Source organism: uncultured Salinicola sp., from assembly GCF_937921195.1.
Lineage (GTDB): Bacteria > Pseudomonadota > Gammaproteobacteria > Pseudomonadales > Halomonadaceae > Salinicola.
In genome coordinates this window covers 1-57671 of sequence record NZ_CALFQK010000052.1, presented here as the reverse complement: position 1 = coordinate 57671, position 57671 = coordinate 1, and the positions used below count along the sequence as shown (strand labels likewise).

The 57671-nt window shown below is 64.2% G+C and carries 50 protein-coding genes (1 of these 50 running past the window's edge); 37 read left to right on the top strand and 13 right to left on the bottom strand.

Features of this window, described 5'->3' with window-relative positions:
* A protein-coding gene (locus Q0602_RS04555; protein ID WP_298839576.1) for an acyltransferase crosses the window boundary here: on the top strand, nucleotides 1–1041 show its 3' portion. The gene continues 216 nt to the left of window position 1, outside the view; only the last 1041 of its 1257 coding nucleotides appear in the window; its start codon lies off the left edge, out of view; it ends in the stop codon at nucleotides 1039–1041.
* 74 nt (nucleotides 1042–1115) lie between these two features.
* Here Q0602_RS04555 and Q0602_RS04550 read toward each other — a convergent pair whose 3' ends face one another.
* Nucleotides 1116–4493 (bottom strand): molybdopterin-dependent oxidoreductase, encoded by a 3378-nt coding sequence (locus tag Q0602_RS04550; protein WP_298839573.1) that lies wholly within the window; start codon nucleotides 4491–4493, stop codon nucleotides 1116–1118.
* A 181-nt stretch (nucleotides 4494–4674) separates the two neighbouring features.
* Here Q0602_RS04550 and Q0602_RS04545 point away from each other — a divergent pair, with 181 nt between their 5' ends.
* Nucleotides 4675–5724: an oxidoreductase gene (locus Q0602_RS04545; RefSeq protein WP_298839569.1), complete on the top strand. Its 1050-nt coding sequence runs from the start codon at nucleotides 4675–4677 to the stop codon at nucleotides 5722–5724.
* A 97-nt stretch (nucleotides 5725–5821) separates the two neighbouring features.
* Here Q0602_RS04545 and Q0602_RS04540 read toward each other — a convergent pair whose 3' ends face one another.
* The 3 genes from Q0602_RS04540 to Q0602_RS04530 form a co-directional block, all read right to left on the bottom strand.
* Nucleotides 5822–6685: a 2-keto-3-deoxygluconate permease gene (locus Q0602_RS04540; protein ID WP_295036848.1), complete on the bottom strand. Its 864-nt coding sequence runs from the start codon at nucleotides 6683–6685 to the stop codon at nucleotides 5822–5824.
* Between the two features lie 258 nt (nucleotides 6686–6943).
* On the bottom strand, nucleotides 6944–7129 hold the full coding sequence (locus Q0602_RS04535) for a 2-keto-3-deoxygluconate permease (protein ID WP_298839565.1): 186 nt from the start codon (nucleotides 7127–7129) through the stop codon (nucleotides 6944–6946).
* Between the two features lie 103 nt (nucleotides 7130–7232).
* Entirely contained in the window at nucleotides 7233–8822 is a 1590-nt protein-coding gene (locus Q0602_RS04530) for a UxaA family hydrolase (protein WP_298839562.1), read from the bottom strand.
* A gap of 263 nt (nucleotides 8823–9085) precedes the next feature.
* Here Q0602_RS04530 and Q0602_RS04525 point away from each other — a divergent pair, with 263 nt between their 5' ends.
* Both Q0602_RS04525 and Q0602_RS04520 read left to right on the top strand, forming a co-directional pair.
* Nucleotides 9086–10024 (top strand): LysR family transcriptional regulator, encoded by a 939-nt coding sequence (locus Q0602_RS04525; protein ID WP_298839559.1) that lies wholly within the window; start codon nucleotides 9086–9088, stop codon nucleotides 10022–10024.
* A 119-nt stretch (nucleotides 10025–10143) separates the two neighbouring features.
* Nucleotides 10144–10509 (top strand): hypothetical protein, encoded by a 366-nt coding sequence (locus tag Q0602_RS04520; RefSeq protein ID WP_298839556.1) that lies wholly within the window; start codon nucleotides 10144–10146, stop codon nucleotides 10507–10509.
* Nucleotides 10510–10662: 153 nt separating this feature from the next.
* Here the strand turns inward: Q0602_RS04520 and nudE are convergent, their stop codons facing one another.
* Nucleotides 10663–11256 (bottom strand): ADP compounds hydrolase NudE, encoded by a 594-nt coding sequence (gene nudE / locus Q0602_RS04515; RefSeq protein WP_298839553.1) that lies wholly within the window; start codon nucleotides 11254–11256, stop codon nucleotides 10663–10665.
* 141 nt (nucleotides 11257–11397) lie between these two features.
* Between nudE and Q0602_RS04510 the strand changes: the two genes are divergently transcribed.
* From Q0602_RS04510 to rsd, 8 genes are all read left to right on the top strand, one after another.
* Nucleotides 11398–12057: an HAD-IA family hydrolase gene (locus Q0602_RS04510; protein WP_298839550.1), complete on the top strand. Its 660-nt coding sequence runs from the start codon at nucleotides 11398–11400 to the stop codon at nucleotides 12055–12057.
* 193 nt (nucleotides 12058–12250) lie between these two features.
* Nucleotides 12251–12643, top strand: a complete 393-nt coding sequence (locus tag Q0602_RS04505) for a S4 domain-containing protein (RefSeq protein ID WP_298839548.1) — start codon at nucleotides 12251–12253, stop codon at nucleotides 12641–12643.
* 83 nt (nucleotides 12644–12726) lie between these two features.
* Nucleotides 12727–13599 (top strand): Hsp33 family molecular chaperone HslO, encoded by an 873-nt coding sequence (gene hslO / locus Q0602_RS04500; RefSeq protein WP_298839543.1) that lies wholly within the window; start codon nucleotides 12727–12729, stop codon nucleotides 13597–13599.
* Nucleotides 13600–13843: 244 nt separating this feature from the next.
* Complete coding sequence (locus Q0602_RS04495) at nucleotides 13844–15415, top strand: phosphoenolpyruvate carboxykinase (protein ID WP_298839540.1); 1572 nt, start codon at nucleotides 13844–13846, stop codon at nucleotides 15413–15415.
* A 178-nt stretch (nucleotides 15416–15593) separates the two neighbouring features.
* Complete coding sequence (locus Q0602_RS04490) at nucleotides 15594–17948, top strand: Tex family protein (protein ID WP_298839537.1); 2355 nt, start codon at nucleotides 15594–15596, stop codon at nucleotides 17946–17948.
* A 243-nt stretch (nucleotides 17949–18191) separates the two neighbouring features.
* Entirely contained in the window at nucleotides 18192–19763 is a 1572-nt protein-coding gene (gene gshA / locus Q0602_RS04485) for a glutamate--cysteine ligase (RefSeq protein WP_298839606.1), read from the top strand.
* 101 nt (nucleotides 19764–19864) lie between these two features.
* Nucleotides 19865–20419, top strand: a complete 555-nt coding sequence (locus tag Q0602_RS04480) for a disulfide bond formation protein B (protein ID WP_295038604.1) — start codon at nucleotides 19865–19867, stop codon at nucleotides 20417–20419.
* A 55-nt stretch (nucleotides 20420–20474) separates the two neighbouring features.
* Nucleotides 20475–20993 carry a sigma D regulator gene (gene rsd / locus Q0602_RS04475; RefSeq protein ID WP_298839535.1) on the top strand — a complete coding sequence of 173 codons (519 nt, stop codon included), beginning with the start codon at nucleotides 20475–20477 and terminating at the stop codon, nucleotides 20991–20993.
* A 98-nt stretch (nucleotides 20994–21091) separates the two neighbouring features.
* On the opposite strand, the gene Q0602_RS04470 is transcribed toward rsd, so the two are convergent.
* A complete protein-coding gene (locus Q0602_RS04470) occupies nucleotides 21092–21760 on the bottom strand; it encodes an HAD family phosphatase (protein WP_298839532.1) in 669 nt (222 codons plus the stop codon).
* A gap of 297 nt (nucleotides 21761–22057) precedes the next feature.
* Between Q0602_RS04470 and Q0602_RS04465 the strand changes: the two genes are divergently transcribed.
* Both Q0602_RS04465 and ptsP read left to right on the top strand, forming a co-directional pair.
* Complete coding sequence (locus Q0602_RS04465) at nucleotides 22058–22558, top strand: RNA pyrophosphohydrolase (protein ID WP_295038609.1); 501 nt, start codon at nucleotides 22058–22060, stop codon at nucleotides 22556–22558.
* A gap of 129 nt (nucleotides 22559–22687) precedes the next feature.
* A complete protein-coding gene (gene ptsP, locus Q0602_RS04460) occupies nucleotides 22688–24949 on the top strand; it encodes a phosphoenolpyruvate--protein phosphotransferase (protein ID WP_298839529.1) in 2262 nt (753 codons plus the stop codon).
* Here the strand turns inward: ptsP and Q0602_RS04455 are convergent.
* Complete coding sequence (locus Q0602_RS04455; RefSeq protein WP_298839526.1) at nucleotides 24940–25713, bottom strand: NRDE family protein; 774 nt, start codon at nucleotides 25711–25713, stop codon at nucleotides 24940–24942. The genes ptsP and Q0602_RS04455 overlap by 10 nt on opposite strands.
* A 233-nt stretch (nucleotides 25714–25946) precedes the next feature.
* Here Q0602_RS04455 and Q0602_RS04450 point away from each other — a divergent pair, with 233 nt between their 5' ends.
* From Q0602_RS04450 to Q0602_RS04405, 10 genes are all read left to right on the top strand, one after another.
* The gene (locus Q0602_RS04450) at nucleotides 25947–26738 is read left to right on the top strand and encodes a sulfite exporter TauE/SafE family protein (protein ID WP_298839523.1); all 792 of its coding nucleotides are present in this window, start codon (nucleotides 25947–25949) and stop codon (nucleotides 26736–26738) included.
* 203 nt (nucleotides 26739–26941) lie between these two features.
* Entirely contained in the window at nucleotides 26942–27748 is an 807-nt protein-coding gene (gene lgt / locus Q0602_RS04445; RefSeq protein WP_298839520.1) for a prolipoprotein diacylglyceryl transferase, read from the top strand.
* Nucleotides 27749–27860: 112 nt separating this feature from the next.
* The gene (locus tag Q0602_RS04440; protein WP_298839517.1) at nucleotides 27861–28655 is read left to right on the top strand and encodes a thymidylate synthase; all 795 of its coding nucleotides are present in this window, start codon (nucleotides 27861–27863) and stop codon (nucleotides 28653–28655) included.
* On the top strand, nucleotides 28652–29197 hold the full coding sequence (locus Q0602_RS04435) for a dihydrofolate reductase (protein ID WP_298839514.1): 546 nt from the start codon (nucleotides 28652–28654) through the stop codon (nucleotides 29195–29197). Before Q0602_RS04440 ends, Q0602_RS04435 begins: the two co-directional genes overlap by 4 nt.
* Nucleotides 29198–29300: 103 nt before the next feature.
* Nucleotides 29301–30227 carry a ProQ/FINO family protein gene (locus tag Q0602_RS04430; RefSeq protein WP_298839511.1) on the top strand — a complete coding sequence of 309 codons (927 nt, stop codon included), beginning with the start codon at nucleotides 29301–29303 and terminating at the stop codon, nucleotides 30225–30227.
* A gap of 415 nt (nucleotides 30228–30642) precedes the next feature.
* The gene (locus Q0602_RS04425; protein WP_298839508.1) at nucleotides 30643–31767 is read left to right on the top strand and encodes a porin; all 1125 of its coding nucleotides are present in this window, start codon (nucleotides 30643–30645) and stop codon (nucleotides 31765–31767) included.
* Between the two features lie 333 nt (nucleotides 31768–32100).
* The gene (locus Q0602_RS04420; RefSeq protein ID WP_295039918.1) at nucleotides 32101–33213 is read left to right on the top strand and encodes an extracellular solute-binding protein; all 1113 of its coding nucleotides are present in this window, start codon (nucleotides 32101–32103) and stop codon (nucleotides 33211–33213) included.
* Between the two features lie 98 nt (nucleotides 33214–33311).
* Nucleotides 33312–34454: an ABC transporter ATP-binding protein gene (locus Q0602_RS04415; protein WP_298839504.1), complete on the top strand. Its 1143-nt coding sequence runs from the start codon at nucleotides 33312–33314 to the stop codon at nucleotides 34452–34454.
* The gene (locus Q0602_RS04410; RefSeq protein WP_298839501.1) at nucleotides 34435–35322 is read left to right on the top strand and encodes an ABC transporter permease; all 888 of its coding nucleotides are present in this window, start codon (nucleotides 34435–34437) and stop codon (nucleotides 35320–35322) included. The genes Q0602_RS04415 and Q0602_RS04410 overlap by 20 nt, the downstream gene beginning before the upstream one ends.
* Before the next feature lie 12 nt (nucleotides 35323–35334).
* Nucleotides 35335–36135 (top strand): ABC transporter permease, encoded by an 801-nt coding sequence (locus Q0602_RS04405; RefSeq protein WP_298839497.1) that lies wholly within the window; start codon nucleotides 35335–35337, stop codon nucleotides 36133–36135.
* Between the two features lie 24 nt (nucleotides 36136–36159).
* Here the strand turns inward: Q0602_RS04405 and plsB are convergent, their stop codons facing one another.
* On the bottom strand, nucleotides 36160–38577 hold the full coding sequence (gene plsB, locus Q0602_RS04400) for a glycerol-3-phosphate 1-O-acyltransferase PlsB (RefSeq protein WP_298839603.1): 2418 nt from the start codon (nucleotides 38575–38577) through the stop codon (nucleotides 36160–36162).
* 140 nt (nucleotides 38578–38717) lie between these two features.
* Here plsB and Q0602_RS04395 point away from each other — a divergent pair, with 140 nt between their 5' ends.
* The gene (locus Q0602_RS04395) at nucleotides 38718–39842 is read left to right on the top strand and encodes a phosphatidylserine/phosphatidylglycerophosphate/cardiolipin synthase family protein (protein WP_298839494.1); all 1125 of its coding nucleotides are present in this window, start codon (nucleotides 38718–38720) and stop codon (nucleotides 39840–39842) included.
* Nucleotides 39843–39854: 12 nt separating this feature from the next.
* Here the strand turns inward: Q0602_RS04395 and Q0602_RS04390 are convergent, their stop codons facing one another.
* Nucleotides 39855–40520 (bottom strand): YecA family protein, encoded by a 666-nt coding sequence (locus tag Q0602_RS04390; RefSeq protein WP_298839492.1) that lies wholly within the window; start codon nucleotides 40518–40520, stop codon nucleotides 39855–39857.
* A gap of 70 nt (nucleotides 40521–40590) precedes the next feature.
* Here Q0602_RS04390 and Q0602_RS04385 point away from each other — a divergent pair, with 70 nt between their 5' ends.
* From Q0602_RS04385 to Q0602_RS04375, 3 genes are all read left to right on the top strand, one after another.
* Nucleotides 40591–41166, top strand: a complete 576-nt coding sequence (locus tag Q0602_RS04385) for a SprT-like domain-containing protein (RefSeq protein ID WP_298839489.1) — start codon at nucleotides 40591–40593, stop codon at nucleotides 41164–41166.
* A 232-nt stretch (nucleotides 41167–41398) separates the two neighbouring features.
* Nucleotides 41399–43351, top strand: coding sequence for an acetate--CoA ligase (gene acs, locus Q0602_RS04380; protein WP_298839486.1), 1953 nt, complete (start codon nucleotides 41399–41401; stop codon nucleotides 43349–43351).
* A 385-nt stretch (nucleotides 43352–43736) separates the two neighbouring features.
* Complete coding sequence (locus Q0602_RS04375) at nucleotides 43737–44402, top strand: response regulator transcription factor (RefSeq protein WP_110603058.1); 666 nt, start codon at nucleotides 43737–43739, stop codon at nucleotides 44400–44402.
* Nucleotides 44403–44489: 87 nt separating this feature from the next.
* Here the strand turns inward: Q0602_RS04375 and Q0602_RS04370 are convergent, their stop codons facing one another.
* Both Q0602_RS04370 and Q0602_RS04365 read right to left on the bottom strand, forming a co-directional pair.
* Nucleotides 44490–45137: a hypothetical protein gene (locus tag Q0602_RS04370; protein WP_298839483.1), complete on the bottom strand. Its 648-nt coding sequence runs from the start codon at nucleotides 45135–45137 to the stop codon at nucleotides 44490–44492.
* Nucleotides 45138–45296: 159 nt separating this feature from the next.
* Entirely contained in the window at nucleotides 45297–45758 is a 462-nt protein-coding gene (locus Q0602_RS04365; protein WP_298839480.1) for a heme-binding protein, read from the bottom strand.
* 102 nt (nucleotides 45759–45860) lie between these two features.
* Between Q0602_RS04365 and Q0602_RS04360 the strand changes: the two genes are divergently transcribed.
* The 6 genes from Q0602_RS04360 (at nucleotide 45861) to Q0602_RS04335 (ending at nucleotide 52166) form a co-directional block, all read left to right on the top strand.
* Nucleotides 45861–46535 (top strand): GntR family transcriptional regulator, encoded by a 675-nt coding sequence (locus Q0602_RS04360; protein ID WP_298839478.1) that lies wholly within the window; start codon nucleotides 45861–45863, stop codon nucleotides 46533–46535.
* Between the two features lie 573 nt (nucleotides 46536–47108).
* Nucleotides 47109–48089, top strand: a complete 981-nt coding sequence (locus tag Q0602_RS04355; RefSeq protein ID WP_298839474.1) for a TRAP transporter substrate-binding protein — start codon at nucleotides 47109–47111, stop codon at nucleotides 48087–48089.
* A gap of 63 nt (nucleotides 48090–48152) precedes the next feature.
* The gene (locus Q0602_RS04350) at nucleotides 48153–48716 is read left to right on the top strand and encodes a TRAP transporter small permease (RefSeq protein WP_295037180.1); all 564 of its coding nucleotides are present in this window, start codon (nucleotides 48153–48155) and stop codon (nucleotides 48714–48716) included.
* A complete protein-coding gene (locus Q0602_RS04345; protein WP_298839472.1) occupies nucleotides 48713–49999 on the top strand; it encodes a TRAP transporter large permease in 1287 nt (428 codons plus the stop codon). Before Q0602_RS04350 ends, Q0602_RS04345 begins: the two co-directional genes overlap by 4 nt.
* A 55-nt stretch (nucleotides 50000–50054) precedes the next feature.
* Nucleotides 50055–50843: an enoyl-CoA hydratase/isomerase family protein gene (locus tag Q0602_RS04340; RefSeq protein ID WP_298839470.1), complete on the top strand. Its 789-nt coding sequence runs from the start codon at nucleotides 50055–50057 to the stop codon at nucleotides 50841–50843.
* A gap of 135 nt (nucleotides 50844–50978) precedes the next feature.
* A complete protein-coding gene (locus Q0602_RS04335; RefSeq protein WP_295037183.1) occupies nucleotides 50979–52166 on the top strand; it encodes a CaiB/BaiF CoA-transferase family protein in 1188 nt (395 codons plus the stop codon).
* Nucleotides 52167–52217: 51 nt separating this feature from the next.
* Here Q0602_RS04335 and Q0602_RS04330 read toward each other — a convergent pair whose 3' ends face one another.
* Nucleotides 52218–53165 (bottom strand): LysR substrate-binding domain-containing protein, encoded by a 948-nt coding sequence (locus Q0602_RS04330; RefSeq protein WP_298839465.1) that lies wholly within the window; start codon nucleotides 53163–53165, stop codon nucleotides 52218–52220.
* A gap of 141 nt (nucleotides 53166–53306) precedes the next feature.
* Between Q0602_RS04330 and Q0602_RS04325 the strand changes: the two genes are divergently transcribed.
* The gene (locus Q0602_RS04325) at nucleotides 53307–54686 is read left to right on the top strand and encodes an L-serine ammonia-lyase (protein WP_298839462.1); all 1380 of its coding nucleotides are present in this window, start codon (nucleotides 53307–53309) and stop codon (nucleotides 54684–54686) included.
* A 160-nt stretch (nucleotides 54687–54846) separates the two neighbouring features.
* Nucleotides 54847–55581 carry a Crp/Fnr family transcriptional regulator gene (locus Q0602_RS04320; protein WP_295037187.1) on the top strand — a complete coding sequence of 245 codons (735 nt, stop codon included), beginning with the start codon at nucleotides 54847–54849 and terminating at the stop codon, nucleotides 55579–55581.
* A 70-nt stretch (nucleotides 55582–55651) separates the two neighbouring features.
* Here the strand turns inward: Q0602_RS04320 and Q0602_RS04315 are convergent, their stop codons facing one another.
* Complete coding sequence (locus tag Q0602_RS04315) at nucleotides 55652–56539, bottom strand: LysR substrate-binding domain-containing protein (protein ID WP_298839458.1); 888 nt, start codon at nucleotides 56537–56539, stop codon at nucleotides 55652–55654.
* Nucleotides 56540–56721: 182 nt separating this feature from the next.
* On the opposite strand from Q0602_RS04315, the gene Q0602_RS04310 reads away from it, so the two are divergent.
* A partial coding sequence (locus tag Q0602_RS04310) for an S-(hydroxymethyl)glutathione dehydrogenase/class III alcohol dehydrogenase (protein ID WP_298839455.1) occupies nucleotides 56722–57671 on the top strand: 950 nt, incomplete at its 3' end.

Here is a 57671-nt window from a genome sequence, read left to right as displayed (position 1 = left end):
AAGATGCACGGCCCCGCGTTCGTCGCCAAACGCTTGTGCAACCTCTATCCGATTCATGTCATGACGATGCTGCTGTCGATCGGATTGCTGTTGATCCAGTATCCCATTCGCCCCGAAGGGGTTCATGTCTACTTCAATACGCACCCCTATTATCCCCTGAGCGACGAGGTGAGGGCCGACTTCGCCGAGCGATTGTCGTGGCCCAGCGCCATTGGCCATATCGCGCTGCAACTGACGCTCCTCCAGGCCTGGGAGCCGCGCTTCCTGTGGCTCAACGGGGCCTCGTGGTCGATCTCCGCACTGCTCTTCTTCTACGCCTGCTTCCCGTGGTTGGCGCCGCGACTGATGCGGGTCCAGCGCTGGGGCCTGGTGCTGCTGGGCATCTGGGGGCTCTACGCGCTGGGGCCGCTCGTCGCCACGCTGGCGGGGTCGTTCGATTACGTGACGGTTGGCGTGCTCCATCGCAACCCGCTGTTTCGGCTGCCAGAGTTCCTGACCGGCATCGTGCTCTATCGCGCCTGGCAGTCCCCGCGCGTCGGCGACCTGGTACGGCGGTTCCGCTACCCGCTGCTGGCGCTGGGCCTGTGCGGCGTCCCCGTCGGGGTCCTGCTGTTGAACATGGACGGGCTGCATCTCTACTACCTGACCCACAATGGCCTGCTGCTGCCATTCCAGTCGCTGGTGCTGCTCAGCGTGTGTGCCTTCCCGGCTCCGCAAGGCGCGGCGGTCAAAGCCTGGGCTCAGCGACTGGGGGAGTCCGCGCTGTGTATCTTCGCCCTGCACACGCCGCTGATCGGACCGACCGCGAGGGCGACCCGCTGGCTCTTGCAGCGATGGCACGAGAGCTGGGTCGTGGACAGCAGCAACGTGGCGCTCAAGTTCGCGATCCCGCTCTGGACCATGGCCTTCCACCTCGCCATGATCGTCGTCCTGGCGCTCCTGATGCAGCGCTTCGTGGTCGCGCCGGTCCGCCGATGGCTGGAAGCTCGATTGCCGTCGGCGTGGCAACGGCATTCGGCAGCGAGAGTGGTCCAGGCGTGAGTCCGTCAGCGAGAGCCCGTGTCGGCGGCCCCGCAGGTCGTCGTCATGTGCCTCGTCATGTGCCGGGATGAAAGTCAGGCATCCAGTGTCAGGTCGGTGAGCGGGACGGCCTGGCAACTGAGGCACTGGCCCGCTTCGAGGGCGTTGCTCGGCGCGTCCACCTCCCCCGCGATCACGCCGACGGCGCAACTCTCGCATTGACCGACCCGGCAGCCGCTCGGCAGGGCGACGCCATGCCGCTCGGCGCTGTCGAGCAGCGATCCCTCTTGCGGATGCCAGACGAATTCGGATCCCGTCCGCGCGAGACGGATCCGTCTCGGCTGCAGTCCCCGAGTCGCCGGCGCGGGCGGGGAGAGGAAGATCTCGCTGAAGATGGCCTGGGGGGCGACGCCTCGCGTTCGCAAGGCCGCGGTGAGATCGTCCACCATCGCGGGGCTGGCGCACAGGTAGTAACGCGCCTCCTGTGGCAGTTGCAGTCGCGCCAGGGTCTCGCCGTCGATTCGGCCGCTCATGGAGTGGCCTCGGTCTCCCTCCTCTGGCGCGCTATAGGCCGTAACGATGCGCAACCTCGGGAGCGCCGTCGCGAGTTCCGCCAGGCGTTCCCGAAAGGCGTGCAGATGGCGGTTACGACTGGCGTGGAGCAGCGTGATGTCCGGCATCTGCGGAGAGGTCTCGCGTGACAGCGTCTCGAGCAGCGACAGGAAGGGCGTGATCCCGATACCTCCTGCCATCAGCACGATGGGCAGACGATGGCGGCGCGGAAGCGTGAACTGTCCTGCCGGCGCCTGAATGTCGACCTCGTCGCCCACCGCCACCCGGTCGTGCCAGTAGGCCGAAACGCTCCCCACCGACTGCATCGCATCTGGCGCGCGCCTGATGGAGATACGATAACGCCGATGCCCCGAGGCGTCGGCAGGGCCGGAGAGCGAATAACTGCGCTGGAGATGTCGTCCGTCCCGGGTGAGGCGCGTTGCGATGTGCTGCCCGGGCAGGTAGTCGGGCAGGCTGAGGCCGTCGGCCGGCTCCAGCCAGAACGAGGTGACCTCCGGCGTCTCCACGATTCGCTCGCTCATCCGCATGCGACGATAGCCCTGCCACCTTCCGGGGGCGGTTTGGGAGCGCCTGATATCGCACGGCGCCGAACGCAGCGGCAACGCGCCGCTGATCGGGTCGCGCCGGCGGGTGTCGATGATGGCGTTGACGTTGCGGGAACTGGGGCCATGAAGCGGGGAACCGGGACGCCCGAGATCGTCGCAGGCCTGCCACCAGCCGTAATCGGTGATCACCAGGTCCGGTGCGAGCGTCTCGTCGATGACGACGTCGAGGACGATCGAGCCTCGAACGCCCAGCAGCTCCGCGCGGTCGCCGGCGTTCAATCCTCTGGCACGCGCCAGCTCGGAACCGATGGTCAGCGTCGGTTCCGGCGAGCGCCGCCGCAGCGAGGCAACCTGGCGCTGCTGGCTGTGGCAGTAGAAGCCGTTCTTGACGCTGACCAGGGTCAGCGGAAGGCGTGGCTCGGGAAGTGAGGATGGTCGATAGGCGGGCACCCCGGGATAACCGGCATCGGCCAGCGTCTGCGAGTAGAGTTCCACCCGTCGTGTCGGGGTCTCGAAGCCCCTGGGCCGGCCGGAGGCGTCCTGGATGGCGTAGCCGCGTGGAGTCTGGGTCAGCGCCACCCGGTAGCCCTCGGGTCGTTGGCGCAGGCGTTCGACGTCGAGGCCCGAGGGCGCCAGGATATGGTTCCAGCCGCGTTCGATATCGCCGTCGAAGAACGCTTCGCCCATTCCCAGCCGGCAGCCCAGCGCCATGGCGATGGCATGGTCCGGGCGCGCCTCGCCGCGCGGCGACACCATTGCCGGGCGCAGCTGAACGTGGGCGACGGCGTCGGGATCGATCTCGAAGCCGACCCGCAGCCCCTCGCGTTCCCACGGCGTCCCGACCGGCAGCAGGAGGTCGGCGTAGGCGTTGGTGGGGGAGGGGTAGAGATCGCAATGAACGTGGAATTCGAGCGCGGCAAGGGCGCGCTCGCCGCGGGCGGGATCGGGTTGCGAGACCAGGAAGTTGCCGCCGAAACCGAACAGCATCCTGGGCCGGTAGGGCAGGCCGGTCTCGACGGCCTCGTAGAGGGCTTCGGCACTGATCCAGCCGCTCGACGCGGGCCCTAGCGGCCGTGCGTCGAGACCCAGCGCCTTGCGTCTCTGCGTCTCGGCAAGCAGCTCCAGGTCATTGATGCTGTTGGTCGGCGGCCGGGTCCACTGGCGGTTGCCCCCGGGCCGATCGAAACTGCCGGTCAGTGCGTAGAGCGTCGCCAGTGCGCGCTCGGTCTGGGTAGCGTTCGCGTGCTGGCCGATTCCCGTCCAGGCGTGATAGCTCACGGCCGCTCCGGCCTCGGCGATCATCTCGGCGGCACGAACGATGGTCTCGGTGGAGAGTCCGGTCACGGCGGCGGCGCGTTCCAGTGGCCACTCGTCGCACGCCCGGCGGTAATGGTCGAAGGCGGGGCGGGCATGACACGCCCCGGTGCCTTCCCGCACCAGGCGATAGCGGCCCTCCAGAGCCAGCGCCCGGGTCTGGTCGTTGGTCGGTGGCAGCCGGGTGTCGAGCTCCACGGGTTGCCCGCTCTCGAGATGCCAGGCGAGAAAATTGCCGTTCGAGACTTTCAGGAACTTTCCCGACGCCTCGTCCACCAGCAGAGGCGCATTGCTCCAGTTTCTGATGAACGACTGATCGTAACGCTCGTGGCGAATCAGTTCCCGGGCGATGGCCATCGCCAGCACGCCATCGGTACCCGGGCGTATGGGGAGCCACAGGTCGGCTCTTTTGGCCAGCGGTGTTTCACGCGGGTCGACGACCATGAGCCTGGCGCCGTTGTCACCGCCTGCGGCGATCTCCCCGGCCTGGGCGAGCCAGACGTGTGAAGGGTTGTGCCCCCACAGCACGTTGAGTTTCGAGTTGGCGTAGTCGGCGGTCGGCATGCCGCAGCCGAAGGTGAAACGGTGGGCGACATCCTTGTGCCAGTTGCAGATCTCGGTGCCGTAGAGGGTGTTGGGGCTGCCGTAGAGGCGAATGAAGCGCTCGACCCAGTCGATGCTATCGCTCATCGGCGTGCCGCTGGGGGTCGTGACGCTGAAGACGACGCTTTCCGGCCCGTGCGTGTCCCGGTAATACGCCAGTCTTTCGGCCACGAGGGCCAGCGCCTCTTCCCAGCCGATACGTTCCCAACCCGGGTCTTCCGCGCCCTTGGGGTGCGTTCGCCGCAGCGGATGGAGAATTCGCGCCGGATCGTCGATGAGCTCCGGCGCCGCTCGCCCCTTGGCGCAAGTGGCGCGCCCGGTCGGGTGGCCGGGCAACGCCTCGACCTTGATCAGCCGGTCACCATCGAGATGATTGAGCGTGCCGCATCTCGAGCGGCATAGCGTACAGAAGCCGGGAATCTTGTTCAGCGTTGTCATGGGACCGTACCGGAACGCGCGTCACGGTTAACCGTATCGCTCAGCGTCGTCGAGGGCCAATAGTATCGACTCTGGCTCGCCATGGATTCTTGGCGTTCGAGATGCGATACCCTAGCAAGCGAGTGCGCCTCGCCGGGTCGCCCCGCGAAGCGATTGCGAATTCATCTCTAAGGGAAGCAGCATGAAGGGATCCATCCGTGTGGGGCTGGTCGGCTACGGCATGGCCAGCAAACGGTTCCACGCGCCGCTGATCACCGCGCAGGAAGGCCTGTCTCTGGTGGCGGTGGCAAGCCGGGATGCCGGCAAGGTGAACGCCGACTGGCCGAGCGTGCCGGTGGAGCCAACGCCGGCGGCGCTGTTCGAGCGCGACGATATCGATCTGGTCGTGATCCCCACGCCCAACGCGACGCATTATTCGCTGGTCAGCGAGGCGCTGGCGGCAGGCAAGCATGTCGTGGTCGACAAACCCTTCACGGTGACGGCGGACGAAGCCCGCAAGCTGTGCGATCAGGCCAGCAAGGCCGGACGCCTGCTGTCGGTGTTCCACAACCGGCGCTGGGATTCGGATTTCCTGACGGTGCGCAATCTCATCGACAGTCAGTCGCTGGGCAGGATCGTCCATTTCGAATCCCATTTCGATCGCTTTCGGCCGGAGGTCGCCCAGCGCTGGCGTGAGGATCCCGCCCCCGGCGCCGGTGCCTGGTTCGACCTCGGGTCGCATCTGCTCGATCAGAGTCTGGTACTGTTCGGCACGCCGGATGCCATCTCGCTCGATCTGGCCTGCCAACGGGAGGGGGCCAGGGTCGACGACTATTTCCACGCCGTGCTGCGCTATCGGGAGTGCCGCGTGATCCTCCACGGCGGCACCCTGGTTTCCGCCCCCGGCGCGCGCTTCACCGTTCACGGCACCCGAGCCAGCTATGTCAAGCATGGCCTCGACCCGCAGGAGGAGATGCTCAAGCGCGGTGACCGGCTGCCGTCGCCGCATTGGGGAGAGGATTGGCGCCACGGCATGCTGACGGTCGGCCAGGTACGCGAAGGCATTCAGCCGGAGCTGCACGAAGTACCGACCCTGCCCGGCGACTACCTCGCCTACTACGCCGGCGTCCGAGACGCCATTCAGGGCGGCGCGCCGCTGCCGGTGACGGCCGAAGCCGCGCTGGAGGTCATGCGCGTGCTGGAAGCGGGAATTCGAAGCGCCGAGTCGGGGCAGGTGGTCACGCTGTCGTGACCTCTCCCTGACGTCTCGACCTCCCGCGATGACATCGAGCCAGCGAATTCGCTGGCTCGAGGCGGCGTGATACCGGGGATCGAACCCTCCCCACGACTCATTTCGGGAGGGGAGCGGCCCCCAGGCGGGCCGAAGCGTCGTCATGGGCGCCGTCCTCGGCCGGTATCTCCTCCGGCGATCGCAATTCGCCATTGCGTTTGAGCAGCCACGAGGCGATGGCCGGCGCCATCAGCGCCGAGACCAGCACGCAGGCCGCGACCTGGGTCGTGGCGACACCGACATAGGATTGCAGCGACGGGTCGGCCGCAGCGGCGATTGCCGGTGTGGCGATGGAGTTGCCGGCGGTGGTGCCGGCGGCGAAGCCGATACCGCTGCGTCTGCCGCGTTTCAACAGATATCGATAGCCGAGGTAGACCAGTCCACCGGTGAGCGGGGCGACGAGCAGGCCCAGCGCCAGCCCGGTCAGTCCGCCGTGCAGCACGTCGGTCAGATTGATGCCGGTGCCGAGGCCGAACGAGAAAAAGGGGATCACCATCTCCGGCACCGGACGCATGACCTCGGTCCACTTGGGATCGAGATTGCCGACCAGAATCCCCAGCAGCAGCGGGATGATCGCCGCCATGAACACCTCCAGCGGTATGTCGGCCAGGCCCGATGCGCCGATCAGGATCAGGGTGAAGAAGGGGCCGTCGTTGATGGCGCTGGCAATATAGGCGCCGCGGTCGCGCTGGTCGCCGTAGCGGCCGGTGAAGGCGAGCCAGATACCGCCGTTGCTGTTGTCCATCGCGGCCAGCATGGCCAGGATCGAGATCCCGAACAGGCCCTGCATGCCGGTGGTCAGGCCCAGGATCGCGATCAGCACACCGGGAATCAGGCTCTTGGCCAGGAGTATGACGCTGGCGGTGCCGACGATGGGGCCGGCGTTGCGCGGCGTGATCTGCATGCCGGTGGCGAAGATCAAGGAGGCTGACTCCGCTGATCCCATCAGTCGCGTTGCCAGGCAAAATCCGCTCTCACAAGGCGCGAGGCGAGAAGTTTGGTGGGCCAAAAGAGCGCCGAGCAACGCAGTTGAGAGCGGATTTTGACGGCAACCCGGAGGGACGCGTCTATTTCACTCCCTGGCGTCGTTGCAAAGCCCTCGTGTAAATCTCTACACCACGCGCTTCGCGCCTAGCCATGAAGCGAAATAGACATCGTCGCGGCGATGTAATCAACGGAGTCAGCCTCTGGCCATGAACGCCATGGCGCCGTCCTTGAACAGCGCGGTGGTGAAACTGCCGATCTCCAGCGCGGCGGGCGCGAGCGTGCCGACGATCGACCCGAGAATCAGCGGAATGATCATCAGGCCGCCGGGGATGCGGTTGAGCGTGTCGTAGATGGGGACGCGTGATACGGGAATCGACATGTGATCTTCTCCATGCCAGAGCGAGAGGGGCGCCGTCGGCGACGGCGCCGTGGAAGGTGGCTTGCGGGGTGAAGCGACATGCGTGTTCGGAGAACCCGTGAGTTCAGGTGATGACGCCGATCTGCCAGGGCACGAACTCCTGCTGGCCGTAGCCGTGACGCTCGCTGCGGCTGCGCTCGCCGGAGGCCAGGGTCAGCAAGCGCTGGAATATCTGCTCGCCCAGCTGCTCCATGTCGATGTCGCCGTCGATCAGTGCGCCACAGTTGATGTCCATGTCGTCCGACTGGTGGCGCCAGAGCGCGCTGTTGGTGGATAGCTTCAGGGACGGCACCGGCGCGCAGCCGAAGGCGCTGCCGCGACCGGTGGTGAAGGCGATCAGATTGCAGCCGCTGGCGACCTGGCCGGTGACCGAGACCGGGTCGAAGCCGGGAGAGTCCATGAATGCCAGACCGCGCTCGCGCATCGGTTCGGCGTACTCGAGCACTTCGACCAGCGGCGTGGTGCCGGCTTTGGCAACAGCGCCCAGCGATTTCTCGAGGATCGTGGTCAGGCCGCCCGCCTTGTTGCCGGCGGAGGGGTTGTTGTCGAGGGACGCGCCGCGAACCCGGCAGAACGCTTCCCACCAGTGGATGCGCTCGATCAGCTTGTTGGCGACCGCCGGGCTCACCGCCCGGCGTGTCAGCAGGTGCTCGGCGCCGTAGACTTCCGGGGTCTCAGCGAGCACGGCACTGCCGCCGTGGGCAACGAGCCGGTCGACGGCGGCGCCCAGCGCCGGATTGGCGGTGATCCCGGAATAGCCGTCGGAGCCGCCACACTGCAGCGCGACCCGAAGGTGCTCGACGGAACACGGTGTCCGTTCGACCTGATTGGCTTCCGCCAGCAGCTGCTCGATATGGCGTATCCCCTCGGCGATGGCCTTGGTGGTGCCGCCGATCTGCTGAATCGTGAACGGATGAAGCTTGGGGCCGGGTTTCAGGCCCTGGGATTCGATCAGGGTGTCGATCTGATTGGTCTCGCAGCCCAGGCCGATGACCAGCACGGCGGCGAAATTGACGTGTCGCGCATAGCCGGCGAGCGTGCGCTGGAGCATCTCCAGGGCCTCGCCGTCCGCGGCCACCGCGCATCCCACGCCGTGGGTCAGTGCCACGACGCCATCCACGTTGGGGTAGGCTGCCATCGCTTCGGGATGGACGTCCCGGCGGAAGTGATCGGCGATGGCGTGAGCGACCGTGGCGGAGCAGTTGACCGAGGTGAGAATGCCGATGTAGTTGCGCGTCGCGACCCGGCCATCCGCACGCTGGATGCCCATGAAAGTGGCGGCGGGGGAAATCCGCTCGACGGGCGTGACCTCGCTGCCGATGGCATAGTCCTTGACGTAGCCCTTGGCATCGCCCTGTTCGTGGCCGTCACCCTCGAGATCGCCGATGCCAAGGTTGTGGACGTGGACATGATCGCCGGGTTCGATGGCGCGGGTGGCGCGGCCGATGATCTGTCCGTAGCGTCGAACCATGTCGCCCTGCCGGAGCGCGCGGATCGCGATCTTGTGCGCGGCCGGCACGGCGCTGGTCAGAACGATGCCCGGCAGGATCTCGCTCCCCTTCGGCAGCGGGACACGGGCGATGACCACGTCATCGCGTTCGTGCAGTCGAATGATCGAGGCGGGAGCCTCTGTGGTGTGTTCGATTAGTGCCATCAATCGGCTCCTCGGGCGAGTCGTGCCACTTTGGTCTATGCGACTTTATCTTTAATTCTTTTTGAATCAGTCGGTTATTATGATTTCCGTGCTGGCTCCACCCTATCCGGTCGCCATGTGTCGCACTACTGAGAGTTGCTGATCGAATGATAACGACCGCGCATTCGTCCAAAGTCTTAGGGGTTGCACGAAAAGTCGGCGAGCGTAGGCAGTTTCCGTGCAAAGTCTGATTCTGGTCACGTCATAAGCGAGAGGAGTCGTCGATGCCCCCGACGTTGGAGACACTGATGTCGCGTCTGCGCCTGCGTCAGCTGCGTTTGTTGATGGCGCTGGAGGAGTGCGGCTCGATTCACAAGGCTGCCGAGCAGGTGGCAATCTCCCAACCGGGCGCGACACGGGCGCTCAACGAGATCGAGTCGACCCTGGGGGCGCCACTGTTCTTGCGTAGCGCGAGAGGGCTCGAGGCCAATGACCTGGGACGCTGCGTGGTGCGCTACGCGAGGCTGATCCAGACCGACGTGGCGCATCTGCGCGAGGAGATGATCGGCATTCAGCAGGGTTACGGAGGGCACCTGGCCGTCGGTGGCACGATGGGCGCCATCGCCGCGATCGTCGAAGCGATCGTCAAGGTGCGTGCCGAGCAGCCCTCGCTGTCGCTGCAGGTGATCGAGGACACCAGCGAGGGGCTGTTGCGCTTGCTCGATCAGGGGCGAATCGACGTCGCACTATGCCGCTCCAATTTCGGCCGGCGCCCCGGGGACTACCATTGCCACGGGCATTTCCCCGAGCCGCTCTGGGTGGTCGCCAATCCCGGACACCCGCTGGTCGAGGCCGGGGAGCCCGATTTCACCACGTTGGCCAGGCAGGCCTGGATCGTCTACCCCGTCAGCATGCCGCGGATGCTGGAACAGGAGTTCGTTGCCGCGGGACTTTCGCAGCCGGTGCAGTCGATCGAGATTTCATCGACCTACGCGATCCTGGCCATGCTGGAGCGGGACGAGGGCGTGCTGGCACTGCTGCCCGAGCGCATTGCCCGGGAGCAGGTGAAGCGGGGGCATGTCGCCCGGATCCGATACCGCTTCCGAACGCGAAATCCCGCTTTCGAGTTGCTCTGGCGCCGGGACAGAGAGCTGTCTCCCGCCGCAAGGAGATTCATCGAGTGTTATGACGACGGCGCGGAATGCGACGCCGGTATTTGCTAGGCGGCGATTTTTTGTCTAGGTTTTGTATAGTTTGTTGAAGCAGCCGTTCGTGACGCAAACGAAAAGGTCGATTTCGTTGGATCAGCGTCACGCGTAAAGATGAATTAAGGAGGATTCACATGAAAAAATTGAACGCAGCCATCTTCGCCGCGCTCATCGCGCTTCCCACCGCCAGTGCGTTCGCCCAGGGCGATGCGCCCAGCGTGAGCCCCGAGTCCGGCTCCGCCAACACCCAGTCCGGCGGGGCATCGCCGACGAAGGCCGAGGGTCCGACCGCCGCGGACAGCGCCGGCGGGAAGTTGCCGACCGAGAACAATCTGCCCGACGAGGACAACGGCCAGACCGGTTCCGCCAACACCCAGCCGGGCAGCATGAAAGTCGAGGGTGGGACGGCTCAGGATACATCGGCAGCGCAGGGGCCGATGGCCGACGACATGGAAGGCAACCACGGTGTCGACTCCGCGCAGGACGTCGATCCCGACTGATCGGGATCTTGCCTCGCGCTCGAGTTCTGCAAAACTAGCTTACTGTTCGACGACCGCCCCCTAGTGGGGCGGTCTTCCTCTGTCTCTGCCACTTCTGCCACTGCCACCTCTGCCACTTCTCGTTCTCTGGTGGCTACCGGTGTCGGCCACGCCTCACCACCAGCTTTCGGACTCCCGCTCGCTGCGCAGTTTTTCGCGAGCGATGAACAGGGCGGCGATGGCGCGGCCCTCATGGAAATCGTCCCGCGCCAGCAGGCCGGCGATGTCGTCGATGGCATAGGTTTCCACGATCAGTGGCTCGGGCTCATCGCCTTCCAGGCGCCTCTCGTAGAGATCGCTGGCCAGCATCACCTGGATACGGTGATTCATGTAGTTGGGCGCCAGCGACAACTCCACCAGAGGCTCGATGCGGTTGGCACCGTAGCCGCACTCTTCCATGAGCTCTCGATTGGCCGCCGTGATGATGTCCTCGCCCGGGTCGACCAGCCCCTTGGGCAGGGTCAGCGTATATTCATCGAAGCCCGCCGCGTATTCCCGGATCAGCAAGACGTGATCGGGGTCGGGCATGGCCACCAGCATCACCGCGCCGCGGCCCTTGCCCTTCAAGCGTTCGAAAGTGCGTTCCGCGCCGTTGGCGAAGCGCAGATCGAGCGATTCGATGGCAAACAGTTCGCTCTGGGCGACGTTGCGCCGCGCGAGAAGCGTCGGCCGGGTCAAGACGGGCGGGGGGGAATCTGTCGGCGCCATGGGGCCTCCGTGCATCGGGCGGGTTGCACTGGGTACAATAATCGACGCTTGTCTCCGTGGGAAATGACCCTGATGCCTCTTGGCCATGAAAGGGGGAGCCCCGCGCGAGGATCTCTTTCACTGACGGCCGGGATTCTTCCAATGATCGACTGGAGCGCCATCGATACCGTTTTTCTGGACATGGACGGTACGCTGCTCGACCTCCACTTCGACAGCCATTTCTGGCTCGAGCACCTGCCGCGTCGCTATGTCGAGCTGCACCGGCTCGACGACTCTCATCGCACGGCGCTGGAGTCGCGTATCCGCGACGCCAGAGGAACGCTGGACTGGTACAGCCTGGCCTACTGGAGTCGCGAACTGTCGCTGGATATCGTCGCGCTCAAGCGCGAGGTGGCACACCTGATCGGATGGCGGGCCGATGCACTGGCCTTCATGGAGTGGCTGAAGGCGTCACCGGTGGATGTGGTGCTGGCGACCAATGCCGATCGCGAGAGCCTCGGTCTCAAATTGCCGTTGACCGGGCTGGATCGCTATGTCGATCGCATTGTGTCGTCGGCGGATGTCGGTGCTCCCAAGGAGCAGCTGGCGTTCTGGTCGGCCATGCAGGCGCTGCACCCCTTCGACCCGGCACGCAGCCTGTTCATCGACGACAACGCCGAGGTGCTCGAAAGTGCCCGGCGATACGGCATTCGCCACCTGCTGGGCATCCATCAACCGGATAGCCGCAAGGTCGGGAGCGCCCATCCGTCGTTCACCGTCGTCGAGCAGTTTGCATCGCTTTTGCCGGTGCGGCCGGGTTGAAGCGGGCACTGCCCACCCCCATCTACGCTCTGTCTGAAAAATGCCTGCGCTCGCCCATACGGCGTTAAAAATCGACTCAAAATGCTCATTTACACCTCGTAAACTCCGCTGTTTCGTCAATTTTTGCCTTGTCTGGCCATCGCTCGCCGATTTTTCAGACAGAGCTATCTAGACCGGTCGAGGTAATTGACCCATGAGTGAAACCGTACGTATCGACAAGTGGCTGTGGGCGGCGCGGTTCTTCAAGACGCGTCAACTGGCCAAGAAAGCGATCGAGGGCGGCAAGGTCCGCTACAACGGCAGCCGCGTCAAGACCAGCCGCAACGTCGAGGTCGGCGCGCTGATCGAGCTGCCGCAAGGCTGGGACAACGTGACCGTCGAGGTCCTCGCGCTCTCGGATCAACGCCGCGGCGCCCCGGAGGCCCGGGCACTCTACGCCGAGACGCCCGAAAGCCTCGACCGACGGGAGCGGGAAGCGCATCAGCGCAAGCTGGCCAACCAGGTGATGCAACCGCCGATCAAACGACCCGACAAGCGCCAGCGTCGCGATATCCATCGGTTCCAGCGCCAGCACACCGATGACTGATGCCCCACGCTCGTGACGTCGCCCACTACCTGCCCCCACCGGGCGATCCTGCGATCCTCCCGGTGCCCGACGAGATCCGATCCATGAACGATGAAATCCAACGCTTCCTGTTCGACGACACCAACGTACGCGGCGAGATCGTGCAGCTGGAAGCCGCCTACGGCGAGGTACTCGCGCGCCAGGACTATCCCGCGCCGATTCGCCATCAACTGGGCGAGCTGTTGAGCGCTGTCGCCCTGCTGACCGAGACCGTCAAGCTCGATGGCACCGTCAGTCTCGAGGTGCGCGGCAGGCAGGGGGTCGATGTGCTGATGGCCGAATCCAACCCTGGCGGTCAGCTGCGAGCCATCGCGCGGTACGACGAAAATCAGATCTTCGCCGACGATGCCTCGCTGCGGCAGCTGGTGGGCGACGGGCAGATCGTGATCACCCTGGATCCCGCCGAAGGCAACCGCTATCAGGGGATCGTGGCGCTGGAGCACGATCAGCTCGCCGGCTGCCTGGAGGCCTATTTCGCCCAGTCGGAACAGCTGGCGACACGGCTGTGGCTGAGCGCCGACGGCCAACGCAGTGCCGGGCTGCTGCTCCAGCAACTGCCGGATGATGCGTCCAGCAAGGACCCCGATGCCTGGGACCGGGTGGTGCACCTGGCGGCGACGATCACCGCCGACGAGATGCTGACGCTACCGGCGCAGGACGTGCTGTATCGCCTCTTCCACGAAGAGACCACGCGCGTCTTCGACCCCAAGGCGCTGGCGTTCGGCTGCACCTGCTCGCGGGAGCGCATTGCCAACGCGCTGCACACCTTCGGCGCCGACGAATTGCGAAGCATTCTGAACGAGCAGAAAGCGGTCGATACACAGTGCCATTTTTGTCATACGCAGTACCATTTTAGTGCGGCCGACATCGAGGCGATCATCGACTCTCCCGAGGCGCCCTCGCCGACGCTTCACTAGAGAGGCCGCCACTCGCCGAGCGGAGCGGCTCGCCGGGGCATGAACAGGGCTTTGATCAAAGCCGAATTGACATCGGGCGTCCAGCGTTTGCGCGCTGGGCGCTTTTTGCCATAATGGCGATCCTTTTTCGCCTGCCATGGTGTCGAGATCGCCGGTCCCATCGAGAGCGGTGTCGTCGGGATGGCGGGTTTTCGACGCTGTGAAACGATACGAAAGCAGAGGCCTTCGAGCCCAGGATTGGATAATGACCACCTCTCAAGCCATCTCCCAGGCTGCCGGCGCGAAAGCGCATACCCATTTGACCGCGGCCGAGCTGGTCGAATATGCCCTGGCGAGGGGCGAAGGCGTGCTGGCCGACAATGGCGCACTGGTGGTGGAAACTGGCGAGCGCACCGGCCGGTCCACGCTGGACCGTTTCATCGTCGAGGAGCCCTCGACCTCGGATCTGATCGACTGGGGCCAGGTCAACCGTCCGATCGGGCCGGACGTGTTCGATGCGCTGTGGGAGCGGGTGGAGGACTATCTGGCGGGGGGAGAGACCTTCGTTTCGGAACTCCACGTCGGTGCCGATCCGGAATACTACCTGCCGATTCGCGTCGTCACGCAGAGGGCGTGGCACAACCTTTACGCACGCAATCTGTTCGTGCGTCCCGAAAACTGGAACCCCAAGGACAAGAGCGAGTGGACGGTGCTGAGCGCACCTGATTTCGTCTGCGAGCCGCAGCGCGATGGCACTCGCTCCGAAAGCACGGTGATGATCAATTTCGCCCGCCGCCGGGTGCTGCTGGCCGGCATGCGCTACGCGGGTGAAATGAAGAAGGCGATGTTCTCGGTTCAGAACTTTCTGCTGCCGGAGAAGGACGTGTTGCCGATGCACTGCAGCGCCAACGTCGGCGAGGACGGCGAGACCACGCTGTTCTTCGGCCTCTCCGGCACCGGCAAGACCACGCTGTCGGCGGACCCCGAGCGCTATCTCATCGGCGATGACGAGCACGGCTGGGGAGAGGGCACCGTCTTCAACTTCGAAGGGGGGTGCTACGCCAAGACCATCGATCTGTCACGCAAGAACGAGCCGATCATCTGGGATGCCATCCGCTTCGGCACCGTGCTGGAAAACGTGGTTCTCACCGAGGACCGCGTTCCCGATTATACCGATGACAGTCTGACCCAGAACGGCCGGGCGGGGTATCCGCTCGAGTTCGTCGCCAAGCGGGTGGAGGAGAATCGCGCTGGCGAACCCAGCGCGATCATCTTCCTGACCTGCGACATGAGCGGGGTACTGCCACCGGTCTCGCTGCTCTCCAAGGAAGCGGCTGCCTATCACTTCCTCTCCGGCTACACGGCCAAGGTCGGGTCCACCGAGATGGGCTCCACCAGCGGTCTGGAAGCGACTTTCTCGACCTGCTTCGGGGCGCCGTTCTTCCCGCGCCCGGCCCACGAATACGCCGAACTGCTGATCAAGCGTATCGAAGCGTTCGAATCCCGGGTCTATCTGGTCAACACGGGGTGGAGCGGCGGCGCTTACGGTCAGGGCGGCAGCCGCTTCAGCATCCCGACCACCCGGGCGATCATCCGCGCCATTCAGGAGGGAGACCTGAAGGACGTCGAGACGCGCCATATCGAAGGGCTGAACCTGGATGTGCCGGTGGCGGTGGAGGGCGTCGATGCCAGACTGCTCGATCCGCGCGATGCCTGGGAGGATCGGGAGGCCTATCGAGAGCAGATGAATGCGCTGATCGCCAAGTTCACGGACAACTTCACCAAGTTCGACGATGTCGATTCGGCGATTCTGGCCGCCGGCCCGCAGAGGCTCTGACCGGGCCCGTCGAAAGACGACATTCTGCCGCAAGCGCGCTGCCGGCCCGTTCGGCACTGCATCAAGGGGATGGCCAGCGGCCATCCCCTTTCGATTCCGGCGTTGCGATGCGCCGGAGAGTGAGCCCCGTGCGTCGCTGTGCTAACGTGGCGCGATCTTGTTCATCGTGATGATTTTCATGTCCAACACCCAATCCGCAATCACCGCGCTGATCGCCGACGAGCTCGGCGTTCGCCCCCCTCAGGTTCATGCCGCCGTCGAACTGCTGGATGGCGGCGCCACTGTCCCGTTCATCGCCCGCTACCGCAAGGAAGTCACCGGCGGACTCGACGACAGCCAGCTCCGCACGCTGGAAGAGCGCCTGCGCTACCTGCGTGAAATGGAGGAGCGGCGCGATGCGATCGTGCAGGCGATCGACGAGCAGGGGCAGATGACCGAGGCGCTCCGTGCCGATCTGCTGGCGGCGACCACCAAGCAGCGGCTGGAAGACCTCTATCTGCCTTATCGGAAGAAACGCCGGACCAAGGCCCAGATCGCCCGCGAAGCCGGACTGGAACCCCTGGCCGATCGCCTGCTGGCCGAGCCCGGTCTGGACCCGGAGCGCGAGGCGGCAGCGTTCATCGACAGCGCCACCGGCGCCAGCCATGGTGTCGAGGACGCCAAGGGCGCGCTGGACGGTGCCAAGCAGATCCTGATGGAGCGCTTCAGTGAAGAGGCCGAGCTGGTCGGTCGGCTACGCGAGCGACTGTGGGAGGATGGCCAGCTGCGTGCACGGCTGGTCAAGGGCAAGGAGGCGGAAGGCAGCAAGTTCTCGGACTATTTCGAGCACGACGAGGCGCTGGCCAAGACGCCATCGCATCGTGCGTTGGCGATGTTCCGGGGGCGCAAGGAGGGGGTGCTGGCTCTCTCGCTGGTCATGGCCGGCGAGGACGACGCGCCCATCCATCCTGCCGAGGTGGCGATCGCCCGCCATGTGGGTATCGACCTGGGTGCCGAGCAGGCCGCCTCTCGATGGCTGAAGGAGGTGGTTCGCTGGACCTGGCGGGTGAAGCTCTACACCCATCTGGAAACCGAACTGATGGGCCGTCTGCGGGAGCGGGCCGAGCAGGAGGCGATCGATGTCTTCGCCGCCAACCTCAAGGATCTGTTGCTGGCGGCACCCGCCGGACCGCGCACCACGCTGGGGCTCGACCCCGGTCAGCGCACGGGCTGCAAGGTCGCCGTCGTCGATGCCACCGGGCGTTTCCTGGAGCAGGCCGTCATCTATCCGCACGCGCCGCAGAAGCGCTGGGACGAAGCGCTGGCGACCCTGGCCGCGCTGGTGGAGCGCCATGACGTGTCGCTGGTGGCGATCGGCAACGGTACCGCCAGCCGTGAAACCGACAAGCTGGCCGCCGAACTGGTCAAGCGCGTGGCGCCACGCCAGCTCACCAAGGTGATGGTGAGTGAAGCCGGTGCATCGGTCTACTCGGCATCGGAGCTGGCGGCCAGGGAGTTTCCCGACCTCGATGTATCGATTCGCGGGGCGGTGTCGATCGCCCGGCGACTGCAGGACCCGCAGGCCGAGCTGGTCAAGATCGATCCCAAGTCGATCGGTGTCGGCCAGTATCAGCACGATGTCTCCCAGGTGAACCTGTCCCGGAGCCTCGAGACGGTGATCGAGGACTGCGTCAACGCGGTGGGCGTGGATCTCAATACCGCCTCCAGCGCGCTGCTCTCCCGGGTATCCGGCCTGAGCACGATGCTCGCCGACAACATCGTTGCGCGGCGCGACCGCGAGGGGCCGTTTCGCACTCGCCAGGAGCTCCTCGGCGTCGACAGATTGGGTCCCAAGACTTTCGAGCAGTGTGCGGGCTTTCTGCGCATCATGGGCGGCACCAATCCGCTCGATGCCAGCGCGGTGCACCCTGAGGCCTATCCACTGGTGGCGCGCATTGCCGAGCGCAACGGGCGCGAACTGGGCGGGCTGATCGGAGACAGCCGCTATCTCAAGACGCTCAAGCCCTCGGACTACGTCGACGAGGCGTTCGGGGTGCCGACGGTCATCGATATCCTGGCTGAACTCGACAAGCCGGGCCGCGATCCCCGCCCGGAATTCAAGGCAGCGACCTTTCGCGAGGGCGTGGAGAAGATCGGCGATCTCGAGCCGGGCATGCTGCTGGAGGGTGTCGTCACCAACGTGACCCATTTCGGCGCCTTCATCGATATCGGCGTGCATCAGGACGGGCTGGTGCATATCTCCGCGCTGGCCGACAAGTTCGTCGACGATCCGCGGCAGGTGGTCAAGGCCGGCGATATCGTCAAGGTCAAGGTGTTCGAGGTCGACGTGGCGCGACAGCGGATCGGATTGACGATGCGACTGGGTGACGCACCCGGTGAGAAAGCGGCCCCCGGCGAGCGCCGGTCGGGCAGCGGCAAGCCTCGTGGCGGGGCGCGGGGTCGTCAGCCGCGACAGGGCGGCAATGATCGCCAGCCCGCGCAGCCGGGCGGCGTGATGGCCGAGGCGCTGCTCAAGGCGCAGCGACGACGCTAGGGAGTGTTGGCGTTTCACGCACGCTCGCGTCGGAACGACAACACTTCTGGTACCGGGTCGCGAAGTCGTTAGCCTTGAAAGCGCTATCGTCGGCTCCATAATGAGGTTTGGCTCGCGGTGGCTCCGGCGACAGCATTGGCGTCCGGAGCCGTCGGCGCACGGACAAACGGGGGAGCAGAGCTCTTCCCACGAAATAAGGTGTTGAGCGTGTCTGATCAACTCGCCACGAACGTCGGCCAACTGATGGCGCCGGCCCAGAAGGGATTGCTCGGTCGTCTACGGCGGGGCATCGAGAAGGAAGGGCTGCGTGTCGATTCCAAGGCCGCCATCGTGCAGACCCTCCATCCGCACTCGCTCGGCTCGAAGCTGACCCACCCCCACATCACGACCGACTACTCGGAGGCGCTGCTCGAGTACATCACCCCGGTCTATTGTCGTCCTGCCGATGCGCTCTCATTCCTGGGCGATCTGGTCCGCTTCACCTATCGCCAGCTCGACGACGAGTGGCTGTGGCCGGCCAGCATGCCGGCGCGGCTCTCCGGCAACGACAGCGTGCCGATCGCCGACTACGGCACGTCCAACGTCGGCACCATGAAGCATGTCTACCGCAAGGGCCTGGATGTACGCTACGGCCGCATCATGCAGTCGATTGCCGGCATTCACTACAACGTCTCTCTGCCGGATGACATCTGGCCGCTGCTGCGGGAACGGGAGGGGCGGCAGGGCGAATCGCTGCAGGGGTATCGCTCGGCCCGCTACTTCGATCTGATCCGCAACTTCCGCCGCAACAGCTGGCTGCTGCTCTATCTGTTCGGTGCCTCCCCGGCGCTGGACCGCAGCTTCCTGGGGGAGGAAGGCGGCGACAATCGCTGCGACAAGCTGAAGTCGATGGGCCAGCGCACGCTCTACGCGCCCTACGCGACCAGCCTGCGGATGTCCGATCTGGGCTATCAGAACAAGGTCCAGGAGCAGTTGAAGATCTGCTTCAACTCGCTCTCCAATTATGTCGGCACGCTCCGTCACGCCATCTCCGCCGAGTGGCCGGATTATCGCCGGATCGGTGTGGAGGTGGACGGCGAGTGGCGACAGCTCAGCGCCAACATTCTGCAGATCGAAAACGAGTACTACAGCGACATCCGTCCGAAACGGGTGGCGCGACACGACGAGACGCCCACGCAGGCTCTGGAAGCGCGCGGCGTCGAATATATCGAGGTGCGTTGTCTCGATCTGAATCCGTTCCTGCCGCTGGGAATCGATGAGCCGCAGATGCGTTTCATGGATACCTTCCTGCTCTGGTGCCTGCTCTCCGAGAGTCCCTGGATTCCGGACGAGGAGTGCGACCGGCTGGACGACAATCGCCGGCTGGTGGTCGAGCGCGGCCGCGATCCGGATCTGAAGCTGCGGATTGGCGATCGTCACGTGCCGCTGCGGACTCGGGGCCACGAGATCGTCGATGGGCTGCGCGAGGTCGCCGGCCTGCTCGACGCCATCGAGGGCGACTGTCTTCACGCTGCCGCCATCGAGACGATTGCCCGGCGGCTCGACGACCCGGAGCTGACCCCCTCGGCGCAGATGCTGCGGGCTCTGGAGGCGCATGGCGGTGAGTGGACCGATTTCATTGCCGATCTGGCCAAGGAGCAGGGGCGTCATTGGCGCTCGACGCCGATGGACGAGTCGCGTGCCGAACTCTTTTCCCAACTGGTCGAGACGTCGCACCAGCAGCAGCACGACATCGAAGCCGAAGACCGGGTGTCGTTCGCACGCTTCATCACTGATTATTTCCAGCGGGCGAGGGAACCTCGTTCGGCGGCGTGAGTCAGTGAATCCGTAACGTTCGGCGAGAGCCCAGGATCGGCTGTCGTGAAATGGAAGCACGGCCGGTGCTGGACCGCACTGGCCCTCAGTGGAAACGAGACATGCAAATCAAGCGTTGGGTGGCGCAAGCCAGTATGCGTCAGTGGTGCCTGCTGGGGCTGTTGATGTCCTGCTTCATGATGGCGGTCGCGCTCTACCTGCAGTATGGCGTCGGCCTCGAGCCTTGCCCCTTGTGCATCTTCCAGCGCGTTGCGGTGATCTCCGCGGGTGTCGTATTCCTGATCGGGGCGATTCACAACCCCGGCAAATCCGGAGGCCTGGTCTATGCGCTACTCGCTCTGATTGCCGTGCTGACGGGCATCGGCGTGGCGGGGCGGCATGTCTGGCTGCAGACCCTGCCACCGGACAGCGTGCCAAGCTGTGGGCCCGGCCTGGACTACATGATGGACATGCTGCCGTTGTGGGATGTCATGGCCCGCGTACTCCACGGTTCCGGTGAGTGCGCGGCCGTCGAGGGGGCGCTGTGGGGCGTCACGTTGCCGCAATGGACACTGTTGGGTTTCGTCGTCATGGCGACCATTCCGGTGATGATGTTGGTATCCCGATTGCGCTACAGTGGCAGGACGGTCCGCGAACCGGCAGGGCAGGCGTCTTGATGGCTCGCCTTCCGGGTTGCGCTGAAACGTCAACAGCCCCCTAGGGAGAGTGATCATGCTGGAAGATTGCAAGACAGCTCGGGAGCGATGGGGCGGGGTACACGCGCTGATCGATCGATGGCTGGATCAGCGCTACGACATGCTCGTGACGCTGGTCGATCTCCGTGAGTTCTGCGATGCCGATCTTTCGGCGGTGCCCAAGGCGCGAATCGACGCTTTCAGCGAAGCGCTGATGGACTACATCAGCGCCGGCCATTTCGAGATCTATCCGCAGCTGCGAGAGGAAGCCAAGGCCTTCGACGACCAGGAGGCGCTGGCGGTGGCCGACAGGCTCCTGGCTCGCGTCGACGCCTCTACGCAGCTGGTGCTCGATTTCGACAGTGAGTACGCGACCCCGTCACGCTGTCAGCGCTATACCGACCGGCTGCCGGGCTGGCTGGAGAAACTGGGCGCCACCATGACCGAACGCTTCGATCTCGAGGATCAGTTGATCGGCCGGCTGCATGCGGTGCACGCGCCTTCGTCCACCGAGGCGGCGGCTGCGCGAGACGGCCAATCCCTGCGGACGGAGTGAGTACCGCTTTCCCCCGGTGCCGTTTCCTTGTTTCGATCCCGCGACGCCCTGGTTCCCGCCAGGGCGTCACGGCCTGGTCCGGTCCGCCCGCGGCAAGGCTACGCCGATGGCGCTCGCAAGGAGAGTACGCGCCAGCCTCGCTCCCGGGCCAGTTTCTCGAGCTCCTCGTCGGGGTCGACGGCCACCGGCGTGGCGACTTCCTCGAGCAGGTATCGATCGTTGATCGAGTCGCTGTAGAACCAGGCGTCGTCCAGCGCCAGGGTGGGGTGTTCCTCCAGCCACTCTCTGACCCGCGTGACCTTGCCTTCACGGTAGCTGGGGACACCCTCCACGCGGCCGGTGTAGCGCCCATTTTCCCGCTCCGCCTCGATCGCGATGAGATCGTCGACACCGAGGCGCCGGGCGATGGGGCCGGTGATGAACCGGTTGGTCGCGGTCACGATCAGCAGGAAATCGCCTCGCTGGCGGTGCCACGCCAGTAGCTCCTCGCCCTGTGGCAGAACATGCGGCTCGATCTTGCAGGCCATGAATTGCTGGTGCCAGGCGTTGAGCTGCTCTTCGCTATGCTCGGACAGCGGCTTCAGCGCCATCGAGAGATAGGCCATGATGTCCAGCTCGCCGGCCCGATAGTCGCGCAGATACTGGTCATTGGCACGCCGGTAGGCTTCGCCATCCACCGCGCCCTGTTCCACCATGAATTCGCCCCAGGCGTGGTCGCTGTCACAACTCAGCAGGGTGTTGTCGAGATCGAAGATGGCCAGACTCAAGGTTGGCTCCTGTCCTGTGTCGTTCGTGTGTCGTTCGGGGCAACGACGTTGCCGTTCGAATCGCGGGTGCGGGTGCCCGGCAGTATCGCAAACTCCCGCCGCTTTGCCCACGCCGGCGGTGGCGCCCATGGCGGTTGCCGGGCGATAACTCCTTGTCGTCAAAGGCGTGGGCGCAAGAGCCGTTCGAGGGGTGTCTTGACGCCGGGGTTTTGGCGCCGGTTGGCTTAAGGCGTATTGATGCCCTTTCTCGCTTTGTGGAAGAATGATCCCAACGACGATTGAGCTAAGGTGAACGCTGTGATAGACGCCGATGGCTTTCGGCCGAACGTTGGCATCATCATCGCCAACTGTGATGGCCAACTGCTTTGGGCGCGTCGGGCGGGTCAGGAAGCGTGGCAGTTTCCGCAGGGAGGCATCAAGGCTTGCGAGACGCCACATCAGGCACTCTTCCGGGAACTCGAGGAGGAAATCGGGCTGACGTCCAAGGATGTCGATGTGGTCGCCTGTACGCGTGGCTGGCTGCGCTACCGTCTCCCCCGGCGCATGGTCCGAACGCATTCGAAACCGATCTGTATCGGTCAGAAGCAGAAGTGGTTTTTGCTGAAAATTCGCTGTCACGACAGTCAGGTCTGCGTGGACAGCACGCCCAAGCCGGAATTCGATGGCTGGCGATGGGTGAGTTACTGGTATCCTCTCGGGCAGGTCGTGTCCTTCAAGCGCGAGGTCTACCGGCGCGCGCTGCGGGAACTGGCGCCCGAATTCCATCGACTCTCTCTGGAGGAAATGGCCAGGCTTTGAGGCCGGCAGCACGATTCACGGCTGAGTGACTCCCCCTGATGGCGACGACTGTCGCATGGCATTCAGGGGTGGCGTCTTACCGGCCATTGATGCCACGACGAGGATCTCCTCGCCCACAAGAAAAGGCTCATGCTCGATACCCTTCGCCGCATCGTTCAGGAAGTCAACGGCGCACGTAGCCTGGATGCCGCGCTGGCCACCATGGTGCGCCGAATCCGGAAGGCGATGCGTACTGACGTCTGCTCCATCTACCTGTTCGACCGCGAACGCGATCGACTGGTGCTGATGGACACGATCGGCCTGCGCACCCAGGCCGTGGGTGTCGTGACCCTGCGCCTGGGAGAGGGGCTGGTCGGGCTGGTCGGGCAGCGCGAAGAGGCGCTGAATCTGGAAGACGCGCCGTCCCATCCGCAGTTCCGCTACTTCGCCGAGACGGGAGAGGAGCGTTTCTCGAGCTTCCTCGGCGTGCCGATCATCCATCAGCGGCGGATGCTCGGGGTCCTCGTCGTCCAGCAACAGGAGAAGCGGCGTTTCGACGAGGGCGACGAGGCGTTCCTGGTCACGATGGCGGCACAACTGGCGGGCGTTCTGGCCCATGCGCTGGTATCGGGGACGCTCAGTCGGCCCACGGGGCCCGACGGACAGGCGATGTTTTCCGGCGTGGCGGCGTCGCCGGGAATGGCGATCGGCGAGATCGTGGTGATCGCCCCGCCTGCCGACCTGGATAGCGTGCCGGACCTGATTCCGACCGATCCGGATGCCGAGGTGGTCCGCCTCCATGCCGCGCTCGCCCATGTGCGGGAGGATATCCGCAAGGCGGGAGCCCGCCTGGCCAGCCGAATCTCTACCCAGGAGCTCGCGCTCTTCGACGTCTACCAGCAGATGCTGGGAGATGCCGCGCTGGGCAACGAGGTGGAGAAGCGGATCCGGGAGGGGCAGTGGGCACCGGGAGCGCTGGCCGATGTGGTGCGTCGCCATACGCAGTATCTGGAGCGGGTGGATGACGGCTATCTGCGCGAGCGGGCGGCCGATATCCGGGATCTGGGCCGCCGGGTGCTGGCCCACCTGCAGGAAGGCAACGAGCGGACCCCCTCGACCTATCCCGACAACGCCATTCTGGTCGGCGACGAGATCAGCGCGGCGACGCTGGGCGAACTGCCCAGGAAGCGCCTGGCGGCGCTGGTCTCGATTCGTGGCTCCAGCAACTCCCACGTCGCCATCCTGGCCCGCGCCATGGGCATCCCCACCGTGCTGGGCATGGTCGACCTGCCGCTGCCGAGGATCAACGGGGCCAAGGCGATCCTCGATGGCCATCGGGGGCGGCTGTTCGTGCGGCCCGATGCCCAACTGGCCAAGCGCTACGAACGCCTGATCAAGGAGGAGCAGGCGCTGGCGGAAGTGCTGGAGCACGAGCAGCACCTGCCCAGCGAGACCTCCGACGGTCACGTCATGCCGCTCATGGTCAATACCGGGTTGGCGGTGGATGCCGTCGCCCAGCTCAAGCCGCGTGTCAGCGGGGTGGGGCTCTACCGGACGGAAGTCCCGTTCATGATGAACGAGCGCTTCCCCAGCGAGCAGGAGCAGACCCGGCTCTATCACGAGCAACTGGCCAGTTTTGCCCCGCTTCCCGTGGTCATGCGCACACTCGACATCGGTGGCGACAAGGACCTGCCGTATTTTCCGATCAACGAGGCCAACCCGTTTCTCGGCTGGCGTGGCATCCGCGTCACGCTGGACCATCCGGAAGTGCTGATGGTCCAGATGCGCGCCATGCTGATGGCATCGCGAGAGCTGGACAATCTGCGCATCCTGTTGCCGATGATCACCAGCGTGGACGAGGTCGATACCGCGCTACGCCTGCTGGCGCGCGCTCGCGAGGAGCTTGCCGAGGAGGGCATCGAGGTCGCCTCGCCCAAGGTCGGGGTGATGATCGAGGTGCCCGCGACACTCTACCAGCTGGCTGCGCTGGCGGACCGGGTCGACTTCTTCTCGGTGGGAAGCAACGACCTGACCCAGTATCTGCTCGCGGTGGACCGCAACAACGCGAGGGTGGCCGGGCTCTACGATGCCTGTCACCCGGCTGTGCTCAACGCCCTGTCGCGTCTTGCGCAGGAGAGCCGGCAACTGCAGATTCCCGCTTCTGTCTGCGGTGAGCTGGCCGGGGATCCCGCCGGGGCACTGCTGCTGATGGGCATGGGCTTCGATGCGCTGTCGATGAATGCGCCCAGCCTGCCAAGGGTGCGGGCCGCGATCCGGCGCGTCAGTATCGGCGATGCTCGCGCGCTGGTGTCGGAGACACTGTCGCTACCGACCACGGCGGTGGTCAGGGCGCACCTTCGTCAGCGTCTGACCGACTGGCAGATTGGCCACCTGCTGCCGCCTCAGGACTGAGCCATCGTGGGCACCGCCAGGCGTGTCGCCTCGCCGATCGGCGCACCGCCCGCCGCGAAGCGCTGCTCCTCCAATGTCGTTTCCGCCGTCGAGACCGAGACCAGCGTCGTGGCTCGCGTCCCGTACTCCTGTCCTTCGATGAACGCCGCCGAGAGCCGGCGCTCGAGGTCCCGGCCAACCCCGGTGTGGGGGAGCTCGTCGAGCGATGCCTGGCGCGTATCGCCCATGGCCGAGCGCATGCCGACCCGCCAATCCCTCGTCGTCAGCGCCTGTCGCAGCGCCTCCCGAGCCTGAACGACCTTGGGCCAGGGCGTATCGAGACCGGCATTGGACAAGCCGTGCAGACCGGGCGACACGAGCCGCCAATGGGTCTCATGGCGACTGTGATGAAGCGTCCACATCCGGGTATCCGACATCACCAGCAGATTGAATCCGGCGTAGGGAGCGGCGCCATCCGATGCCAGCGTCTCCAGCCACACCGCCGGATCGTCGACCTCGAGAGCCTGGCGCACGAGTTCGCCGCGGCTGGGGGCGCCGTCGGGCGTTGGCGCCTGCTCCTCCCTGACGTTGGTCAGGGCGGCCACCCTCGTGGGCGTCGCTGCCAGCCAGGTTCCCCCGCCAACCAGGTCCCGGCCGCCGATCAGGCTGCTGTCGGGCCAGCGATGCAGCGCTTCGGCCGGGCGGGCGTGGAACTCGTCGCGATTGGCGGCGAGGCGCAGTCTCACCGCTGCCTGGGGCTGCCAATCGAACACGATCAAGCACATGGGGTGATCTCCAGCGAGAGGGCGATGGGGGGATGTCGGGGCGCCGCCATGACACGGCCCCGTCGGCAGCGTACCATAAGCGCGCTAGCGACCCGTGCCAGCTCTCCGCTCCGTTGCCTCGTGTCTTACAGGACCCGTCACATGCCCACATCCCTCTCGTCCTCCATCGCCAGGCCGGCGGCAGGCGTTCTTGCTCCCTCGACACCGGTGTCCGTCAGGCGAGGAGGCGTCCGATGCTGACGGCTATCGCGATCTATCTCCTGGTCGGCGCCGCTGCGGGTCTGATGGCGGGCGTGTTCGGTATTGGCGGGGGCATCGTCATCGTCCCCGCGCTGGTATTCACCTTTCTCGCCCAGGGGGTCGATCCCGCAGTCGTCGCACATCTGGCGGTAGGGACGTCGCTGGCGACCATCGTGGTCACCGGTGCCTCTTCCGCCTGGGGGCACTGGCGGCGGGGCAGCGTGAGGCAGGACTGGCTTCGGCTGATGATGCCGGGATTGCTGATGGGTGGGGTTCTCGGCGTGCTGCTTGCCTCGGTACTGCCCGGTCATGCGCTGACGCGTCTGTTCGGGATTTTTGCGGTGGTGATGGCGCTGAAAATGCTGCTGACTCGCCCGCCCGCGACCCTGGGGCGGGAGCCGCGACGCTGGCCGATGACCTCGGCCGGGGCATTGATCGGCGGCGTCTCGACGCTGTTCGGCGTCGGCGGCGGGGTCATGTCGGTGCCGTGGCTGTCGCGTTTCACCAGCCGGATGACGGAAGCGGTGGGAACCTCGTCGGCCATCGGCCTGCCGATTGCGTTGATCGGCACCGCGACCAATGTCGTCGTGGGGTGGGGCGAGATGACCCTGCCGACGGGGGCGACCGGCTATGTGATGTGGCCGGCTTTTCTCGGCCTGATGGTGACCAGTGTTCCGATGGCCCGGGTCGGCGTCAAGGTCGCCCATGCATTGCCTGCCAGGACGCTGCGACGTATCTTTGCCCTCCTGCTGATCGTAGTAGGGATCAAGCTGATGATCGGCTAAGGAAACACTGCATAAATGTCTGCGCAGGTGAATCGGCTTCGTTGCGCGGTGCTGGAGCGCCAGCCCGGCCGGAATCCTCACATATAACCCATAGGCTCCGGTTCCTGCGCCCCGTGCGCCTTGCGCCGGAGTGCCGCCCACGTCATCCTGCTCGCCGATTTATTCAGCGTTTCCCTTAACTCTTTCGTAGCCAAGGAGAAAGCATGCTGGCTTACCCCGAGATCGACCCGGTGGCCGTTTCGTTGGGCCCGCTCAAGGTGCACTGGTATGGGCTGATGTATGTCGTCGGCTTCGTGGGGGCCTGGTGGCTGGGGCGCCTGCGTGCCGACCGCCTGGGGCTCAAGCGCGACGACATCGGCGACATGCTGTTCTACGGGGCGCTCGGGGTGGTGCTCGGCGGCCGTATCGGCTATGCGCTGTTCTATGGTCTCGACCGGTTCGTGGACAACCCGCTGTGGATATTCCAGGTCTGGGACGGCGGCATGAGTTTCCATGGAGGGCTGTTGGGGGTGCTGCTGGCCACCTTGCTGTTCGCGCGCAAGCACGGCCTGGCGTTCTTCCAGCTCACGGATTTCATCGCGCCGCTGGTACCGATCGGCCTGGGGGCGGGGCGCATCGGGAATTTCATCAATCATGAACTGCCCGGCCGCGTGACGGACGTCCCCTGGGCGCTGGTCTTCCCGGGAATGGGAGGGCAGGGGCGCCATCCCTCCTCGCTCTACCAGTTCTTTCTCGAGGGTGTGGTGCTGTTCGGCGTGCTGTGGATGGCGTCCCTGACCCCGCGCCGACGAGGCTTCGTCTCGGGGCTCTTCCTGATCTGCTACGGCGCGTTTCGGTTCCTGTCGGAGTTCTTCCGCCGCCCGGATCCGCAACTGGGGTTCATCGCCTTCGACTGGCTGACCATGGGGCAGCTGCTGTCACTGCCGATGGTCATCGCTGGTGTCGCGCTGATCGCCTGGTCGCGTCACAATGAGGTGGACGACGCCCGCCCGGGGCAGCCCGCGCGCTGAGCGAGCGTCGTCGAGTGGTTGGCCGCCGAGGTTTCAAGCGGCCTTGAAATCGAGAGTGTTTCGATGGGCTCGTCGCCTGCGCCGAGCCTGTCACTGGTAAAGGAGCGTGCCCATGCGGCCTTATCTCGACTTGATGCAGCGCGTGCTGGATAGCGGCGTTGAAAAAGCCGATCGGACCGGCGTCGGGACGCTTAGCGTGTTCGGCCACCAGATGCGCTTCGATCTGGGTGAAGGATTCCCCCTGGTAACCACCAAGAAGCTCCATCTGCGCTCGATCATCCATGAGCTGCTGTGGTTTCTCCGGGGCGATACCAATGTCGCCTACCTGCACGAGCACAACGTCTCGATCTGGGACGAGTGGGCGGATGCCGACGGCGATCTCGGCCCCGTCTACGGCTACCAGTGGCGAAGCTGGCCGACCCCCGACGGCGGGCATATCGACCAGATCGCCAGGCTGGTCGAGCAGATACGCCGCAACCCGGACTCCCGCCGACATATCGTCTCGGCCTGGAACCCCGCGCTGGTCGATGAAATGGCACTGCCGCCTTGCCATGCGCTGTTCCAGTTCTACGTCGCCAACGGCGCGCTCTCCTGCCAGCTCTACCAGCGCAGTGCCGATATCTTCCTGGGCGTGCCGTTCAACATCGCCAGCTACGCGCTGCTGACGCACATGATCGCCCAGGTCTGCGGGCTCCAGCCCGGCGAGTTCGTGCATACCTTGGGCGACGCCCATCTCTATCTCAATCACCTCGATCAGGCCCGGCTGCAGCTCTCGCGTGAACCGTTGGCGCTGCCGACCCTGAAGCTGAATCCGTCGATCGATGATCTTTTCGATTTCCGCTTCGAGGATATCGCCATCGAGGGATACGAATCCCATCCTTCCATCAAGGCGCCCATTGCCGTATGAGTGACCTGACATCGCCAATGAAGCCGGAAACGCCGATCGCCATGATCGCGGCGCTGTCCCGCAATCGCGTCATCGGCGTGGGCAATCGGTTGCCCTGGTACTTGCCGGAGGATCTCAAGCGATTCAAGTCGCTCACGCTTGGCAAGCCGCTGGTCATGGGGCGCAAGACGTTCGAGTCGATCGGTCGACCGCTGCCTGGGCGCCTGAATATCGTGATCACCCGCGACCGGCACTATCATCGCGAGGGAGTCAGGGTGTGCCACTCCCTGGACGAGGCGCTGCAACTTGCCGATCATCAAGCGGTGATCGACGATGCGGCCGAGATCATGGTGATGGGCGGTGGAGAGATCTATCGCCAGGCGCTGCCCGTCGCCGACAGGCTCCAGCTTACCGAGGTGGACGTCGAGATCGAAGGGGACGCATTCTTCCCCGACTTCCTGAACGGGGAGTGGCAGGAGGTGGAGCGTTCCGTGATGCCGCCGCAGCCAGGTCAGCCGGACTATGCTTTCGTCCAATACCGTCGGGCGGCCGGTTCTGGCTGAGTCTCGGCAGGGCCATACGGTCAGGAGGGATCGAGTGCCACTCGTCAGGATGCGCGATGGCATGTCCCTACGTAGATTGAGAGGACTTGAGAGGAGTTGTGCCGTGTTGACGGATCGAACACAGGCGCTCCTGGCTGCCATCGAGCACCAGGTCGAAGCGGGCCAAGCCGCTTTGGAAGCCGAGAAAGAGCGGTGCAAGGCCTTGGAGGCTGAGAATCGAGCCCTCAAGGAGCGCCTGCTGGCGCTGGCCGAACTGGACCCCATGGTGGTCAAGGGGCAGGATCACAGCGAAGATCCGGACGGCGGTACGCGCGCCCGTGGCCTGGGCAATCTGGCATTTCGGCGGCCGCGGTCGAAACCGGGTGATGACGCTGGCACTAGAGCGGGTCGTCACGCTCCGGTCTCCCCGCTGCAGCGGCTGACGTCTTCGCCTTCCCATGAAAGGGCGTTTTCCGAGACCGATCGCCATGTGGATGTCGCGCGTGCCGAACCGGTAAATACCGCGCCACCTGACGCTGAACCCGAATCAAGCCCCTCTCGAACGCCTTCCGATGTCCCCCTGAAGCCTTCCGCTGCGGAACCGGCGTCTGCCAATGTTGAGTCGCCGCCGCAGAACTCACTGGCATTCGGCGCCGAGCACGAAGTGCCGTCGCCCCATGCACTGCTCGCCCAGTGGTACAAGCGCTACCCCAAGGCCTTCTTCAAGGGGCATACGCGGCCGCTGAAAACCGGCATTCACCTCGATCTCTGCGAGGTCGAACCCTGGCCCGAGAAGTTGGTCCGTCGGGCATTGGCCTGCTATGTGCACCTGCCGCGCTACCTGAAATCGGTCCGGGAAGGAGCGAATCGGGTGGATCTGGCGGGGGAAGACAGCGAGGTGGTGACCGCCGAGGAGGCCAAGCACGCCAAGCGGCAGCTGGAAGCGTTGCAGAAGAAGCAGAAAGCTCGCGAAACACAGCAGCGATCGGAAAAGCTGGACCGCAAGATCGGGGCGTTGCTGGCCAAGCATGGTCAACGCCCGCAGGAGTGACACGGGGCGAGCCCTGGGCGGTTGAACTGAATTGAACTTTGGTCTCGATGGGCGTGCGAGGCAGGAAGGGAGAGAAGTGTTTGCCCCTGCCTCCTTGCCTTGACAGGGCATGTCATGAGACTGTCACGGCCCGTGGCTAGGCTGCCGGCAGCCGGTTTGTGCCGACGATGCCACGAATCCCGGCAGTAAAAAGAAGCAGAACCGGTGGGAATCGCAGGGAACGAAAACAGTGTTTTTTTCTTGTTGCGTTCCTCTAACGTCCGGTATAAGGTTTCCGGGCGAGCATTGGACAATAACAAGGCTTCCAAGTTCCGCAGCCGTCATTCGTTCGCGTGACGAAGCTGGTTGAAGGTGCCGAAGCCGACTGCATCTGCAGACACGATCGAACAGTAAGCTAGTTAAGGAACCTATCGCGATGAAAAAGACGCTCTTAGCGACTGCTATTGCTGGTGCCCTGGGCGCCTCCGCCGCTGCCCAGGCAGCGACTGTCTACAACCAGGACGGCACGCAGCTCGACATCTACGGCAACATCCAGATTGCCTATAAGTCCATTGACAATGAGTATGGCAATACCGAGGACGAGGTATTCGATAACGGTTCGACCATCGGCTTCTCCGGTCAGCACATCATCAACCCGGGCCTGACCGGTTACTTCAAGGCCGAGTTCGAGCACCAGGCTGATGAAGAGAAGTCCAACGGCGGCATCAACGACGGTGATCAAGCTTACCTTGGCCTGAAAGGCAACTTCGGTGACGTCCGCCTGGGTTCCTGGGACCCGTTGATTGACGACTGGATTCAGGATCCGATCAGTAACAACGAATATTTCGACCTGACTGACTCCTCCGTTGACTTGGGCGGTCTGTACGGTGGTTCTTTGGCGGACGGCGTTGACGTCGACCGTGAAGGCGACAAGTTCCAGTACATGTCTCCGAGCTGGGGTGGCCTGCAGTTCGCCATCGGCACCCAGTACAAGGGTGACGCCGAGGAAGAATTCGGTGCTGATCACAGCGTTACTGGTGTTTCCAGCCAAGGCTCCAACGCTTCATTCTTCGGTGGTGCGAAGTACACTATTGGTAACTTCTCCCTCGCAGCTGTCTACGACGATCTTGACAACTACGGCCTGCATGCCGTCGATGAAGCAACTGGCGAGACGCTCGAGTATGAAGCCAAGGCCTATGGCCTGGGCGCTCAGTATGTCATCGGTACCTTGCGTCTAGCCGCCAAGGTCGAAAACACCGACGCGACTTACGCTGGTGATGATGGTGACATCATGCGCTACGCACTTGGTGCGCGATACGGCTACGCGCTGTCTGATAACTTTGCCGGTGACGTGTACGGCGCTTACCAGTACGTCGATGCTGACAGTGAAGTGGCACCGATCGTTGACAACGGTGGCAACGAAGACAGCTTCAACGAGTGGACTGTTGGTGCGACCTACAACATCTCTCCGGCTATGTACACCTTCGTCGAGTATGCTCAGTACGATCGTACTAATGACGAAGGCGACGGCGTTGCCGTCGGTGCAGTCTACAGCTTCTAAGCTGATCCCGATGCGAGTGGCCCAGCCACTCGCTCGAACGAAGCCGGCCCCCTCGGGGCCGGCTTTTTTATGCCTGATCGCCACGGGCTACGGGCTACGGGCTACGGGTTGCGAGTGCCGCTTGTCTTGTCGGCAAACGGCGCTCATCCTTTCGGCTCGCGGCTCGCGGCTTTCCTTGGTCTAGATGTCATTATGGTGACAGGCTGGTAATCTCTTGTTGAGCGAGCGTTCAATAATCGTCGAGCGTCACGCCGTCGTAACAGGTCTGTCGTATAACAACGTTTTCCACGCCTCTTCGTGACGGGTGGATCGACAAACAACAGGAGACCTTCGATGACCCTTTCCCGTCGTCGTTTCTTGCAGGGTGCCGCGGCTGCCGGCGCCGCCGCTTCGGTGCCGTTCTACATCAATCGTGCCCTGGCCCAGGATCAGGTCCTGCGCATCTACGCCTGGGCCGGCTATTTCACCGATGAGATGCTGTCGGATTTCACCGCGAAGACCGGTATCAAGGCGACCTTTACGCCCTATGGCACCAACGATGAACTGATGAACTCTCTGCGGGCCACCGACGGCTCGGGCTTCGACGTCATCATGCCGACCGTGGACCGGGTGCCCGGCTATCTGGACTATCAGTTGATCCAGCCGCTGGATACGTCGCGCATCCACTGGGATGGCTGTCTGGATACCGCCATGAAGGGGTCGGAAGTGGGTGGTGTGATCGATGACAAGCGCTACTTCGCCCCCTCCGACTGGGGCACCGAGGCGATCGCCTACAACACCCGCTATACCGATATCGACCGCTCGAAGCTCAGCTACGGTGATCTCTGGAATCCCGATATCGGCGAGGGGGTCACGGTCCGTGCGCACTCGGCGCTGATCGGCATCGGGCTGTGGCTGGAATCCCAGGGCAAGCTGCCGCGACCGTTGCTGGATTCGTTCAAGACCGAAGAGGCGATGCGCGCCAACTTCGACGTCATCTTGGCCGAAGCCGTCAAGCACAAGGACATGGTGATCCAGTTCTGGTCCACCGAGAACGAGGCCCAGGGCGCTTTCCGCACCAATGGCGCCCTGATTGGCCAGACCTGGGACAGCACCGCGTTTCGACTCCAGAGCGAGGGCGAGCCGATTGCCTACGGAGCGCCCAAGGAAGGGGCGCTAGCCTGGATGGAAGGTTTCGTCATTCCTCAGAACGCACAGAATGTCGACGCGGTCTACGAACTGATCAACTGGTACTACACCCCGGAAGCGGGGGCGATGTTCGTCAAGTCCACGGGCTACAACTCGACCGCCGTCGGCGCCGAGGAGCTGCTGCCGGAAGCGACGCGTCAGTTCTTCAAGGAGTCCTACACGCAGCAGGATCTGGACAATCTGTGGTGGTGGCCGGTGCAGGATCCCTGGTACGTCGCCTTGCGTAACGAGTATCAGGATCGATACCTGTCGGCATGAACGTCGTTTTTGGCAAGCGAAGACCTCGTGCCAACTGGCACGAGGTCCTGCCGGAATTCGACAGCTTCCCGGCTCGGATCCCACGCTAAGAGGACGTCATGGACGGTCGCGTAACCCTGAACCAAGTCGCGATGCGATTCGGCGATTTTACGGCGATTCAGCCGACCTCCCTGGAGATAGAGTCGGGAGAATTCTTCAGTTTTCTCGGCCCTTCCGGCTGTGGAAAGACCACGCTTTTGAACATGATCAGCGGGTTCCTCACTCCCAGCGAAGGCTCGGTCGCCATCGGCGGTGTCGACATGACTCGAGTGCCGGTCAATCGCCGGCCCACCGCGATGATCTTTCAAAATCTGGCGCTTTTTCCGCTGATGAGCGTCTACCGGAACATCGAATTCGGGCTGGAAGTCCGTGGCATCGACCGGAAACAGCGCCGGGACAAAGCTGACGAACTGCTGGATCTGGTGGCCCTCTCCGGTAGCGGCGACAAGCCGGTCGCCGAGCTGTCCGGAGGCCAGAAGCAGCGGATCGCGATCGCCCGTGCGCTGGCCGTGGAACCCCGCGTCCTGCTGCTGGACGAGCCACTGTCCGCCCTGGATCTCAAGTTGCGCCAGCACATGCGCACCGAGCTCAAGGCGATTCAGCGCAAGACGGGGATCACCTTCATCTATATCACCCACGACCAGGGCGAGGCATTGACCATGTCCGATCGGGTTGCCGTGATGTGCGATGGCCGCATCCAGCAGGTTGCCGATCCGATGACGCTGTATCGCCAGCCCCGGACCGATTTCGTGGCCGGCTTCGTGGGCGAGAACAACCGTTTCCCCGGGCGTGTCGCGGCCGTGGACGGCGGGATGGTGACGTTGGACGCGGGGCTGCCCGCGCCGTTGCGCGGACACGCCGACGCCGCCTCGCCGCTCGCGCCCGGCGACGAGGCCACGCTCTATGTGCGGCCGGAACAGTGGCGGGTAGGCAGTGCCGGCGATTCGTCGCTACGGTTCGGGGGCGTGGTTCAGGCCGAGCACTTCGAAGGCGCATGGCTGACGCTCGAGATCGCGCTGGACCAGGGCGGGACGGTGCGGGCGCACGTGCCGCAGGCGCTGGAGAGTGCCGGCATCGAGTCCCAGTTGGCGGTCGGCAGTCCCTGTCGGCTGGACTACTCGCCGCGTGGGGCGCTGGTCCTGCCGGGCGTCGAGCGGGGACGAGCTAACGAGGAGAGCGTCGATGTGGCGGCAACTGCGTAACCGCTTCGGACTGCCGCTGACCATGGCGATCGTCTCGCTGATGGGGATCTGGTTGATCGTGATGGTGCTGCTGCCGCAGTGGCAGATGATCGATTACTCGTTTCACCCGTCGCTGCTGCCGGCCGAACGTGGCGGGGCGAAGGACGTCTGGTCGCTGACCAACTACGCCACCTTCTTCCACAACGAGATTCATCTCGCGATCTTCTTCAAGACGATATGGTCCAGCGTCCTGGTGACGGCACTGACCCTGATCGTCAGCTATCCGCTGGCCTACTATCTGGCCAAGGTGGCGACACCGGGCCAGGCAGCCCTCTGCCTGCTGCTGTTGATCGTTCCGTTCTGGATCAACGAGATTCTCCGCACCTTTGCCTGGTACATCATCTTCGCGTTTCGGGGGCCGCTCAACGAGCTGCTGTTCGCGCTGGGTCTGATCGATCGGCCGATCCGCTTTCTCAACGGCGACACCGGCGTGTTGGTGGGGATGGTCTATGCCTACATTCTTTTCATGGTCTTCCCGCTCTATAACGCCATCGAGAGCCTCGATACCAACCAGATTCGAGCCGCGCGGGATCTTGGCGCCGGCTGGGGGCGAACCCACCGGCGTATCGTGATTCCGCACGCCAAGCCCGGCATCGCCACCGGATGCATCATGACGTTCATGCTGGCCGCGGGCAGTTACGCGGTGCCGGCGCTGCTGGGTTCGCCGGGAAGCCGCTGGTTCACGCAGATCATCTACAACTGGTTCTTCGAGGGCGGCGACTGGAATCAGGGGGCGGCCTATGCGTTCCTGCTGCTGGTGCTGTGTATCGTCTTCGTCACCGCCATCATGCGGATCTTCAAGGTCGGTCTCGGCGATATCGCCAAATAGGAACGGTGCTGAATGAGTTCTTCGCGATTCTTCTCCTGGGCGCTCAAGGCCTATCTGGCGGTTTTCTTCGCCTATCTTTTCCTGCCGTTGCTGATCATGGCGGCAGCGACGTTCAACGAGAGCCGTTTTCCCACCGTCACGCCCTGGACCGGAACGACCCTGCGCTGGTTCTCGGCGCTGTGGGCCGACGGGGGGATGTGGGACGCCTTGACCAACAGCTTGCTGGTCGCCGTGGGGGTGCTCTGTCTGGCACTGCCCATTGGCGTGGCCAGCGCGCTTTTCCTGACCACGGTCGATGGGCGTGGCAAGTCCTTCATCTATGCGCTGATCCTGTCGCCACTGCTGACGCCGGGTGTGATCATCGGCATCTCGACGCTGATCTTCTGGCGCGACTGGGGGGTGAACGGTGGCATCGCGTTGACCGTCATTGCCCAGAGCGCGTTCATCGCGGCCTACGTCATGTTGATGGTGGCGGCCAGGCTGCAGCGCTTCGACCGCACCCTGGAGCGCGCGGCGCTGGATCTCGGCGCCAGTCAGTGGCAGGTGTTCCGGCGAATACTGCTGCCCTATCTCAGGCCGGCCATCCTGTCGGCGGCGGTCCTGGCATTCCTCCAGTCGCTGGAGAACTACAACACCACGCTCTTCGTTGCCGGCTACGACACCACGCTGACCGTCTATATCGCTTCCAAGGTCCGTACCGGCCTGACCCCGGCGGTCAACGCGCTGGCGCTGGTGATGATCCTGTTCACGGTGGGGCTGGCGGTGATCTACGAGCTCAAGCGCCGTCGCGAGGCCGCCAGGCGAATCGCCTGAGACGGCTCGCGCGGCGCAAGCCGTTCACTGACGCGTCAGTCTGACCAGTCGATGGCGCAGTTCCGGGTCGAAAAGTGCCCGACTGCGCATCTGCGTTTGCCGCAACGAATCGTCGTAGAACAGTCTTTCGTTCTCGACGCGCAACCAGCCCTGCTGCTCGAGCGTCTCCAGCATGCCGCTGAAAAGTCGTTTGTCGAAGAACTCCGGTGCGTTGAGACCCGACAGCAGTGTCAGGCGTTCGGCCAGCTGGCGGCTGTGCTCCTCGAGCGCCTGCTGGGTCAACTCGCCGCTGGGGTAGCGCAGTAGCGAGGCCAGCAACAGGTAGGCGCGTTCCAGGGTTGGCTGTACCGGCTGCCCCAGCAGTCTCAGGTGCTCGCTGGATTCCAGGTGTCCCGGCTGACGACGCCAGCCGTTGTCGGTCACCTGCAGCAGGCCTTCCTCGGTCAGCACGGAGAGCGTGGCGCTAAGGCGCTCGCGCGGATCGGCGGGGGGCGCGAAATAGAGCTCGTTGGCCAGCAGCGGCCAGGCCGGCGACAGCAGCGCATCGAGATCGTCCAGCGTGAATGCCGCGTTATTGCGAAAGGCGAACGCCACCAGGCCCAGGTGCATGAACAGGTGCAAGACGTTGTTGCGATACCAGGTCAGCAGCGTCGCCTGTTCCGGGCGTGCGGTGACCAGTTCGCCAAGGGCCTGCGACTGCCGTGTCACGAAGCCGAGGCTGGCCACGTGCTCGATCCAGTCGGCTGGTTCGCCCGCCGGCAGTTGGCAATGCCGGCTCCCGGGCAGGTTGCGCTGCAGCCTGACCAGAAGGCCGATGTGATGGGCCAGGAGGTCGGACTCGATGGTGTGATGGGGCGTCGCCAGCAAGGTCATGGCGACCAGCGAAACGGCATTCAGGCTGGCGGCGTCGTTGATCCGCCGCGCCAGCGTCTTCCCCAGCAGCGGCACGGCGCGATGCAACCACTCCGGACGCGCCGAGACGGGGTCGTCCTGCCAGCCCGGCACGGTCTCGTTCAGGAAGTCCGCCAGCGACAGCGGCTCGCCAACGCTGACGGTGACCCGGCCGTGGGGCTCGCGCAGATGCTTCAGCACGCGGAGCAGGTCGAGGGGCGACTCCTTCTTCTTCTGGCCGCCACGCAGCTCGCGCAGATAGCTGTTGCTCTCCAGCACGCGCTCGTAACCCACGTGAACCGGCACGAAGGCGACGTCCCGAATGGCGTCGCGGGCGAACGAGCGCAGCGTCATGGCCAGCATGCCGGGGCGGGGTGAGAGCATTCGTCCGGTTCGCGAGCGGCCGCCTTCGATGAAGTACTCCACCGGGTGACCGCGTGCAATCAGGCGGTGCAGGTATTCGTTGAAGACCGCGGCGTAGAGCCGGTTGTCCTTGAAGCTACGGCGTAGAAAGAAGGCGCCGCCCCGGCGCAGCAGGGCGCCGATCACCGGCATGTCCAGATTGCGACCGGCGGCGATGTGTGGCGGCATCAGCCCCTCCCGGTAGAGCACGTAGGAGAGCAGCAGATAATCGATATGACTGCGGTGGCAGGGGACGTAGATCAGCGTCCGCTCGCCGGCTATCGCCTTGACCGCGTCCAGCCCGTGCACGTCGACGCCCTCGTAGAGGCGGTTCCACAGCCGCTTGAGCAACTCGTAGAGGAAGCGCATGACCGGGTAGGACATGTTGGAGGCGATCTCGCGTGCGTAGCGTTCGGCCCGGCGCCGCTCCCGGGCCGGGGTGCTGCGGTCGGCCTCGACGGCTTCCTGGATGGCCTCCCGCACCGGACGACTGTCGACCACGCCGCGCATCAGCGTCCGGTGATGGGAGATATCCGGCCCCAGCACGCGTGCGCGAATGCGCCTGAAGTGGACCCGCAGCACGCGGGCCACCTTGCGTTGGGTCAAGGTGACTTCGGGGTCGTCGATCAGCGGTCTCAGCCGGATCGGCTCGCCGAAGTGCGCTTCCAGGTGGCGGCCGTTGACGATCACCGACAGCAGTCGGCGCAACCGCCCGCTCCAGGCCCAGTCGTCGGCGGCCAGCATCTTCCAGAAGCCGAAATCCTTGCCCGGCGCCCGGCTCCAGAAAACGCTCACCGGGACCAGTTGCGCGTCCAGAGTGGCGTCGGCCTCGAGGGCATCCAGCAGATGCTGCAGGTGAGCCGAGTGCTGGCCCTGGATCGCGCCACGGCTGCCTCGCAGGCGTGGTAGCGCAAAGCAGCCGGGAAGCGAGGCGTGACCGAGCTGATGCCACTGGCCGGCATCGGGGAGGTCGAGATCGCGGCTCAACCGGTCGATGGCGATTTCATCGGTCAGGGCGGGGCGGGCAATGACATAGAGCGTGGGGAGCGTGGCGTCGAGCTGGAATGGCTCCGGTTCGACCAGGCGGAAGGCGAGCCAGCGATCGAGCAGACGACTGGCCAGACGATGCCACAGCCGTTGAAGTCCCATGGATGCCTGCATCGACGCCATTTCCCCCGCAAATCCATGAGTATAGCGGTATCGTCGCGGCGCAGCGACGACAGGATCGGCAGGCTTTCCCTGAAACGCCAAACGTGCGTCAATCGGCAGCGACCAGGGAGGCGCGGTTCATGCAAGCGACATGGAAGGATGGCAATCGATTCGAACTGTTGCCGGAGGGCAAGCGCTTCTGGCCGGCCATGCGGGAAGCCATCGAGGGCGCCCGGCATCGCTTGTGGGTCGAGCTCTACTTGATGGAGTCGGGGACGCTGGCCGACCGCTTCATCGAGCTGCTGGTCGCGGCGGCGTCCCGCGGCGTCGAGGTCAAGCTGATGCTCGACGGCGTGGGGAGCATGGGACTCTCGCGCAGCGACCGGCAGCGGTTGCGGGAAGGCGGCGTCGAGCTGAGGTTCTTCAACCCGCTGTCGGTGACGCGGTTGGGCGGCAACCTGATGCGCGATCATCGCAAGCTCGTGATCGTCGACGGCAGCACCGCCTTCACCGGAGGGTTCGGGATCGTCGACGAGTTCATCGACGCCTGGTACGAGGTCGCGGTGCACATCCAGGGGCCGGTCGTGGAGGACTGGATGCGGCTGTTCGTCCACGTCTGGGACTCGCCGTTGACCCGGGGGGAGGGGGCCAGAACGCGCCTGGCATCGTCTCTGCAGGCCCTGCCGCCACCCGAGCCGTCGGCCGCAGGCGTGCGCGGCAGGGCGATCTGGGGGCGAGGGCACCGCTATCAGGCCATTCGTATCTCGCTGCAGAGCCGCATCGGTACCTCCCGCCGCCGGCTGTGGCTGTGCACGCCCTATTTCGTGCCGACACTCAGTCTCCGCCGCGCGCTGGCCGGCGCGGCGCGGCGCGGCATCGATGTGCGCCTGCTGCTGGCCGGCGGCCATCACGACCACCCTGGCGTTCGCTACGCCGGGCAGCGATTCTATGGCCGGCTGCTCAAGGCGGGGGTCAAGATCTACGAGTTTCAGCCCAACTTCATTCATGCCAAGTTCAGCGTGATCGACGACTGGGTCTCACTGGGGTCGTGCAATTTCGATCACTGGAGCCTTCAGTGGAATCTAGAGGCCAATCAAGAGATCGACAACGCGGCGTTCGCCACCGAGGTGTCGCGGCTTTTCGAGCGCAATTTCGCTACCAGCCGGCGTATCGATGCCGCCAGTTGGGCGCAGCGTCCATGGTGGCAGCGCGTGAGGGAGTGGCTGTTCGGGACGCTCAACGCCTGGGCGACGCGTCTCAAGTAGCCTCCGGCCCGCTCAGCGCTTGCCGCCGCGCTTCCGGCTTGCGGCGGTCTTCGTCCCGACGGCACCCTTGCCTTTGGGCGGTTCGGGCGGGACCCGGAAATGGAGGTAGAGATCCAGCGTCAGTTCGGCCAGTTGATCCGCCAGGGCGGAAAACTGCGAGTCGTCGGCCACCATTTCCGCCATTTCGGGTTCGTCTTCGAACAGTCCCGACAGCGCCATGAACGGCAGCAGCAGGGCCGCCACATGGGCCTCATCCTGGGAGAACCAGGCGGCCTCGTCCACGAAGACGCCTTGCATGAAACCCGCGCACCAATCCTCGATGGCCGCGACCATCTCGCCGTCCGCATCCAGTTCGGTATCGAAAGGCAGTTCGATCCGGTGGCCGCGTTCCATGATGCTGCCGGCGTTGGTCTTGAGCGCCTCGAGCAGGCCCAGAATCTCGTCGCGCTCGGCGGCATGCTCGAACGGCGGCTCGCCTTCGAACAGCTCGGCAAGCCAGAGGTCCGGCGGGACCTCGCCGGGAGATACCGCCAGCGCGACCAGATAGCCGTGTGCGCCGATCAGGTCGGGCGCTTCCTCGCCGAGGCGCTCGGAGGCCAGGTAATCGTCGAGCCTGGCAAGTGCGTCATCGTCCAATGGCGGCTGGCTGTCGATGGCGTCATCCTGGGCTTCAGGCATGCAACTCTCCGTGGCGTGATGGGGATGGCGGGCTGGACGCCCATGGCTGTCGTCGGCATTCTATCACCCCATGACGAATCTGCGTTCCTCCTCTCCCGCCCCCGCGCTCGGGGAAAGCGATGCCCAGGCGCTGGATGCGCTCGATCCCGCCGCGCTCGAAAGACGGCTCTTGCATCAGGCGGAGGCGGCCTGGCAGCTGGCACGGGAGGTGCACCCCGCGCTGCCCCGGCCGCGGATCTGGTTCGATCTGCGTGGACGAAGCGCAGGGCAGGCCCACTACCAGCGTGGCGGGCTACGCTTCAATCGCACGCTGCTGCAGGAAAATCGGCAGGCCTTCATCGATGAGATCGTGCCTCACGAGATGGCGCACTGGCTGGTCTTTCATCTCGAAGAGGGCATGCGGGCGCGCCCCCACGGACGCGAGTGGAAGACGGTGATGCGGAATCTCTACGGCCTGGCGCCAGTCGTCACGCACCGCTTCGACGTGGCGCGCGCCAGTCCCGCGCCCTATCTCTACCGCTGCTGTTGCGAGACACTGCATCGCTTTACCGGTCGGCGTCATTCTCAGGCACTGAAGGGCACCCGTTACCGGTGCCGTCACTGCCGAGCACCACTGAGCTTCGCTCACCGGGAAACGCCCCAATAGCATGAGTGTCGCGCCGGGCCGTCGCTCACCGGTTTCGTCAATTGCCGCCATCGCCTCGTTCACGGAATTGGCGCAACGGCGCAGGTTGACCGAAACTCGATGAGACGAAGGTCTAATAGGGGGTGGCCGGTGCCGCCGTTATATGCTGACGGACCGCGCAGGCGTGGGTCTATCACATTGAGTCGACTAGGCTTTCATCGTCGAATGGGTCCGAATGAAGGGGGATTGGAGCATGAGCGAACAGCAGCGCATATATCCTGTCGATGAGCGCTTGGCAGCCGATGCCTGGATCGATCGCGATCGTTACCAGCAGCTCTATCGCCAGTCGGTGGAAGACCCCGAGAGCTTCTGGCGGGAGCAGGCCGACAGCCTGAGCTGGAGCAAGAAGCCCTCCACCATCAAGAACACGTCGTTTGCCTCCGATAACGTCGATATTCGCTGGTTCGAGGATGGCGAGCTCAACGTCGCCCACAACTGCCTCGATCGTCATCTCGACTCCCGCGGCGACCAGCCCGCCATCATCTGGGAAGGCGACGATCCGAACGATCATAAGATCATTACCTATCGCGAGTTGCATCAGCGAGTCTCGCAGCTCGCCAACGGTCTCAAGTCCCTGGGCGTCGGCAAGGGCGATACGGTCACGCTCTACATGCCGATGGTGCCGGAAGCGGCCATGGCCATGCTCGCCTGTGCCCGGATTGGCGCAGTGCATTCGGTGGTGTTCGGCGGATTCTCCCCGGACGCACTGGCGGGACGTGTCGTCGACTCCCAGTCCCGCGTCGTGATCACCGCCGACGAATCGGTACGCGGCGGCAAACAGGTGCCGTTGAAGGACAACGTCGACGCGGCGTTGACGCGAGAGGGCACCGACGTGGTCGAGTCGGTGCTGGTCGTCAGGCGCACCGGTGGTGATATCCAGTGGCACGAGGGGCGCGATCGCTGGTTCGACGACGTCGTCGATCAACAGTCCACCGATTGTCCCGCGGAGCCGGTGAACGCCGAGGATCCGCTGTTCATCCTCTATACCTCGGGCTCGACAGGAACGCCCAAGGGGTTGAAGCACACCTCAGGCGGGTATCTCCTCTATGCCGCGCTGACGCATCGCACGGTTTTCGATTACCACGAAGGCGAGGTCTACTGGTGCGCCGCCGATGTCGGCTGGATCACGGGGCACAGCTATATCATCTACGGGCCGCTTGCCAACGGTGCCACGACGCTGATGTTCGAAGGCGTGCCGACTTACCCGAGCCACGGGCGGATCGGCCAGATCGTCGACAAGCATCAGGTGGCGATTCTTTACACCTCGCCGACCGCCATTCGCGCGCTGATGGCGCATGGCGAGCACATCATGGACGACAGCCGGCGCGATTCGTTGCGGATCCTCGGCTCGGTCGGGGAGCCGATCAACCCGGAGGCCTGGGACTGGTTCTATCGCGTGGTCGGCAACTCCCGTTGCCCGATCGTCGACACCTGGTGGCAGACCGAAACCGGCGGGCACATGATCACGCCGATGCCGGGGGCGACCGATCTCAAGCCGGGGTGCGCGACCAAGCCGTTCTTCGGCGTTCAGCCGGCGCTGGTCGACAACGAGGGCAAGCGGCTCGAGGGGGCGGCCGATGGCAATCTGGTCATTCTGGACTCCTGGCCCGGGCAGGCCCGCTCCATCTGGAACAACCACGACCGTTTCGTGCAGACCTATTTCTCGACCTACGAAGGGGTCTACTTCACCGGTGACGGCTGCCGTCGTGACGAGGATGGGGACTACTGGATCACCGGGCGCATCGACGACGTGCTGAATGTATCCGGTCACCGCATGGGCACGGCGGAGATCGAGTCGTCCCTGGTTGCGCATGAGTCCGTGGCCGAGGCAGCCGTGGTCGGCTACCCGCACGACATCAAGGGGCAGGGCATCTACGTCTATGTCACGCTCAACGACGATGTGGAGCCCAGCGACGAATTGAAGCAGGAGCTCAAGCAGTGGGTGCGCAAGGATATCGGTCCCATCGCCACTCCCGACGTGATCCAGTGGGCGCCGGGGCTGCCCAAGACCCGCTCCGGCAAGATCATGCGCCGTATCCTGCGCAAGATCGCCGCCGACGAGTGCGATGGCCTGGGCGACACTTCGACGCTTGCCGATCCCGGCGTCGTGGAGGATCTGATCGAAAATCGCCACGTGCGCACCTGAGAGATGGCGAAGGCTAAATGGAAATGACTTTCTTCATTATCAGGGTAACAACTATATGACTAGTTAATATGAGCCATGAGCGCTTATTTTGACTGATGATTGTCGTTCGGTCGTCCTGAAAGAGGCTTTCCTCGCAGTGAGTTTCGTGCCACTCCGAAGGGAGGGAAGCGCGCCAGCTTTCCGGGACGACCGAACTTTTTTTCCGCGTATACCACGTGCCTACCCACCGACTATCCGGGGATTTTCCCCGCGTTGATTTGAGGCTTGGGATTCCACGATCGCATGGGGTAACATGCCGTTAATCAATAGTTGGATTATATTGTCCAGATGGCGATAGTGAACCGGCTATCTCGCCACATATCTCGACAGCGCCGGAGGAGAATCAATGGCTTTTGCCCAGAAATTCATCGTTGCCGATGACCACCCACTCTTCCGGGCGGCGCTCAATCAGGCATTGCGACAGGTGTCGCCGCAAGCGGAGATCGTCGAGGCGGATACCATGGAGGCGACGACGGAAGTCGTCACCCGCCATCCCGATGCCGACTTGATCCTGCTCGACCTGCACATGCCCGGCGCTCACGGATTTTCGGGGCTGATCCAACTTCGCGGACAGATGCCGGATATCCCGGTGACCGTGGTGTCGGGCAGTGAAGAGGTGGATGTCGTTCGTCGTGCCATCGATTACGGTGCCTCGGGTTTCATTCCCAAGTCCGCTTCGCTGGATACCATTGCCGAAGCCATTGGAGAAGTGCTCAAGGGGGAGGTCTGGTTGCCCCCGGAACTGGCCGATGCCATGGGTGAGGGCAGCGAGGAAGATGCCCGCTTCGCCGAGGCGATCGCCTCGCTGACGCCACAGCAGTTTCGCGTGCTCAACATGCTGACGGAAGGCTTGCTCAACAAGCAGATCGCTTATGAGCTCAACGTCTCTGAGGCGACCATCAAGGCGCACGTGACCGCGATCCTGCGCAAGCTGGGGGTTCATTCCCGCACCCAGGCCGTCATCGCCGCCCAGAAGCTGGAGATCGAGCCGCCCAAGGTGACCGACAACTGAACCGCGTCGATTGTGGGCTGTTAGAGGCCGTTGCATCCTCAAGGATCAACGGCTTTCTCGTTTCAGAGTGAATTCCCCGTGCCTGGGCTAGCGGGTGTGGCCCGGGCTGTACTGGGACGGCACGGCCGACGCTGTCGTCTCGCTGGCGCCCATCGGGACCTGTAACCGCTCGTTGGATGCCGACCGGGCCTGATGGAGTGCCTTCCCCATCAGCAACAGTTCGATGCTCGCGAACAGCAGCAGGCTGTAGCCGGTCAGTTCCGTCATCTCTTCCGCTGCATCCTTGACGACCCGGAGATAGTGGTCGCCCATCAAGGCTTGCCACAGTTCGCTGCGCCCGTAGAGGCGGGAAAATACGTAGGTCGTCAGGAAACCACCCGCGAACAGTCCAAATCCCAGGCTGTTGCTCACTTGCGCGAACTCGTCGACGAAATCGTGGCGAGCACGGATCGTTGCGACGAGAGCCGGCAACGCGACCAGCGCGACCAGGCATTGCCAGGCGCCGTCGAAGACGTAGGTATCCAGCCACAGATCGTTTTCGCGAATCAACGACATCGCGAAGAAGGCTCCCATCAGCAGGCTAATGGTGCGTAGCACCCGGTAACGGTAGCGCATGTACCCCATCATGAGGGCGCAGAACAGCAGCAGCAGCGCCTGGGTCAGCTCGGTCAACGATGTCTCGCCGAAGTTGGGGGCCCCGACATGCCTGGCATCGATCGTCAGTACCGCTTGCATGAGCCCCGCGAGGAGGAGGATGTAAGCGCCTGCTCTTGCGGAAACCGCCCGAAAAGAGAATCCGGTCATATTCTATGCCTGCGAAAAATTAGTAGCCGGCTAAGAATATCAGGCTTAAGTTTCTTAAGAAACGGTGTTTGACCGATTTTTAAGGAATCCTTAATCTTTTGGTGCGAGTCCCACGCCCAGATGGGCGGCCTCGATGCCCGCGATGGCGGCCTTCTCGTCATTCTCGGAGCTATCCCCGCTGACGCCGACCGCGCCGATGACGCGCTCCTGTGGGTCGAGAATCAGCACGCCCCCGGCAACGGGGATGAACTCCCCTTGAGAAGCCGCCGCGACGGCCGAGAGGAACGCCGGGCGCGACTCGTTGCGCTGGCCGATGGTTCCGCTGGACACGCCGTAGCCCAGTGCCGCCCTGGCCTTGCCGTGTGCTACCGCCAGGCGCAGCGCGGCGCAGCCGTCGGCTCTGTCGCAGCTCAGCGGATGTCCGCTGATATCCATGACGGTCACCGTGATGGGATTCATCGCCTGGGCCGTCGCATGAGCCAACGCGGCGTCGATGATCCGACGGGCCTGGGCCAGCGACAAGGTCTGGTGAGTCGGGTAGACGTTGCGCATTCTCGTTCTCCTTTGGCTGTTTTGTATTCATAATTCACTTTGGGTGGCGCTATCCATGCGCCATTGGGAGAATAGGGCAAACGAATCCGTCACGAGCATCCCATGATCAAGATCCAGCAGAACACGCTATACGGCGAGGCGGCAGCCCGTATCCGCGACATGATCAACGAAGGTCTCCTGCTTCCCGGAACGCGTATCCCGGAGAAAAGGCTGTGCGAGCAGTTCGGCATTTCCCGAACGCCGCTTCGGGAAGCGCTGAAGGTGCTGGCATCCGAGGGCATGGTCGAACTCCTGCCCAACCGCGGCGCGCGAGTGATGCGCTTGACCCGGCAGATGCTGGAAGAGACCTACAGCGTGATGGGAGCCCTGGAAGGGTTGTCCGGCGAGCTGGCCTGTCGCCACATCACCGAAGAGGAGATTGCCGATATCCAGGCGCTGCATTACCAGATGATGGCGTACTACAAGCGCAAGGAGATTCGGCCCTATTTCGAGTTTAATCAGCGGATCCATGACGCGATCATGCTGGCGTCCCGCAACGAGGTGCTGCGGGAGACCCACAGCAGTCTGAACCATCGCATCCAACGCGTGCGATACTCCACCAGCATGACCGATGAATACTGGAAGCAGGCGGTGGCCGACCACGAAGCCATGATCGACTGCTTGCTGGACCGTGACGGCGAGCGCCTGGGCAATATCCTGCGGGAACACCTGCGGCACAAGCTCGTGGTCGCGGCTGCGAGCGGCGTGATCGACGACGATCTTGCCGCTTCGTCCTGAGTTTCGCCTCATCAGCCCCTGGGGCGCTGTGCGGAAACTGCCCGTGCCCGGTAGGGCGGCATTGGCAGTCGGCAGCGCCAGTTCGATCCAGAGGATCGTCGCCATCGCGTGACCCCTGATCCGGCCCGGCCCCTACGTCGCCGGTTGTCGCCTTGCCGCCGCTCGTCGGCTTCTCCCCCAGCCCTGCACCGCTTGCACCTGTTTCGGTTCCGCCGACCCGCACTTCCTCCCTGGCAGTCATTGCCTCGTCCCGACCGCGGGCCGGCGAGTCGAGGCGGGCCGCCGGAAGCGTCGGCACCCTCCCTGGCGATAACCCGAACTGAATTCATCGAGTCGGCGATCTCGTGCCGCCTCCCCGCAGCCGATAGTCGAGCCCGGGGCGGTGGTGAGACTTTACGCCAATAGACAAATGTTGGATTGGTTCAAATTGAATTATGAATTCATAATTCGATTGCAAGATCCCAAGGTGCTCGCATTGCGGGGTATCGGCCGAGCGTTGCCCTGATCCGGACGGCGCTTTTTCGGCCCATCGTTCAGGCGAGCCAATACAAAAAAGACGGAAGGACGCCAGTGATGAAAAGTCTCAAAGTTGGACTGGTAGCGCTCGCGCTGTTGGCCGGGGTCAGCCACGCCAGCGCTCAGGAAATCCAGGTCAAGTTTGCCCATGTCGGCGAGCCGGGGTCGCTCTTTGCCAATGTGGCCCAGGAATATGCCAAGCGCGCCAACGAGAAGCTGGCGGGCGAGGCCAAGGTGGTCGTCTATGGCTCCAGCCAGCTCGGTGGCGACTCCGAACTGCTGAAGAAACTCAAGTTGGGCACCGTCGATCTGGCGCTGCCCTCGACCGTGATGAGCAGCGTGGCGCCCCAGTTCGCGCTGTTCGAAATGCCGTACCTCATCGCCGATCGCGACCATATGGCCAAGGTGCGCGACGAGGTGGTGAGACCCCAGCTCTACCCGGTGGCCGAGAGCCGCGGCTACCACATTATCGGCGTCTGGGAGAACGGCTTCCGCCAGATCACCAACAACGTTCGTCCGATCAACACGCCGGCCGATCTTTCCGGAATCAAGCTGCGGGTACCGCAGGGCGTCTGGCGGGTCGAGATGTTCAAGAGCTACGGTGCGAACCCTTCACCGATGGCGCTTTCCGAGGTGTTCGTCGCCCTGCAGACGGGGGCGATGGACGGCCAGGAAAATCCGCTGGTCCAGACCTACGCCTCGCGCCTGCAGGAGGTGCAGAAGTATCTCTCGCTCTCCGATCACATCTATACCCCCGCTTTCGTGACCGCCGGCATGAGCTGGAACCGGCTGCCCCAGCATGTGCGTGATGTGCTCCAGCAGACGGCCGTGGAGATGGAGCCCTATGCGTTGGAGCAGGGCGCGAAGCTCGACGAGGAGACGCTCGCCAAGATGCGTGATGCCGGACTCGAGATCAACGAGATCGATCGCCAGGCCTTCATCGACGCCTCCAAGCCGGTCTACGACATGTTCGTCAAGGATGTGGACGGGGGCCAGGAGATGCTCGACAAGGTGCGTGAACTGCAACCCGCCAGTTAACTCGCGCGTCCGGCCGCTCCCGCCAAGCGGGGCGTGGCCGGGCTGCGGACGAAGGAGCCGCCTGTGAAAACCCTGAACACGCTGCGCGATGGCTTCAGCCGCCTGCTCGAGGTCGTCGTGGTCATCAACATGATGGCGCTGGCGGGAATCGTCATCGTCGGTTTCCTGTCGCGCCTGGTGGGGTCGCCGTTTACCTGGTACGACGAAGCGGCCTCGATCAGCCTGGCCTGGCTGACCTACTACGGTGCGGCGCTCGCCGCGGCCAAGGGAGCACACATTGCCTGTCCGAGTATCGTCAATGCGTTTCCGCCCAGGATACGGCTGCCGATCGCACTGCTGGGAGAGGCGGTGACCATCGCCTTCTTCGTGCTGCTGGCGGTGACAGGGTGGCAGGTCGTCCAGATCCTGGCCGGTTCCACCATGATCAGCCTGACCAGCGTCTCGCTGCAGTTCACCCAGTCGGCGCTGCCGATCGCCTCGGTCCTGTTCATCATCGCCGAGCTGCTGCGTCTGCCGGAAGTCATCCGCCAGGCACGCGGGGAGGGCTTCGTCGATCACGAGCTGGAGGAGGTGGGCCTGAGTCCGAACATGGCAAGTCAGTCCGACGCGGGGAGTGTGACACGATGATTCTGGCGCTGATGTTCGCAGGACTCCTGGTATTGATCGTGCTCAATGTTCCCATTGCCATCGCGCTCGGTCTGGTCGGCGCCATTGCGGTGTACTCCAGCTACGGCGTCTATGCGCTGCCCAATATCGGGCTGACCATGTTCGAGGGTGCGACCAACTTTCCGCTGATCGCCATCCCGCTGTTCATTCTGGCCGGAGCGATCATGAACGCCTCGAGCATCTCGCGGCGTCTGATCGACTTCGCGGCGTCGCTGGTGGGCTTCGTCAAGGGCGGCCTGGCCATGGTCACCATCGGTTCCTCGATCTTCTTTGCCGAGATTTCCGGCTCTGCCGTGGCCGGGGTTTCCGCGCTGGGCAGCCTGCTGATCCCGGCGATGAAGAACCGGGGTTACTCCAAGGAGTTCGCCGCGGCGATCTCGTCGTCCGCCGCCAGCCTGGCGATCATCCTGCCGCCCTCGATCCCGATGATTCTCTACGCGGTGATGTCGGGGGAGTCGGTGGTCAAGATGTTCGTCGCCGGTATCTTCCCGGGGCTGCTGGGCGCCCTGGGCCTGGCGATCGTCTGCTACTTCCTGGCGCGCAAGCACAACTTTCCGTCCGAAGGCCGTTTTCAGGCCAGCCGGGTATGGAAGTCGTTCAGGGAGGCGATCTGGGCGCTGCTGATTCCCGTGATCATTCTCGGCGGTATCTTCGGTGGCATCGTCACTGCCACCGAAGGTGCGGCGTTGGCGGTGGTGGTCGCCATCTTCATCAGCGCGGTGGTCTATCGCGAGTTCTCGCTGAAGACGCTATGGAAGTCCTGTCTGGACGCCGGCATCCAGACCGCGGTGGTGATGCTGCTGGTCGCCAGCTCCGCGCTGGTGGGGCTCTATCTCACCGAGTCCCAGCTGCCGCAGCAACTGGCCAACTCGATCAGCGGCCTCACCGACAACAAGTACGTGATCCTGGCGCTGCTCAACGTCATCTTCCTGATCCTGGGGGTCTTCCTGCACTCGGCGGCGGCGATCATTCTGGTGGTGCCGATCGTGTTGCCACTGATCATCAGCGTCGGGATCGATCCGCTGCATTTCGGGCTGATCGTCACGCTCAACCTGGCCATCGGTCAGCAGACGCCGCCGGTGGCGAGCGTACTGATCGCCTCGTGCTCCATCGCCAAGGCCGATATCTGGCGCACGACCCGAACCAACCTGTGGTTCCTCGGCGTGCTGTTCATCGTGCTGATATTCAATACCTACGTCCCCGACTTCGCGCTGCTGCTGGTGCACATGATCTACGGCAGCTGAGACGGGGCACCGAATCTGCGGGATCGAGCATGTCTCGATCCGAGGAGAAGCCGCAATGATTCAAGACGACGAGATCCGCTGTTACCAGGAGGGCGGGATCGGCTGGATTCGCTTCAACCGACCCGAGGCTCGCAACGCGATGACCTGGCACATGTACGAGACCATGCACCAGGCCTGCCGGCAGTTCGATGAGGACGAAGAGGTCAGGCTGATCGCCTTTCGCGGCGAGGGTGGCGAAGCCTTCGTGGCGGGTACCGATATCAAGCAGTTCGCCGAGTTCAACGGACCCGAGGATGGCATCGACTACGAGCGCCGGATCGACCGCATGATCGGCGGCCTCGAACAGCTCGCCACGCCGACGGTGGCGCTGCTCGATGGCTACTGCATCGGGGGAGGGGCGGCCATCGCCCTGGCCTGCGATTTCCGTTACGCCAACGAGAGCCTCAAGTTCGGGATCCCCATCGCCAGGACGTTGGGCAACTGCATGTCGATCACCAACGTGTCGAGGCTGGTCGATCTGATCGGGATCCCGCGCACCAAACGGGTGCTGATGCTGGCGCAGACGATCGAGGCAGAGGAGGCGTCGTCCATCGGCCTGATCGATGCCGTCGTCGAGAATGGTGCGCTGGACGAGGCCGCCGAGAGGCTCGCCGGGAAACTCTCCGGCCATGCGCCGCTGACGATGCGAGCCGCCAAGACCTGCATCAATCGCATCCTGGAGGAGCGCCGGCCCGCGCATGATGCCGCCGATGACCTGATCGCGCTCTGCTACACCAGCGACGACTTTCGCGGCGCCGTCCGGCGTTTCGTCGACAAGACGCCATACACCTGGCAGGGCCGTTAGGCGACGCCACCCGTTCCCATACGCCGGAAAACGCGGATGCCGAATCCCTCCGCGGTGGGAACGTGCGTGCCCGGTCTGCCATGCCACTCGCAGCCTTGCTGCTCGCCATTCGAAGGCCGTTAGGGGGGAATTGCCATGTTACCGTTGGAAGGCATGAAAGTACTCGACATCTCGCAGATCATGGCCGGCCCGTACTGCACCATGGTGCTGGGGGACATGGGCGCGGACGTGATCAAGGTGGAGAAGACCAATGGCGGCGACGACAGCCGTCAGATGGGACCCTACGTCAATGACGAGTCCACCTGTTTCGCGCAGATCAACCGCAACAAGCGCAGCATCTCGCTCAACCTCAAGGAGCCCGACGGGCTGGCGCTGTTCTACCGGCTGGCGAAGGAAGTGGACGTCGTGGTCGAGAACTATCGCCCCGGCGTGACCCAGTCGCTGAAGATCGACTACGACACGCTCAAGGAGATCAATCCCGGTCTGGTCTACTGTTCGATATCTGGCTACGGGCAGACCGGCCCCTATCGGCGCAAGGGCGGTTTCGACCTGGTCGCCCAGGGGATGACGGGGCTGATGTCGATGACCGGCGAGCCGGGGCGGCGGCCATTGAAGACCGGCGTCGCGGTCTACGACATCGGGGCCGGGATCACCGCGATCTATTCGATACTGGCGGCCTACATCCACAAGCAGAAGACCGGCGAGGGGCAACTGGTCGATGTCGCGATCGCCGAGTGCGGCCTGCCGTGGTTCACCTGGGAAGCGGCCGCTTACTTCGCCGAGGGGCGCGTTCCGCAGCCGACCGGATGGCGGCACCGTGTTTCCGCGCCTTATCAGGCGGTCAAGGTTCAGGATGGCTACATGATGCTGGGATGCGCCAACCAGCGCACCTGGGAGCGGTTCTGTAACGACGTGCTGGAGCGTGCCGACTTGACCGAGGATCCTCGCTTCCTCACCAACAGCGACCGCGGTCGCAACGTCGATGTCCTGGAGTCGTTGCTGGAGGAGCTGATGTGCACGGCCGACACGCAGCACTGGCTGAGCCGGTGCGACGAAGCCGGCGTACCGGCGGGGCCGATCAACGACTTTGCCCAGGCGATGGACGATCCGCACTACCGGGAGCGGGGCATGGTCCAGGAGCTCGACCATCCCGTCATCGGGCGCATGCAGACCATCGGCTTCGCCAGCAAGCTGTCGGCGACGCCTGCGCAAATCCGGCGGCCGGCGCCGGTCTTCGCGCAACATACCGAAGAGGTGCTGGCGACGCTGGGCGTGGAAGGGGAGGGGCTCGCCGCCTTGCGCGAGCGCGGCGTCGTTCGCTGAAGCCGGGCGAGCGCGCCTCGCTCGGTCGACAGAGCCTTGGTCGACAGGATCTTAGTCGACGGAACCGGAAGAGGGGGCGATCTCCTGGGATCGTCTCGCCTCCTCCTCCAGCCAGTCGTGCACCGCCTGCACCCGACGGTCGTCCAGGGCGCCTTGCTGATAGACCAGCCCGTAGCGCTTGCCGGTTGCGACGGAACCGGCGAACGGTGCAATCAGGCGTCCGCTGGCCAGTTCGTCACCGATCAACGTGCGCCGGGCGATCGCCACACCCATGCCGGCGATCGCCGCTTCCACCGTCAGCTGGTTGCGGTTGAACGTGTAACCCCGCCTGACATTGACCCGCTCGCCGCCGATCGCCTTCAGATAGTGTTCCCACTCGGCATAGTCGTGGCTGCCACGCCAGGCCGTCACGTCGTGCAGCAGGGGGTAGTAACCCAAGGCCTCGGGATGCGTGAGAGGGGGCCGTCTCCTGAGCAACTGCGGCGAGCAGACGGCAAAGATCTTCTCGTCGATCAAGGCGGTGGTCTGAAGGCCGGGATAGTGGCCGTCGTTGAGGTCGATGGCCAGATCGTAGCCGCCGTCGAGCAGCGAGAGATTGCTGTCCTCGGCGGTGATGTGCAGATCGATATCGGGAAAGCGGGCCTGCAGGCGCGGCAGCCTCGGCATCAACCACTTGGCCAGGAACGAAGGCAGGCAGCGCAGCCGCAGCACACCGCTCATGACACCGCCGCGCAGGCGGTCCACTTCCAGCCCGACGGCTTCGTAGGCCTGGGACACCACGCCCGCCAGCCGCTCGCCCTCTTCCGTCAGTGCCAACTGGCGTGGCAGACGCCTGAACAGTCGAAAGCCCAGGCGATCCTCCAACTGCTTGATCTGCTGGCTGACGGCGCCAGTGGTGACATGGAGCTCCTCTGCCGCACGGGTGAACGACAGATGGCGGGCGCTGACCGCGAATACCTTGAGCCAGGCGTGAGTCTGTGCGTTGAGTGTATGGATCATGGTTTAGCCAGGCTATAAGGTTCGGCAGTTTTTATCGATTGTTTCCGGTGTAAACGGCTATCACACTGAAGTCAAACTACATCTCGTGCCTGTTCCGGTTGCGACGGATCCTGGTGCCCAAGCGACAACGGAGGTGGCGACATGCCATTCAGTGTGTTCGACCTGTTCAAGATCGGTATCGGCCCCTCGAGCTCGCATACCGTCGGCCCGATGCAGGCCGCCTACGACTTCGTCTCGGCGCTGCGCCAGCGCGAGCTGTTGAGTTCGGTGAAGCGGGTATCGATCACGCTCTATGGGTCGCTGTCGGCGACCGGCAGAGGGCACAACACGGATAGCGCCGTCATCGGCGGCCTCATGGGGGAGCGTCCGTTGACCGTCGATCCCGACGACCTGGCGCTTCGGCTGGCGGCGATGCATCGCGACGGGGAGTTGAAGCTGGCGGGCGTCCAGGCGATCGCCTTCGACGCCCATCGGGACATCCAATGGTGCGACGAGATTCTCGACTACCACACCAACGCCCTGCGACTCAGCGCTCACGACGAGCACGGCGTCGTGCACGACAACACCTACTACTCGGTCGGTGGTGGCTTCGTGGTCGATGCCGAACAGGCCGCCCAGGGCGATGCCGCGTCGTCTGCCGTCAGTCTCCCTTACCCGTTCAAAAACGCGGTCGAACTGCTGGAAATCTGCCGTCGTGAAGGGATCTCCATCAGCGATGTGATGCTTGCCAACGAACGGGTCTGGCGTAGCGAGCCCGAGATCCGCAGCGGATTGTGGAAGATATGGCTGGCGATGAAGGCGTGCGTGGACAGCGGCCTGGACCAGCAGGGCGTGCTGCCCGGCGGCCTCAACGTGAGGCGGCGGGCCCCTGCGCTGCATCGCCGTCTGCTGGCGATGGACGATGAGAAAAGCCTGATCGCCAGCACGTTCTCGGCGATGGACTGGGTCAATCTCTTCGCGCTGGCGGTCAACGAGGAGAACGCCGCCGGGCGTCGCATGGTGACCGCACCCACCAACGGGGCGGCGGGCATCGTGCCGGCGGTACTGCACTACTACATGAAGTTCCAGCCCGACGCCTGTGAGCGGGACGTGGTCCGTTTCCTGCTGACGGCGGGCGCCATCGGCGTGCTGTGCAAGACCAACGCCTCGATCTCGGGAGCGGAGGTAGGCTGCCAGGGCGAGGTCGGGTCAGCCTGTGCGATGGCTGCCGCCGGGTTGGCGGAGCTGATGGGCGGCACGCCAGCGCAGGTGGAGAATGCCGCCGAAATCGGGCTGGAGCACAACCTGGGGCTGACCTGCGATCCGATCGCGGGTCTGGTTCAGGTGCCCTGTATCGAACGTAACGCCATCGCATCGGTCAAGGCGATCAATGCCGCCCAGATGGCACTCCGCGGCGACGGCGAGCATTTCGTCTCCCTCGACAAGGTGATTCGCACCATGCGGGATACGGGGCGTGACATGCAGGACAAGTACAAGGAGACGTCCCGCGGCGGGTTGGCCGTCAACACGATCGAATGTTGATCCGCCGATCGTGACGTTGCCCGGGCCTCCCCGGCCCTAGCCCGGGTCGTCGACCCTGATGCGTGATAACGACAATCGCGTCTGGCTGTGCCAATATCGACCTCCTTAATCAGGGGGCCTGACACGGTCGCCCAGGAAGCACGTAACAAGGGCAAGGGTAATGAGCCAAGACAGTTGCATTATCTGTCATTTCAAGCACTACGGTGAGCTTTCCGAGAATGACGAGGCCCTGCTGGCCGAGCTCGAGCAGAGCCCGACGGAAATCAAGGGCGACCAGATACTGTGGCAGGAGGGCGATACCGCCCGCGAGTTCTGTACTCTGAGCAAGGGCTGGGCCTACTCTTTCCGTCACATGGAAGACGGTTCCCGTCAAATTCTCGAGATCTACCTGCCCGGCGATATCATCGGCCTGAGGGAGTTCGCCTTCAAGGAGCGGCTGACCGGCGTCGCCATGCTCGAGGATGGTGTCGTCTGTCATTTCCCGCATCGCCGGTTGATCAACGTCTTCCGCGAATCGCTGACCCTGTCGACCATTTTCTTCGCGATCTCCTCGCACCAGCAGGCCCTGCTGACCGAGCGTCTCGTCAACCTCGCTCGTCGCAGCGCGCGTCAGCGCCTCGCCCACCTGATCTACGAAATGTACGTGAGACTGGAGCGCACCAAGGCCCGCCAGGGCAACAGCATCCGGTTGCCGCTCTCCCAGCAGCACCTCGGCGATGCCCTGGGGCTGTCGTCGGTGCACGTCAGCCGCACCCTGACCGCGTTCCGGGAAGAGGGGCTGCTGCTGCGTTCTCGCCAGCGTGTTGAGCTGCCCGATCCCGCCGCACTGGCGCGGGAAGCGGAGTTCGGCGATGCCTACCTCAACGACGGTATCGATCACTTCTTCCATCATTGAATCGACGATTCGCGATGTGCCGGGCCGGGATGTCGCCGGCCCGGATGGCCTGTAGTCACGGCGCGAATGCCTAATCGGCCGCAATCGCATTCGGCAGCCGTGCGGCCAGGAAATCGACCAGCAGGCGAATCTTCGAGGAGAGCTGGCGGTGGCGGGGATACACCGCCCACACCGCGGTGTCGGTGAACTGGTAGCGGTCCAGCACCGCCGTCAGCTGGCCCTGGCGGATCGCCGTTTCCACGTAGTAGTCCGGCAGCTGCGCCAGGCCGATGCCCTTACAGGCGGCGTCCAGCAGCGCCGGCCCCGAATTGCCCCACCAGTTTCCCGCCACGCGAACCTCGCGCTGTCGGCCATCGACGCTGAACAGCCAGCTGTCCCGCGATCCGACCAGGCAGTTGTGGTGCGACAGCTCCGAGAGACTGTGCGGCGTCGGGTATCGTTGAAAATAGTCTGGGGCGCCGACGACGTATTCGCGACGCTGGCACAGCCGCCGCGACAGCAGGCTCGAATCCCTGAGCACGCCCATGCGAATGGCCACGTCGAAGCCCTCGTCGATCAGCTCGACCGTGCGATTGGTGAAGTGAAGGCGCACGTCGAGCTGGGGATAACGACAGTGGAAGTCATTGACCAGCGGCGCGATGAAGCGCTCGCCGAACGTGGTTGCGCAACTGATGGCGAGCCGCCCCTGAGGCTGGGACTGAAGCTCGTTGAGCGCGGCCTCGGCCTCCTTGAAGCCGTCGAGCAGCGAACGGCAGTGTTCGTAATACACGGCGCCGCCATCGGTCAGCCGAATCTGGCGCGTCGTCCGATAGAGCAGCGGCGTTCCCAGCTCCTGCTCCAGTTGGCTGACCAGCCGGCTGACGTGGGAGTTGGACACCTTCAGCGACTGGGCGGCGCGCGAAAACGTGCCCAGCCGGACCACGGCAACGAATGCCTCGATACCATCCCAGCGCGACATACCGGCGGCTCCTCTCCTCGCTGCGGGGCTATTATTGTTGCATGGCAACAATCATCTGCGAAATGCCAGGTTTATTGCCTGGCGGCGTGCGCCTAGACTGAAGCTGGAAGAGTCGCCATGGCGCCGGCCGGATGTCGAGCGACCCAAATCGAAGTTTCTCAAGCTCATAGTGGAGTTCTGGTATGAAATCGCGTGCCGCAATCGCCTGGGAAGCAGGCAAGCCGCTCTCGCTGGAAGAGATCGATGTACAGGGCCCCAAGGCGGGTGAAGTCATGGTGCGCATCGTCGCCACCAGCGTCTGCCATACCGATGCCTACACGCTCTCCGGCAAGGATCCCGAGGGGCTGTTCCCGTCGGTGCTGGGCCACGAGGGCGCCGGGGTCGTCGAGGAAGTGGGCGAGGGCGTCACCAGCCTGAAACCGGGCGATCACGTCATCCCGCTCTACACCGCCGAATGCGGCAAGTGCAAGTTCTGCCTCTCCGGCAAGACCAACCTGTGTGGCGCGGTGCGCGCGACCCAGGGCAAGGGGCTGATGCCGGATGGCACGACGCGGTTCTCGAAGAACGGCACCTCGCTGCACCACTACATGGGCACCTCGACCTTCTCCGAGTACACCGTGCTGCCGGAAGTCTCGCTGGCCAAGGTCTCGAAGGAAGCCCCGCTGGACAAGATCTGTCTGCTCGGCTGTGGCGTCACCACCGGTATCGGCGCCGTGTTGAATACCGCCAAGGTCGAGCCCGGTTCCACCGTGGCCGTATTCGGCCTCGGCGCCATCGGCCTGGCGGTGATCCAGGGCGCGCAGATGGCCAAGGCGTCTCGGATCATCGCCATCGATGTCAATCCTGACAAGTTCGAGCTGGCGCGCCAGTTCGGGGCGACCGAGTTCGTCAACCCGAAGGATTACAGCGATCCGATCCAGCAGGTGATCGTCGACCTGACCGACGGTGGCGTGGATTACTCCTTCGAGTGCATCGGCAACGTCAACGTAATGCGTTCGGCGCTGGAGTGCTGCCACAAGGGCTGGGGCGAATCGATCATCATCGGCGTTGCCGGCGCCGGTGAAGAGATCTCCACCCGCCCGTTCCAGCTGGTCACCGGCCGGGTCTGGAAGGGCTCCGCCTTCGGCGGCGT

Coding starts and splice junctions, on each gene's coding strand:
- Q0602_RS04415 (WP_298839504.1), top strand. CDS start 33,312: ATGGACGGTCGCGTAACCCTGAACCAAGTCGCGATGCGATTCGGCGAT.
- gshA (WP_298839606.1), top strand. CDS start 18,192: ATGGCGCCGGCCCAGAAGGGATTGCTCGGTCGTCTACGGCGGGGCATC.
- Q0602_RS04535 (WP_298839565.1), bottom strand. CDS start 7,129: ATGTCGATTCCCGTATCACGCGTCCCCATCTACGACACGCTCAACCGC.
- Q0602_RS04550 (WP_298839573.1), bottom strand. CDS start 4,493: ATGACAACGCTGAACAAGATTCCCGGCTTCTGTACGCTATGCCGCTCG.
- Q0602_RS04495 (WP_298839540.1), top strand. CDS start 13,844: ATGACCACCTCTCAAGCCATCTCCCAGGCTGCCGGCGCGAAAGCGCAT.
- Q0602_RS04370 (WP_298839483.1), bottom strand. CDS start 45,137: ATGCAAGCGGTACTGACGATCGATGCCAGGCATGTCGGGGCCCCCAAC.
- Q0602_RS04345 (WP_298839472.1), top strand. CDS start 48,713: ATGATTCTGGCGCTGATGTTCGCAGGACTCCTGGTATTGATCGTGCTC.
- Q0602_RS04455 (WP_298839526.1), bottom strand. CDS start 25,713: ATGTGCTTGATCGTGTTCGATTGGCAGCCCCAGGCAGCGGTGAGACTG.
- Q0602_RS04330 (WP_298839465.1), bottom strand. CDS start 53,165: ATGATCCATACACTCAACGCACAGACTCACGCCTGGCTCAAGGTATTC.
- hslO (WP_298839543.1), top strand. CDS start 12,727: ATGAACGATGAAATCCAACGCTTCCTGTTCGACGACACCAACGTACGC.
- Q0602_RS04440 (WP_298839517.1), top strand. CDS start 27,861: ATGCGGCCTTATCTCGACTTGATGCAGCGCGTGCTGGATAGCGGCGTT.
- Q0602_RS04480 (WP_295038604.1), top strand. CDS start 19,865: ATGCAAATCAAGCGTTGGGTGGCGCAAGCCAGTATGCGTCAGTGGTGC.
- Q0602_RS04525 (WP_298839559.1), top strand. CDS start 9,086: ATGCCCCCGACGTTGGAGACACTGATGTCGCGTCTGCGCCTGCGTCAG.
- Q0602_RS04395 (WP_298839494.1), top strand. CDS start 38,718: ATGCAAGCGACATGGAAGGATGGCAATCGATTCGAACTGTTGCCGGAG.
- rsd (WP_298839535.1), top strand. CDS start 20,475: ATGCTGGAAGATTGCAAGACAGCTCGGGAGCGATGGGGCGGGGTACAC.
- Q0602_RS04390 (WP_298839492.1), bottom strand. CDS start 40,520: ATGCCTGAAGCCCAGGATGACGCCATCGACAGCCAGCCGCCATTGGAC.
- acs (WP_298839486.1), top strand. CDS start 41,399: ATGAGCGAACAGCAGCGCATATATCCTGTCGATGAGCGCTTGGCAGCC.
- Q0602_RS04530 (WP_298839562.1), bottom strand. CDS start 8,822: ATGGCACTAATCGAACACACCACAGAGGCTCCCGCCTCGATCATTCGA.
- Q0602_RS04375 (WP_110603058.1), top strand. CDS start 43,737: ATGGCTTTTGCCCAGAAATTCATCGTTGCCGATGACCACCCACTCTTC.
- plsB (WP_298839603.1), bottom strand. CDS start 38,577: ATGGGACTTCAACGGCTGTGGCATCGTCTGGCCAGTCGTCTGCTCGAT.
- Q0602_RS04545 (WP_298839569.1), top strand. CDS start 4,675: ATGAAGGGATCCATCCGTGTGGGGCTGGTCGGCTACGGCATGGCCAGC.
- Q0602_RS04320 (WP_295037187.1), top strand. CDS start 54,847: ATGAGCCAAGACAGTTGCATTATCTGTCATTTCAAGCACTACGGTGAG.
- Q0602_RS04425 (WP_298839508.1), top strand. CDS start 30,643: ATGAAAAAGACGCTCTTAGCGACTGCTATTGCTGGTGCCCTGGGCGCC.
- Q0602_RS04510 (WP_298839550.1), top strand. CDS start 11,398: ATGATCGACTGGAGCGCCATCGATACCGTTTTTCTGGACATGGACGGT.
- Q0602_RS04505 (WP_298839548.1), top strand. CDS start 12,251: ATGAGTGAAACCGTACGTATCGACAAGTGGCTGTGGGCGGCGCGGTTC.
- Q0602_RS04340 (WP_298839470.1), top strand. CDS start 50,055: ATGATTCAAGACGACGAGATCCGCTGTTACCAGGAGGGCGGGATCGGC.
- Q0602_RS04315 (WP_298839458.1), bottom strand. CDS start 56,539: ATGTCGCGCTGGGATGGTATCGAGGCATTCGTTGCCGTGGTCCGGCTG.
- Q0602_RS04365 (WP_298839480.1), bottom strand. CDS start 45,758: ATGCGCAACGTCTACCCGACTCACCAGACCTTGTCGCTGGCCCAGGCC.
- nudE (WP_298839553.1), bottom strand. CDS start 11,256: ATGGCGCCGACAGATTCCCCCCCGCCCGTCTTGACCCGGCCGACGCTT.
- Q0602_RS04435 (WP_298839514.1), top strand. CDS start 28,652: ATGAGTGACCTGACATCGCCAATGAAGCCGGAAACGCCGATCGCCATG.
- Q0602_RS04385 (WP_298839489.1), top strand. CDS start 40,591: ATGACGAATCTGCGTTCCTCCTCTCCCGCCCCCGCGCTCGGGGAAAGC.
- Q0602_RS04360 (WP_298839478.1), top strand. CDS start 45,861: ATGATCAAGATCCAGCAGAACACGCTATACGGCGAGGCGGCAGCCCGT.
- Q0602_RS04520 (WP_298839556.1), top strand. CDS start 10,144: ATGAAAAAATTGAACGCAGCCATCTTCGCCGCGCTCATCGCGCTTCCC.
- ptsP (WP_298839529.1), top strand. CDS start 22,688: ATGCTCGATACCCTTCGCCGCATCGTTCAGGAAGTCAACGGCGCACGT.
- Q0602_RS04490 (WP_298839537.1), top strand. CDS start 15,594: ATGTCCAACACCCAATCCGCAATCACCGCGCTGATCGCCGACGAGCTC.
- Q0602_RS04355 (WP_298839474.1), top strand. CDS start 47,109: ATGAAAAGTCTCAAAGTTGGACTGGTAGCGCTCGCGCTGTTGGCCGGG.
- Q0602_RS04325 (WP_298839462.1), top strand. CDS start 53,307: ATGCCATTCAGTGTGTTCGACCTGTTCAAGATCGGTATCGGCCCCTCG.
- Q0602_RS04335 (WP_295037183.1), top strand. CDS start 50,979: ATGTTACCGTTGGAAGGCATGAAAGTACTCGACATCTCGCAGATCATG.
- lgt (WP_298839520.1), top strand. CDS start 26,942: ATGCTGGCTTACCCCGAGATCGACCCGGTGGCCGTTTCGTTGGGCCCG.
- Q0602_RS04450 (WP_298839523.1), top strand. CDS start 25,947: ATGCTGACGGCTATCGCGATCTATCTCCTGGTCGGCGCCGCTGCGGGT.
- Q0602_RS04405 (WP_298839497.1), top strand. CDS start 35,335: ATGAGTTCTTCGCGATTCTTCTCCTGGGCGCTCAAGGCCTATCTGGCG.
- Q0602_RS04410 (WP_298839501.1), top strand. CDS start 34,435: ATGTGGCGGCAACTGCGTAACCGCTTCGGACTGCCGCTGACCATGGCG.
- Q0602_RS04420 (WP_295039918.1), top strand. CDS start 32,101: ATGACCCTTTCCCGTCGTCGTTTCTTGCAGGGTGCCGCGGCTGCCGGC.